Below are 56,169 nucleotides of genomic sequence, written 5' to 3' on the forward strand. Positions count from 1 at the left end.
GGGGCCCCGGGGGGGGTGTGGGGGGGCGACCTTGGGCCCTGGGGCGCGCCCCCCCGCGGCCCCCCCCGCGCCGGCGCGTCAGACGAGGCTGAGCTGCCCGCCGTCGTGTCCGTGCGATCCGTGGCCGCGACGGACGGGACGCAGGCCGGACAGGTCGTGCCGTACCACCGTGTTGCGGTCGGCGACGCTCGCGCCGAGCGCGAACTGCGGCCAGTACCCCAGGATCTCCATGCGGCTGCGCTCGCTCCACCGGCGGGCCAGTTCGCTGCGGCTCTTGTAGAAGTCGAGCGCGTAGCCGCCCGTGTGCAGGCGCAGCAGGGAGAACCCGCCGGGGTACTCCTTGGCGGCGGCGATCTCCTGGTGGGTGACGTGCGGGGCCACCAGGCTGATCGTGCGCTTGTTGCGGTGCGTGTGCCCCGCGTGGTGCAGGAAGAGGCCCGGCATGCGGGAGTAGTCCTGCAGGATCGTGGCCGCCTGGGTGGCGTCCAGCGAGTTGCTCGGACTGATGGGGAACGCCGAGTCCTGGACGATAAGCGGGTGGTGGCCGAAGACGATCGTCGGCCGGTCCTGGTCACGGTGCAGCTGGTCGCGGAACCACGCCAGTTGGTCGGGCGACAGGGCTCCGGCGTCACCGCCGTTGCCCGGCTTGTCGTAGCTGTCGATCCCTATGACCCGCAGCCCGTTCAGGGTCCGGGTGAAGTAGGTGCGTTCCGCCTGCGCGGGGAAGAACCGGTCCGCGAAGCAGTCGTTGCCCTGCCACTGCCCGGCGCGGCAGTTCGCGTACGGATCGCCCAGGTGCGCCCGGTCGTGGTTGCCGCGGGTGACGAAGTAGTCGTCCCGGTACCCGCCGAACCTGCCCAGCAGCTGGTGGGCCTTGCTGAGGTCGACGGGCACGGCCTCGGCGGAGATGTCGCCCGCGGCGAGCAGGTAGTCGGCGCCGAGCGCGGTCACGTCCCGCACCAGGGACTCCAGCATCACCTCCGGGTACGGCGGCAGGCCCGGCTCCTGCTGGATGCCTATGTACTGGGGCTGGCCGCCGACAAGTCCGGCCTGGGTCTCGCCCATGTGGATGTCGTTGCAGAGCGCGATGGTGAACAGGTGGCGCCCGGGCGGGGGTTCGGGCGTGGTGGAGGACGAGCCGGTCTTCGTGCACCCCAGGAGCCCCTACTCTCGAGTGGACGCACTGCGTTCGTCCAGCGGCGTCCGAGTGGAGCTGGACGGGGTCGTGCTGGCGGAGGCACCTCATTGCGTGAAGCTGTTCGAGACTGGCCTACCGACCCGCTACTACATCGAGCGCATGCACGTCGACTGGACCCGACTGCGGCACTCGGACACCGTGACGCGATGCCCGTACAAGGGGACAACGAGCGGCTACTGGTCGTTCGACAGCGACACCGCCTCCCACGAGGACATCGCCTGGGCGTACGACTTCCCGACCATTCACGCCAACCGCATCGCGGGCCTGGCCGCGTTCTACAACGAGCACGTCGATCTGTACGTCGACGGCGTTCTGCTGCCGAGGCCCACCGACCCCACTCTGGGAGCTTCCAAGTAGGGCGGCTGATCCCCAACGACCGGACCGGTGCGGGACGGCCGAGTCGTTTCTGCGAATGGCAACAGGACCTCATCAGCGGCCATATGGACGGCCCGGCCACCCCGGCGGTGGGAGCCCGGTGCCTGACCACACGGCGCATCGGATTCACCGACCGGCAGATCACCTCCGAGCTCACCCACTTCGACCCACCGAGGACGTGGGGCGTGCGGGGCATCGACGGCCACATCCGGGCCACCGTCGACGTCACCGTCGAACCGCTGACCTCGGCCCGCTCGCGGCTGACCATCGACGTCGACTTCGAGGGCCACGGCATCGGCAAGATCCTGGTTCCGCTGATGGTCCGCCGCGAGGCCCGAAAGGAGATGCCAGCCAACCGGTCAGCACTGAAGCAGCGCCTCGAGGGTCAGGTTTCCCACTGATGTGGCGAGCGGCGGACGAAGCGTTGCTCCTGGCTCTGCAGGACCTTCTTGCCTCCGGCATAGGTCAGGGCAGGTAGGCCGGAGCGAGCAGGGCCTGGGAGCCGGTTGGCTTCACTGCAGTGTCAGCTCAACCGGCAAGCTCACGCCGCAGTGAAGCGGGTCCGCCACAGGTCGCGGAGCAGCGCGATCTCGGCCATGTGGTGGATGAATTCGAGGTTGGCCCCCGACACCACGGTGATGAAGGGGTCGTCGGGGGCGGAGCCGTACGGGTACTGCGAGAAGCCGACCGTGTCGAGCTGCTCCTCGGTGACGGCGGCGACGTTGTCGCGCCAGCGGTCGATCAGCGCCCAGAACCGCTCGAGTGCCAAGGCGGCGGAGGGGGTGAAGTCGACCAGCAGCTTCGGCTCCTGCCGCCGTTCACCGAAGGTCCACTCCCATTCGCCCGCGAAGCAGAAGTGCAGGTGCGCCAGCCGCCACGCGATGGTCGTGACCGGCGTTTCGTCAGGCTCCGGCGCACCAGTGTGGGCGAGGATCTGCTCGACCCGCTCAACACTCACGCTCCAGTCATCGGCGATCTTGGCGACGGTCATGCCGCCGGCGGCCTGCCGGGCAACCTCGGCGTACTCGTTCGCCGGGATGTCCGGGGCCCCCAGATCGAGCACCCACTCACCCGGCCCGAACGCCCTGGGCGTCGCCGCCTCGCCCCGGCGCCGGATCGACCAGCAACCGGGCACCGGCTCCCACAGGTACTCTTCGTCGCCGAGCCCCGTCAGCCGCACCTGGGCCATCTCCCTGGCCTTGTCGAACTGGTCGAGCAGCAAGCCCAAACGGTCGGTCCGCACGCCCTCGATCTCCATGCCCGGTTCCCCTCGCCATCGCGTCGCGTACCTCACTGCGCTCAGGCGGAAGCTAACGGCTCACCCCACGGCGGCGCGACCGATTTCCTCGGCGATCTGTGCACAGGTCGACGAACGCCGGAGCAAACAGGCGCCGCCCGGGAACGCGCCGTCCATCAGGCATTCCTGAACGATGCGCAGCACTCTGACGCCAAGTCCGTTCTTCGAGAACCAGCGATTATTGCTCCGGATCACGTCTGTCAAGCGGCCGTACCGGTCCACCAGCAACTCCGGGTGGCGCGCGACGTGCCGGCCTTGCAGCCGGTCACTGCCGACTCGCGTGATCCGCCCACAGCCTGGGCACGAGGGCGCGTTGGTGAATGCTCCTCCCTCAAAGGGCTTCGGCGTCGAGGGGGCGGCACAGGAATGCCTTGACCTGCCTAGTGCGCTCGTCGGCGAGGACCTCGACCCGGTCGTGGGCCAGCGCCTCCATCGTCTGTTCGGCCACGTCCGCCGGAGTGATCTTGGGCTCGTCCGTCCAGGCGGCGAGGTCCGTCTCCACGAAGCCGGCGTGCACCCCGACCACCAAGGTTCCCTGGTCGTGCAAGCCCTCGCGCAGGGCACTGGTGAGCGACCACTGTGCCGCCTTGGAGGCCGCGTACCCCGGCCAGCCGGACCGGCCGACCCAGGACGCCACCGACAGCATGTTCACGAGGGCACCGCCTCCGTTCCGCGCGAGGACGGGGGCGAAGGCTCGGGAGACGGCCCAGGTGCCGAAGAAGTTGACCTCCATCGCCTCGTGCGCGCCGTCGAAAGAGCCTTCGATGAGCTTGGTTCCCCAACCGCCGACGCCGGCGTTGTTGATCACAATGGTGACGTCGCCTGCTGTGGCGGCGGCCGCGGCGACCTCTTCGTGGTTGACGACGTCCATACGCAGCGGCGTGACGTCCTCGTCGGTCACGCTGTCCGGGTCGCGGACGGCGGCGTACACCTTGGCGGCGCCGTGGTCGAGCAATGCGCGGCCGAACGCCTGGCCGATACCGCGGTTGGCGCCTGTCACCAGGCCCACCGATCCTTTGATGTCCATGGTTCATCCTTCGCCTCAGACGCATGGGCTCGGTCGTCCCGCGGTGGACGCGACGACTCGATCGCCCGCCTACATCCACCTTCGCGCCTCCGGCACGCGGCCGCCTCTGGATCGAAGACCGGCGCCTCCCGGTCGGCCTTCGATGATCTCTTCGGCCACTCCGCTCTCAGCCGACGAATTGCTGGCCGCCGTCGATGTCGTAGGTCGCGCCGGTGAGTGCCGTGTTGGTCATGATGTGAACGGCGAGTGCCGCGACGTCGGCCGGTACGACGATGCGGCCGATCGGCAGCGTGGCGCGCAGTTCCTCGCGGCGGGCGTCGAGTCCGTCGCCGAGAAGCCTGGCCGACAACGGCGTGTCCACGAAGCCGGCAGCGATCAGGTTGACCCGGACCGGCGCGAGTTCGAGCGCGAGACTGGCGGTGAGCGCGGGTAGCGCGCCGGTGACCGCCGGCGCGATCCCGAGGCCGGCACGGATCCGACGGGCGCCCGTGCCGCCCATGAACAGCAGCGTGCCGCCCGGTCGTACCGTACCGACGGCATGACGCGCGACCTCGAGGGCGAGCACCATGTGCTCGCTGATCGCCCGGCGCGCCTGATCGGATTCCATGTCCAGGAGGCGCCCATAGGACGGGTGTCCAGCCGTGACCATCACGTGGTCGATCGGGCCGGGCAGCTCCTGAAAGAACTGCTGCAACTGCGCCGGGTCGCCGGCGTCGAAGGCGGCGGTGCTGAGCGCTTCGGTCTCCGCAGCCGCGGCGCGCAGCCGTTCGGGGTCCCGTCCGGTGAGAATCACCGTGGCGCCCTCGGCACGGGCGTGTCTGGCGGTTGCCAGCCCGATGCCCGCGCTCCCGCCGATCACTACGAGGGTCTGTCCGAGCAGGGCCGGGTCGCGGGGATTGTGCGTCGCCGACGGATCGGAACTCATAACTCCTCCTGGGGTGGAGCCGACCACGAGCGTCCCCTGTTCGCCCGTTCGCAAAGGGAGCGATCTCAAGCAGGCTGCTCAGGACACCGGGCACAGCCCACAGCAGGTGTCCGGTACAACGACACTGCCCCTAAAGGACCTTGAGCAGTCGTTCGGCCAGGACAGCTGCCGACGCAGGGTTCTGACCGGTGAGCAGATTGCGGTCAACCACCGTATAGGGCTTCCACATCTCGCCCTTGGTGAAGTCCACACCCATGTCGATGAGTTCGTCCTCCAGCAACCAGCGGGCCTTCGGGCCGAGCCCGACCGCGTTCTCCTCCTCGTTGGTGAACGCGGTGATCCGGTAGCCGGCGAAGGGCGATGCACCGTGGATCCTGGTCGCCAGCATCGCGGCCGGTGCATGGCAGACAATGGCAAGGGGCTTGCCGGAGGCGAGCGCCGCGGTCAGCAACCGGCCGGCGTCCGCGTCGACACACAGGTCTTCCATGGGACCGTGGCCGCCCGGGAAGTAGACGGCGTCGTAATCCTCCAGGCGGGCGTCCGCCAACTGGATCGGCCGCCGCATCACCTCTGCAGAGCGGATGATCGCCTCCAGATCGAGAGCGACCTCGGCGCTGCCCGCCATCTCGGGGCGCAGGCTCATCATGTCCACGTTCGGAACCACCCCGTCAGGTGTGGCGACCACGACCTGATGGCCGGCCTCGGTGAGCGCCTTGTAGGGGGCCGCGAACTCCTCGGCCCAGTAACCCGTCGCGTGCCTGGTGCCATCCTTGAGCGTCCAGTACGTCGCCCCGGTCATCACGAAAAGCAGCTTCGCCATCGGACAGCCACCTCCTCGTTCGCATCTGATCCAGACGGAGCAGAGAGGACGTTTCACCTCTCGTCGGCCGTACGCCGCTGCGCGCGGAGGGTCTCCAGAAGCCGGAGCCAGATCTCGCTGACTGTCGGATAGCTGGGGACGACGTGCCACAAGGTGGACACAGGAATCCGGCCCACGATCGCTGTGGTCGCCGAGTGCACCAGTTCGGCGATGCCCGCACCGACGAAGGTGGCCCCCACCACCACGTCGTCAGCGCGGTCGACGACGAGTTTGGCAAGCCCTCGGTAGTGCGCGCTCATGACGTAGGTTCCCGCCAGCGCGGCGAGGTCGTACTCGGCCACCTCCACGTCCATGCCGGTTTCTCGTGCCTCCTGCTCGGTCATCCCGGCACTGCCGACCTCCGGATCGGTGAAGACGACTTGGGGCAGCCCGATGTGCCCGGCAGCGGAGGAGGGCAGTTCGGAGGAGCCTCGTGCGCGTGCAGCGATAACCTCGCCGGCGATACGTGCCTGGTACTTGCCCATGTGTGTCAACAGCGCGCGGCCGCATACATCGCCGATGGCGTACAGCCAGGTCCCGCCCACGTTCTGCACACACTGGTGGTCGTCGACCCGGAGGTATCCACCGGGGCGGAGGCCCACGGTGTCGAGACCGATGTCCTCGGTGTTCGGAATGCGCCCGGCGGCTACGACGAGTTCATCGGCGACCACGATCGTGCCGTCGTCGAGTGTCACGCTGATCTCCCCGCCATGGATGTGACCATGCCCGGTGTCACGGGGATCGGACCGCTTCACCAGGGACAGGCTGCGTCCCGGGTGCAGATGCACGCCACTGTCCTGCAGCGTCTGGCCGACAAGCGTGCCTGCGAACGGCTCCTGCCGGGCCAGCAACCGCTCGCCGCGGTACACGACGGACACCTCGCTCGCACCCAGCCCACGCAGCCAGGTGGCCGCCTCACAGGCGACCACACCGCCACCCAGCACGACCACCCGACGCGGCACCTCACGCATCGTGGTCACATCGCGCGATGTCCATGGCAGAGCGGCACGCAATCCAGGAATGTCAGGCACGGCCGGGCAGGAGCCGGTGTCGACGACCACGGCGTGGCCGGCTGTCAGCGTCCTGGCTGAAGCGTCCGGACGACTCACTACGACGGTGCGTTCACCCGCCAGCCGTCCATAACCGCGCACGACGTCGATACCTGTGTCCAGGGCCCAGGATATCTGCGAGGTGTCGTCCAGTTGATTGATCACAGTGTCACGCCGGGCGAGAACTTCGGCAGCTTCCAACTGGGCTGACACTCCCGGCAGTTGTGCGGCCGCGTGCACCACCTCGACCGGCCGCAGCAGTGCCTTGCTGGGCATGCAGGCCCAGTAGGAGCACTCACCTCCGAGGAGGCTGTTCTCCACAAGCACCGAAGACAGGCCGGAGAACTGGCTTGCGTACTGTGCCGCGTTCTCACCGGCAGCGGCACCACCGAGAACGATCACATCCCAAGCCGAACGGTCGGGATCCACTGTTGCAGTCATACGTGTCTCTCCCATCGCCGCCGGGTTCCGGGACGAACAACCCATCAGCTACCGGAACCGTCCGACCCGGCGACCGGTTCCCCGGTCTGCTCTTCCTCGATGAAACGCGCATACCAGAGCGGCCAGTCGTCGTCACGGTGTCCGAGCTCCTCCTCGAACCGCCCGTGCGCCGACTCCGCGCGCATGAGAGCCTGCGCCAACTCGTCCGCGGAAGCGAATCTCACAGACATGGACCTCTCTCCCGTCTGCTTCCGGGTCAAGCAGCGTCATCGGCCCGCAAGCCGTTCTGTGATTTCCTGGAGTACCCAGCCGTTGCCGTCCGGGTCGGTGAACGAGGCGAACGAGGCGTAGCTGCCCCGCTCGGGGTCCGGGCCGGGCACCCGTTCCTTGGTGTCCGCGTGGTGGAACACCCCGCCCGCGTCGTGGAAGACCTCACTCACGTCAACCCCGATTCGGTCCAGTTCCGCCCGTGTTGCCTCGATGTCCGAGACCACGAGATGCAGTCCCTCGGCAGACCCCGGGACGGCCGAACTGACCCCGTCGCCGAAGATCACCGAGCATGCGGAACCCAGCGGTGTCAGTTGCACCACGCGGAAGCCGTCACCGGCGACGAAGTCAGCGTCCAGCCGCCACCCCAGTGACTCGTAGAAACTCTTCGGCCGGTCGACATCGGCGACCGGGACCACCACGACTTCGAGCCTCATATCCACGATGGAGCCCTCCTGACAGCTGTGCAAACCGCCGGTCGCCACACCACTCCGGCGCTTCGGAACGCGGTGGTGGATCACGCCCGTGGAAATCACGCTCGTGGAACATCTGGTGAGGTTCGTGGACGGGAGGCTGCGCGAAGCCGACCGGATCCGAGACGGCCAAGGGCCGACAGCCACCGTGCCCGCTACGGAGCGGCGGAGATGTCGCGGCGGAGAGACTTTTCCACGATACAACTTGGCCGCAGCAGCGCCACTCTTGCCTCACGGCAGGCCCGGCAGGTCGGTGGCCCGCTTGCGACGGCAATCGCCAGCCGGCATGGACGCAGCTGCACTCGGAGAGCTTCTCGAAACCGAGTGTGGGGCTGGGGGTTGCGTACGGGCGTGCTGTTCAGGTGATTATGGCCGCGCGGGGGCATGAAGGCAGGGCGGCGGCCAGGAACGCGCCGATCCGCAAGCCGCAGTGCCAGGTGGCCCAGCAGCGCGGCCATCTCCATGACGGGAACGGGGTGGGCCCACCCTGCGGATCAAGGCTGCGGTATGTCTGCCGTGATGCCATCGGGCACGTGTGCGTCGCTGTGGTGCCGGTGACGTTGTCGCCATGTGTAGTCGGTTCAGAGGCTGCCGGGGCGGACCAGCCCGGTCCTTTTGACCCCGCTCACGATGGGGGTGACCTCGAGGGTGCAACCGAGACGAAAGAGGTGAGCACGGTGACGGGTATCGCAGACCGGATCGCGGAGACGGACCGCGGCAAGGTCAGGGGCATCACGCAGGGCGAGGTGATCTCCTTCCGGGGAATCCCCTATGCCGCGTCGCCGGTCGGTGAGCTGCGTTTCGCGCCGCCCCAGCCGCACCCGGGATGGACCGGGGTGCGGGAGACGGTGCAGGCCGGACCGGCTGTCCCGCAGGCCGCCTCCCGCCTGGAACGGGTGATGGGGCCCCGCGTGCCGGACTGGAACGAGGACGGCAGCCTGACCGTCAACGTCCACACTCCGTCACGGGCGTTCGAGGGCAATGCGTCCCGCCCGGTCCTGGTGTGGTGGCACGGGGGCGGCTTCACCAGCGGCTCCGGCGGATGGGACTGGTACGACGGCGGCCGGCTGGCCGCACTGGGCGACATCGTGGTGGTCACCGCGAACTACCGGGTGGGCCCGCTGGGCTACCTGTACCTGCCGGAGATCGGCGCTGCCAACCTCGGCCCCCAGGACCAGGCCGCCGTGCTGGCCTGGGTGCGGGACAACATCGCCTCCTTTGGCGGCGATCCGGGCAATGTGACGGTCGGTGGGCAGTCGGCCGGAGCGTATTCGGCGCTGTCGCTGGCGCTAGATCCGCAGACGTCGGGACTCGTGACCCGGGTGCTGCTGCAGAGCGGTCCCTTCGGCCTGCTGCCGCAGGACCCGCAGAACGCGGCCGAGAACGCCGAAGCCTACCTGCGGCTGCTCGATGTGCCGGGCGGAGCGGATGCCGTAAAGGTTCTGCGCGCGCTGCCCGCTGAGCAGTTGCTGTCCGCCTACGGCCGGCTCGCGGGGCAACTCGCGCGTCCGGGCGACGCCGCCCCGCCCATGTATCCGGTGCTCGGCGGCCCCGGTGTTCCCCGCGACCTGCAGCGGGCGCTCGCGGACGGCGCCCTGGAGGGCAAGTCGCTGCTGATCGGTACCACCCGGGACGAGGCGACGGCCTTCACTGCCTTCGACCCGCACATCCAGAACCTCACCTCCGCCGGCGCGCTGGACCTCCTGACCGGCCGGCTCGGCGAACAGGCCCACGAGGTCTACCAGCGGTACGCCGCCCGGCTTGAGGAGCCTACTGCGGCGCAGGTCTTCACCGCGGTGCAGACCGATGAGCTGTTCCGCAACGGCTCGCTGCGGATCGCCGACCACCACGCGGCCGGCGGCAACGCGACCTACGTCTACCAGTTCGACTACCAGCCGTCCGAGGACGAGCACGCCCTGGGCGCCACCCACTGTGCCGAACTTCCCTTCCTCTTCAACACCTTCGACGCCTACCCGGACAGCCCGATGCTGGGCAGGCCCACCGACACCGTACGGGCCCTGGGCCACACCTTCGCAACCGCGGTCGCCGAGTTCGTCACGACCGGATCGGTGAACGACTGGCTGCCCTACACGCCCACCACGGCCGCCCGCATCCGGCACTTCGGCTGAGACAGGAGCCGACCGTGAAGCGCCTCTTCCGCCGTGCCGCCATGCCCCACTGGGCCGAGTTCCTCGTCCTGCTGGCCACCATCTACCCCGCGGACCGGCTGTACTCCTTGACCGTCGCCGGCCGGTTCGCGCTCTGGAACGAATGGCTGCGTCCCCTTCGCTTCACGCTGGGAGTGCCGTCGCCCTGGGCATCCCCGTCACCATCCAACAGCCCGCTGCTGCACGACACCGCCGAGGTGGACGAGGGCTTCTGGGGCCCGGAACGCGTCGCCCGCCTCTTCCCCGCCCGCGGCTGGGTCGACCTGGGCGTCCAGGTCAGCGCCGGATCCGACTTCCCCGTCGGCCAGTTCGGCGCCATGCGCTCCGTCTGGGGCATGACCACCCGGCAGACCGTCATCGGGCATCAAGGGCCCCGAACACGCCATCAGTTATGACGAGGCCCTCGCCCTGCACACCGTCAACGCCGCCCGTCTGCGCGACGAGGAACACCTGTGCGGCACCCTCACCCCGGGCCGCTTCGCCGACCTCATCGTCTGGGACCAGTACCCCGCCCACTGCCCCAGCGACGCCCTGCGCGACCTCAACCCCACCCGCACCTTCGTCGGTGGCCTCCTGGTCGCACCCACCGGCGAGTGGTAAGTAGGACGGTGCGGGTGTTGGGACCGAACTCGTGGCTACCGCGGGCGCGAGCGCCTGCGGTAGCCCACTGCAAACGGCTTGTCCTGGACCACTACGGGTCTACGACTCTTCTTCAGGTCCCGGCCAATCAATCCACTTTGTTGTGGCTGGCCCTGTCCTGGCCGTGCGGGCGCCCGTTGGGATGGACCTGCTTCCGCCGACGGGTGGGAAGCGCAGAATCCGCTGCAGCAACTTGAAAGGCCCTTGATGACCATGCCGCGCATCCGCTCGTTCGTGCAGGTCGACGTGTTTTCCACGAGCCCCTATTCCGGCAACCCGGTCGCGGTCGTCCTGGACGGGACGGACCTGACCGATGAGGAGATGCAGCGCCTGGCGCGTTGGACGAATCTGTCCGAGACCACGTTCGTGCTGCCCCCCACCGTCCCGGAGGCGGACTACCGGTTGCGGATCTTCACTCCGCAGGGTGAGCTGCCGTTCGCCGGGCACCCCACCCTCGGTTCCGCGCGCGCCTGGCTGGACGGCGGCGGCATACCGCAGCACGCCGACCGCATCGTGCAGGAGTGCGCCGCCGGCCTGGTCACCGTGCGCCGTGGCGAGGACACTCTGTCCTTTGCCGCCCCGCCTCGTGTGCGTGAGGGCGCGCTCGACGACGATTATCTGCACCGGATCGTGGCCGCATTCGGCATCACGCGTGACCGAGTCGTGGCCCACCAGTGGGTCGACAACGGTCCCGGCTGGGCCGTGGTCCAACTGCCCACAGCCGAGGAGGTCCTCGCCCTCGAACCTGACTTCTCCCTCATCCCGACCGCGATGGTCGGCGCGATCGGGGCCTACCCCCACGGGTACCGACACCACTTCGAGATGCGCACGTTCGCCCCCGGCGCCGGCGTGCCCGAGGATCCCGCGTGCGGCAGCATGAACGCCGCCGTCGGTCAGTGGCTCACCTCCACCGGCGCCGCACCCTCCTCCTACCGGGTCTCCCAGGGCACGAGACTGGGACGGGCCGCAAGCATCGAGATCACCGCCGACACGGACGGCACCGTCTGGGTCAGCGGCGCCGCCACCGTCTGCATCCGCGGCACCATCACTCTCTGACCGCCCCACCGCCCCACCGCCCGCGCTCCCGCCGTAGTTGCCGGAGCGCGGCCAGCTACGCGGCGATCCATGCGCCGGACCACCGGGGTCGGGACGGGACCGTCATGTGGTGTCGGCGGAGAGCGTCTTCATGCTGACGTAGCTGGTCACCGTGGCCACGCCGGGCAGGGTGGCCAACTGGTTGGCGTGGAAGTCCTCATAGGCGGGCAGGTCGGCCACCTCGACCTGGAGCAGATAGTCGAAGTTGCCGGTGATGTGGTGGCAGGCGACCACCTCGGGCAGCCGGGTGACCCCACGCTCGAACGCGACCACGTCCGCGCGGGTGTGCCGCATCAGCCGGACACCCGCGAACACCCGCAGACTGCGGCCGACCGCGGCGGGATCGATCAGCGCCCGGTAACCGCGGATGACCCCGGCTTCCTCCAGCTGACGCACGCGCCGCAGGCAGGGTGACGGCGACAGCCCGACCCGGGCGGCGAGCTCGCTGTTGCTGATGCGACCGTGCTGTTCGAGCACGGCCAGAATCGACCGGTCTACCTGATCCATGACGGCAGATTATTGCTCCCAATGCCTGCCTACCACAATCGTGCGCCTGCTCTGAGCGCAATTTGCTGCCAAAGTTGCTGAGATCCGGTCACATCGGAGTGGCGGTCGGCCACGCTTCATGAAGTCGCACCGACGGTCCACGGAAGGGCAGCCATGCCGGGCAAGAGCACCATCACCGTTCACGCCGATCGCGAAGTCCATCCCAGCCGTGCCGTGGCACCGCCCATCTACCAGACGGCGACGTTCTGGGCCGAGGACGCGGAGACGTTCGCGCAGGTCGCCGTCGACCCGCGGGGCAAGGACTTCTACACCCGCTTCGGCAACCCGAACCACGCACAGGTCGCCGCAGTCGTGGCCGAACTGGAGAACACCGAGGCGGCCATGGTCACCGCGTCCGGGATGGCCGCGCTCACCACGGCCGTGCTGGCCCTGGTGTCCGCCGGTGACCACGTCATCGGGCAGAAGTCCACCTATGGGGGCACGGCGTCGGTGCTGCTGAACCTGCTGCCGCGCCTCGGCGTGTCGACCACCCTGGTGGGCCAGACCGACCCGGAGGCGTTCGCGAAGGCACTGACCCCGCAGACCCGCCTGATCCTGGTGGAATCCCCGAGCAATCCGCTGCTGCAGATCACCGACCTGCGCGCCGTCGCGGACCTGGCCCGCGCGCACAACGTGCTGACCATGGCGGACAACACCTTCGCCACTCCGCTGAACCAGCGACCGGCGGACTTCGGCATCGATCTGGTCTGGCACAGCGCGACCAAGTACCTCAACGGCCATTCGGACGTCTCCGCAGGAGTGCTGGCCGGGCCGGCGAAGATCCTGGACCGAATCTGGGACGTCGGCCTGCTCACCGGTGCCACGCTCGGACCGATCGACGCGTGGCTGCTGCTGCGCGGCATGCGCACCCTGCCGCTGCGGGTGCCGCGGCACAACGCCAACGGCCTGGCGCTCGCGGAGGCGCTGAACGAGCATCCAGCAGTGGCGAAGGTGCACTATCCCGGTCTGGCGACCCACCCGCAGCACAAGCTGGCCGTCGGCCAGATGAGCGGTTTCGGCGGGGTGCTTGGCATCGAGTTCGCGGGTGGTTTCCAGATGGCCGACGCCTTCCTCGGCCGGCTGCGCTACCCGCGCCGGTCGGCCAGCCTCGGCGGCGTGGAATCGCTGGCCGTGCATCCGGCGTCCATGTGGCGCGGGATGCTCAGCGAGGAACAGATCGCGGAATCGGTTCCGCTGGGCCTGGTCCGGCTGGCCGCGGGCACGGAGGACACGGCCGACTTGGTCGCCGACGCGCTCGCCGCGGCCGACGCGGTGCTCGCAGAAGCTGCGACCACCTGAGCGACCGTTTGCGCTGCAGCGGCGACGCCGTTGCACGCCTGCCGAGACTTCGGGCGCCCCGCCCTCATCGTGGCCGAGGCCACGGCTGGGTCAGGACGGCGTGAGCGCCATCGACAGCGTGCACCGCACCGTGTGCGACGGCCACACGTCGGCGCACACGGTGCACCACAACGCTCCGACACAACCGGCCCCCAAAGGTCCAGGAGCTTGCCCAACAGGCCACCGGAGACCGACTCACGGCGCACGTCGACGCGCGCGCCAGCCCGTCACCGGCGTGCAGCTGTACTTCACCGGCGGCCTGGCGGTGGCGCTCTCCCTCGTCGGCCACCTACGGCAGAAGGCCCTGAGCGCCCGCGGCTGATCTGCGCGGCCGTGAGCAGAGCCGCGGCGGCCGTCACAACATGATCTTGAACAATCCGAAAGCGTCTGTGAAGGAGTTCATCCGATGAAGACCCTGCTCACTGGCGGCACCGTGGTCAGCATGGACCCGGCTGTCGGCGATCTCGACCGCGGCGACGTGCTGATCGAGGACGGCGTGATTGTCGAGGTGGCCAAGCGCGTCGACGCGCCGGACGCCGAGGTGATCGACGCGACCGACCGGATCGTCATGCCCGGCTTCGTCGACAACCACCGCCACACCTGGCAGACCGCGTTCCGAGGCGTCGGCGCGGACTGGACGTTCCCCGAGTGGGCGGTGGCCATGCACGGCACGGTCAAACCCCATTACCAGCCCGAGGACGTCTATGTGGGCACCCTGCTGGGCCGCCTGGAGGCCCTGCACTCCGGCGTGACCACGATGCTGGACTGGTGTCACGTCGCGCAGAGCCACGAGCACGAGGACGCCGCCGTCGCCGCGCTGCAGGACGCGCCGGGGCGGTCGATCTTCTGCCTCGGCGCCGGATGGGGCACCCCCGACCCCGTCGACGCCGAGATCCGCCGCGTCCGCTCCGACCTGGCCGGGGACGGCCTGGTCACCATGGCGCTGGGGCTGCGCGGGCCCGAGGACACCAGCATGGACACCGTCGCCCGGGAACTGAAGCTGGCTGCCGAACTCGGCCTGCGCACCAGCCTGCATGTCGACGCCGGCGGGACGCGGCGCCCGGTCGCCGATTTGCGCGAGCACGGTCTGCTGCGGGACACCACCACGTTCGTGCACGCCAACGGGATCAGCGACGAAGAGCTGCGGATGCTCGCCGACGCGGGCAGTTCGGTGTCGATCAGCCCGGACGTCGAGCTGAAGATGGGGTTCGGATCGCCGATGACCGGCCGGGCGTTGGCCGTCGGCCTGCGCCCGACGCTGTCCATCGACGACGTCCCGTCGGTCGGCGGCGACATGTTCTCCACGATGCGTACCGCCTTCGCCGTGCAGCGCGGCCTGGACGGCGGCCTGCGCTCCCGGGACCTGCTGGAGTTCGCCACCGTCGATGCCGCCCAGTCGTGCGGGCTCGACGCCCGAACGGGCAGCATCACGCCCGGCAAGGACGCCGACGTCATCCTTCTGCGCACCGACGACCTGACCGTGTTCCCGGTCACCGACCCGGTCGCCACCATCGTCAGCGCCGGCCATCCCGGCCTCGTGGACACGGTCCTCGTCGCCGGCCGCGTGGTCAAACGCGACGGCGTGCTGGTGGGCGTGGACTTGGCAGCACTGAGGACCCGACTGGTCGAATCACGCAACCGGATCGCGGCGGCCGCCGGCATTCCGCTCGACGGCACATGGCGCCCACGGCCGGAATCGGAGTAGGAGCACTTGGCGATGGTGTTCACGGAGACTCGCCAGCCCTGCCTCACCAGCTGGATCCAGATCTTCGGCGAGCCGTAGGTGCCACCGGAATTGATGGACTCCTGCCGCACCGCCTCCGCCAGCTGTCGGCAGCCTACTTCACGCTGGGTCAGCCGGCGGGTGCGGTGCTTGTAGGACCACGATTCGCTCACGCCCAGGGCGCGACACGAGACGCGGTGCGGGATACGGTGCGCGGTCCTGAAGTCGCTGATCACCCCGGCCACTTGTGCCGGGTCCGCCGCCGCTACTTCACCCACAGGAGTAGGGGCGGCCGGAGGCGCGGTGCCGGCCTTGCGACCAGACCGTTTCCCCGGGCCGCCCTCCGCACCCGTCGTGCCCGTTCCCGAGCAACGGGCGCTCCACAAGCCCCGGTTGGGCGGCGCTCTTCAGCCGGTGCTGGGCCACGGGGCGGGGATCTTCGTCCCTCGGTAGAGGTAGCGGATGGTCTTCACCCTGGCGGGGTCGAACAGCCGCACCTCGTCCGTGACGGGCCACCAGCGGCCCCCGCAGTAGCGGCGGTGCAGGTCCTTCCAGCTGCTCCGGCGGAACTTCCCTCGCAGCCACTTCATGACCCGCTGCCAGACGAAATGGCGCAGGTATCGGAAGGTGGCATGCGAGACACCGAAACGGAAGTAGGCGGTCCAGCCCCGCAGCACCCGGTTGAGGCGGTGCAGCAGGACTTCCAGCGGCAGATTGGTGGCTGCGCGAGGGCCTCGTCCCCCGGCACGCGCCACCTGCTCGACAACTGGCAGAGACCGTCACACTCCCCCGTCGGCGGGTCGGGCGAGCATCTCTGCGCACAGGGCGACGCACTCGGCGCAGATCCACACGTCGGGCCCGGCCACCAGTCGGCGTTCCTCGCTGCGGGGATGGCCACAGAACGAGCAGCGGTCGAGCTGCTTCTTGCCCCCACGTCCACGTCGGGAGCGCCGGCCGAAGGGCGTGCGCGGGACGTTGATGTAGCAGTGCAGCAGGCGCTTGATGTCGGCCACGTCCACGCCGAGGTCGTTGAGGACCCGGCGGGCTCGGGAGCCCGGGTTGGTGGCGATCACCGCGAGCAGTTGGGGGGTGTTGACGATGATCGGGGCACAGTCCGGGGTGCGCTCGTTTGCCAACTGCCGGGCGGCGGCCAGCGCGGCCTCGACCTCGGCCGAGAACACCGGCACTCCCCCGCCGGGCCGGTCCGTGGGGTGCTCGAAGAGGCGGTGGCTCGCTTCGCGGATCTTGTCGCGGGTGACGCCGAGCTGCTCCAGGGTGGCGGCGGCCACCCCGTCGGTGAGCAGTCCGAACAGCAGGTGCTCGGTGCCTGCCTCAGCCAGTCCGTCGGCGCGGGCGGCGGCCAGCGCGGAGGACAGGCTGCTCTCCAGGTCACGGCCGTGGATGACGCTGCCCGTGGCCGCCGCCTCCCGGATGCGCTCGACGCGGTCCGCATACCGCTGGCGGGCCGCCTGCCGTGAGACGCCGAGGCGTTCGCCGATCACGGTCCAGGAGTGTCCGGCGGCGCGGACCTGGCGTACGACCTGGTCGACGGCTTCGTCGGCGTGGCTGGAGAGGTCCTTTGTCACGGCGATGACGGCATCCAGCAGCGCGAGTTCGTCGTCGCTTGCGGCGCGGGCGCGGGCCGCTGCGATGAGCTGCTCCACGGTGGGCTCTGGGCTCATACCGACAACCGTAGATTGTCACCCGCGCGCCGACAATCCCTCGTTGTCAATTCTGTGGTGCGGAGCCGATGATGCTGCAGATGTCGGCGTCCGCGCAGCCGGCCGGGTCGGTCGTGACGGCCCGCTCGGCCAGGGCGCGCAGGGCGGTGCGGGTGGTGCGCAGCTCGGCCAGGCGCCGCTCGATGTCCGCCAGATGCTGCTGAATCAGGCCGGTGACGTGGGTGCAGGGCGCCTGACCCGAGTCGCGCAGGGCCAGGATGGAGCGGATCTCAGCGAGCGTGAGGCCGGCCGACTGGGCGTCGCGAACGAAGGCCAGCCGGGTACTGGTCTGCGGCGGGTAGTCCCGATAGCCGCCCGGTGTGCGCGGCGGGGCAGGGAGCAGTCCGGCCTCTTCGTAGAAGCGGATGGTCTTGGTCGTCAGTCCGCTCGCGGCGGCCAGTTCACCGATGCGCATACCGGCCAGCGTACGTCTTGACCTTCCAGTGCGCTGGAAGGTCTAGCGTCAGTCACAGCGACCCTGACGTGGAAGGACCATGCAGTGCGCATCACCGTGTTGACTGTGCCCGACTGCCCCAACGCACCCGTGATCGAGGACCGCATCATCCGCGCGCTCGACGGCCGCGGCGCGGACATGGAGACGGTCGAGGTCGCCGACCAGGAGCAGGCCGCCAGGCTCGGGATGACCGGTTCGCCCACGGTCCTGATCGACGGCGTGGATCCCTTCGCCGTCGCCGGCGCCCCGGCTTCTGTTTCCTGTCGCCTCTACCGTGGCCCGGACGGGAGAGCCGAGGGGGCGCCGAGCGTGGCCGATCTGCAGCGTGCCCTGGACGCCGCTGCCGCCACCGGGGACTGCGTGTGCCCGCGGGCGGACGACGCGGTCGGCCGCGGAGGTCGGGGTCGTCTCGCACCCGCGGCCGGTGGTCTGCGCGCCGTCCAGCAAGCCGTGCTGCGTCACTTCGCGGCCACCGGACGCGCACCTTCGGCAGATGACCTTCGAGCTACGGCCGCCGCACACGGTCGCGCCGCCGACGCCATCCTGGCCGACCTGGCAGCCCACGACTTCCTCACCCTCGACGACCACGGCCGCATCCAGGCTGCCTACCCCTTCTCCGCCGTACCCACCGCCCACCGGGTCCGGCTCGCGGATGGCACCGAGGTCTGGTCGATGTGCGCGGTGGACGCCCTGGGCATCCCCGGCATGCTCGGCTCCGACGCCGTGATCACCTCCGCCGACCCTGTCACCGGCGAGACCGTCACCGTGACGTGCACCGGCGGACACATGACCTGGCAGCCCTCCACCGCCGTCGTCTTCATCGGCCAACGCGCCCGAACCGGCCCTGCCGCCGACATCGCCTGCGGCGCCCTGAACTTCTTCACCAGCGGCCGCAGCGCCCGCGTGTGGGCCGGTCGACACCCCGACTACACAGGGAGGAGCGTCGACCAGGCGCGCGCCGAGATCCTGGGGCGCTCCGTCTTCGGCTCAATCCTGGCAGCTGCGGACGCAGACAAGGCCTGAGGGCTTGGGAGACCAGGCCATGTGGGACACCATCCGGCGCGCCGATGCCGGGGTGCAGCGCACGGGTCGGAGAGACCCGTCTCAGTCGGGCCGGAACCCTGGTGGGCCGAGGAAGAGGCCGCCTGTGGCATCGAGTACGTGGCCGGTGACCCAGCGCGCGTCGTCCGAGGCGAGGAAGTCGACGATGTCGGCGATGTCGGCGGGCTCCCCGATCCGGCCGAGCGCGGTCACCGCGGTGATGTCACCCACCATCTCCGGCTTATCCCGCATCCTGGCGTTCATGTCGGTCGCGGTGACCCCCGGCGCGACCGTGTTGACGGTGATCCCGCGCGGGCCCAGTTGCATGGCCAGCGAACGGCCCATCACGTCGATGGCGCCCTTCGTCATGGCGTAGACGAGTTCGGGCATAGCGATCCGCGTGGCGGCAGAGGAGACGTTGATGACGCGCCCGCCGTCGCGGAGGACGGACAGCGCCCGCTGGACGATGAAGAAGGGCGCCCGGACGTTGACCGCGAAGATGCGGTCGAAGTCTTCGGGTGTGGTCTGCTCGAGCGTCCCGCCCGCGAGAATCGCCGCGTTGTTGACGAGGACGTCCAGCCGCTCCCCGGCAAGCCCCTCCGCCAGACGGGCGAAGAGCGTGTCCACGTCACCGTCAGTGCCGAGTTCGGCCTTCAGCGGGAAGGCCCGGCCACCGGACTCCTCGATCGCGGAGACGGTCTCGAGCGCATCCGCGTCCTGGCGCGCGTAGTGCATGGCGACCCGCGCGCCGTCGGCGGCCAGCCGCTGGGCGATGGCCCTGCCGATGCCGCGCGAGCCGCCCGTCACCAGGGCGGTCTTTCCCCTCAGGTCAGCCATACCGGGCTCCTTCCGCGACATCGCGTGCGTGTCGTGCCTCAGGGCGTACTTCCAGTCTCGGCGCAGCCCGCGCGATGCGCCCGCCCAGGACTGCCGGCGGTTCCGGGCCGTTGATGACCTGCCGGTCCTCCGCGCGCGGCCGTTCAGTCGAGGCCCGAGGAATCAGCCGAGCGAGCAACTCCCACTCCGGCCCGGTGAGTTCATGGCGGCGTAGCACCCAGCCGTGATCCGGCATCCGATGATCTTTGAAGACGGAGTTGCGCAGTTGTGCCATGACGCATACACGACAGCCCTAGCCATTGCTGGAGGCCGAGGGCGCATCCATGATCCGGATCAACTTCCGTCCCTCACACCCTTCAGAGGTTCTTCATGCCCAACATGCCCGTGCCCAGACGACGGTTGATCGCGCTCGGCGCGGTCGCCGCCCTGGCACTCGGGGTCATACCGGCCACCGCCGCCGTGTCCACGGATCCAGGCACCCCGGTGCCGGCCGGGGCCGCGCAGCAACCACCGGGGCACGGCGGCACGCACACCGTCACCCTGATCACCGGTGACAAGGTCACCATCGGCACCGCGGCCGACGGCAGCGTCGTCCGGTCCTTCGAAGCCGCGAGCGGGGCCACCGCGGGCTTCCATCGTGCCGTCATCGACGGGGCGACGTATGTGTATCCCGATGCCGTCCTGCCGTACGTCAGCACCGGAAAGCTGGACAAGCAGTTGTTCAACGTGACCCGGCTGATCGCCGACGGTTACGACGACGCGCACGCCTCGCGGCTGCCCCTCATCGTGCGCTACACCGACACCGCCGCCAGATCACGAACCCGGCCCGAGGTGGCCGGCTCGGACGTCGTCCGGCGGCTGGACAGCATCCAGGGTGCGGCCCTCACGCAAAGCCGCAAGCAGGCCCCGACGTTCTGGTCCGCGCTCACCGGCGGTCAGAAGGCGGCCCGTTCGGCGAAGCCCGCCTTCGCCGGCGGTATCGCCAAGGTCTGGCTCGACGGCAAGGTGACGGCCGACCTCGCCGAATCGACGGCCCAGATCGGCGCCCAGCAGGTCTGGGCGGAGGGGAACACCGGCAAGGGCGTGAAGGTCGCGGTGCTCGACAGCGGCGTGGACGCCGAACACCCGGACCTGGCCGGACAGGTCGACACCAGCGCCAGCTTCGTCCCCTACGAGGAGGACGTCACCGACTACAACGGTCACGGCACCCACGTCGCCTCGACCATCGCCGGCACCGGCAGCGCCTCCGACGGCATGGAGCGGGGCGTCGCGTCCGGTGCCCGGCTGGCCATCGGCAAGGTGCTGGACACCGAGGGCAGGGGCCAGGAGTCCTGGATCATCGCGGGCATGGAGTGGGCCGCCCAGGACCAGCACGCCAAGGTCATCAGCATGAGCCTGGGCGGCGGCGGTGACGCCACCGACCCGATGAGCCAGACCGTCGACCGGCTCAGCAAGGAGACCGGCGCACTGTTCGTCATCGCGGCGGGCAACGGTGGCCCGAAATCCATCAGCAGCCCCGGTGCCGCCGACGCCGCGCTGACCGTCGGCGCCGTCGACTCCGCGGACCGGCTGGCCGACTTCTCCAGCCAGGGCCCGCGCGGCGGCGACGCGGGGCTGAAGCCCGAACTCACCGCGCCCGGCGTCGACATCCTCGCCGCCCGCTCCCACTACAGGCGGGGTTCCGGCTACTACACCACGATGAGCGGTACGTCGATGGCGACGCCACATGTCGCGGGCGCCGCCGCCCTGCTCGCCTCCGAGCATCCCGACTGGAGCGGTGCACAGTTGAAGGAGGCACTGGTCAGCAGCGTCAAGGCAACCCCGTCGTACACGCCGTACCAGGCGGGCGCAGGTCGGCTGGACGCGCTGAAGGCGGTGCACGCCACGGTCTTCGCCACCGCGAGTGCCTCCTCCGGTTTCCACACCTGGCCCCCGAAGCCGGGAGAGACCGATGTCCGGAAGGTGACGTACACCAATGTCGGTGACGCGCCGGTCAGCCTGGACCTGGCGGTGGACGGCACCGTCCCCGCAGGGTTGTTCACGCTGTCGGACGACCGGATCACCGTGCCCGCGCACGGCACCGCCTCGGTCGATCTGACCGCACATTTGGACCGTCTGACGGCCGATCAGCCGGTCAGCGCCATGGTCACCGGTACGGACAGCGCCGGTTCGGTACGGGCCCGGACCCTGATCGGCGCCGCCCAGGAGGGGCAGCGGCAGAATCTGACCGTCGTCGCCAAGGACCGGTCGGGCAGGCCGTTGGCCGGCCGGGTCCTCCTCACCGCCGAGCATCTCTTCACCGTGCTGGATCTCGACGACTCCGGCACCGGCACGGTGCGGCTGCCTGTCGGCAACTACAGCGGATGGCTCACCGCCGATGTGCGCGGGGCCAACGGGCCGCACTCGCTGGGCATGGCACTGCTCGCGTTCAACGACGTGGAGTTGGACCAGGACCGTACCGTCTCGCTGGACGGTCGGAAGGCCCGGCAGGTCCTGGCGCGCGTACCGGAGCAGACCACCGCTGTCGCACCGCGCCTGGACGTCCACCGTTCGTTCTCCGACAGCCTGGTCGAGTCGTCCATGCTGCCCGACGAGTCGTACGACAGCATCTGGGCGCTCCCGACGGGCAAGAAGGTCACCACCGGCGAGTTCGAGTTCGGTGCCCGCTTCCGTCTGGAGCAGCCGGCGCTGACCGTGGGCACGAGGTCGGAGACGTACGCGGACCCGCTGGTCAAGCGTGCGGCGAAGCCGCTGCCGGCCGGCACTCGGACGCTCACCGCGGTCTACGCCGGCGAGGGCACGGCGCAGGAACTGGCCAGGCACAACGTGCGTGGCAAGGCAGTGGTCGTCCGTGGCGACGGCCCGGCCGCGATCCAGGCACAGGCGGAGGCCGCCGCGGCCGGGGGTGCTCAGCTGCTCCTGGTCGCCCATGACGGCATCGGCCGGCTGCGGCCCTGGAACGAGACTCCCTGGAGCCCCGAGAGCCCGGCACCGCTGACCGTGGCGACCCTCAACGCCGACCAGGGCACCGACCTGATCGACGCGCTCCAGCACGGAACGGTCGACCTGAAGGTCATCTCGCACCCCACCACCGACTACCTCTTCGACGTGGTGCACCACTGGTCCGGTGCCGTCCCGGCCGACCCGACCTGGCGGGAGGAGCCGAAGGATCTGGGCAGGGTCGACGTCTCCTTCCGTAACCACCGGCCCGGCAAGGCGATGGAGTTCCGTGCCGACGTCTGGCGGGGCTGGGCGGTCGGCAACCAGCTCACGACCCCCGCCCAGGGGGCGCGGACCGACTGGGTCACCTCCGATGCCGCCTGGCTGGACGACGCCTTCATCCCGGGCGAGACCGGGCAGCACTCCATCGACGTACTTCGCTACCCGGCGCGGAAGACCGGAAAGGTCAGCTGGTTCGGGCCGATTCAGCGGCCCCGGATGGGACCGATCGGTTACCAGCCGGTGCGTTACCTCGACACGATGTACATCACCGCGCCCGGCTGGGGCGACTCCGGGGCCGGGCACGTGGGCGAAGCGCACGGCAACTTCGACGTCAAGGACTGGATGTCCCTGTACCAGGGCGATCAGCAGCTCGACTGGGGCAACTCGGAATACCTGCCGGTCGCCGGGCTCGCCCCGGAGCGGCTGCCGTACCGTCTGGTGGTCGACAACGACCGCGGGACCTGGGCCAACCCGTACTCGACGCACACGCTGACCGAGTGGGGCTTCACCTCCGCGGCCACGGGCACCGAGTCGACCGAGTCCCTGCCGCTGATCCAGCTCGACTACGGCATCGACACGGACAGGACCGGCCGGGCCGACCGGCACGCCAAGCTGACGGTGACCGCCTCGCACCTGCCCGGTACCACCACCGCCATCGGGAAGCCCTCCCTCGAGGTCTCCTACGACGACGGCAGGACCTGGCAGCGGAGCGGCCTGACCCGCACCGGTGACGGATGGGGGACGAGCCTGAGCGCACCGAAGTCGGCGGACTTCGCCACGCTTCGGGTCACGGCCGGGGACGACGACGGCAACACCGTTTCCCAGACGATCACCCGGGCCTTCGGCCTGCGCTGACACGGAGCGGGTGGTGCCCGTCGGGCGGGGCGAGTGCCGGCCCGTCTGGCGCAGCAGGGGCCACGGCCGGGACCGTATCGGTTCCGGCCGTGGCCGCAACCAGAACAAGACATCGTCACCTGCTTGACAGGTTACCCCGCACAGGTCAGACTTGCGGCACCTGAACACGACGGAACTGTCCGCCGCGGATCAAGCGGAGGTTGACGATGGAAACCCACAGCACGATGGACAGCGCTGCGATGGCCCGCCACGCACGCTTCGGCAAGCTGCCCGAGCGCATCTCCTACTCGGACATGGTCGAGGAGAAGCCCGCCGTCCCGAGTGACCCGGCGCGCGACGCGTACAACCCCGAGGGCTCGTGGATGAACTTCTCCTGTTTCGCGGCGGACCTGGGTCTCTAGAGAGCGCCCGTGGAGCAGGTCTGATGGGCCTGCCGGCCTACGAGCGGAGTTCCGGGGGCTCCTCGTCGAAGCCCAGGTCGGCCTCGACGTCGTAGCCCACCGGGTTGTGTCCCGGTGCGGGGTGGGCGATGTCGGTGGCGAGATCGAAGGCGGCGCTCTCGGCGGCCTCGTCGAGGGCCTCCTCCTCCCGGCGTCGCACCGCCTGCTCATGGTGCTCGTTGATCCGCTCGACGATGCCGCGGACGCCAGGCCGGTGGCCGGACCGCTCAGATTCGCTCATGTCCCAATCTTTGGCGTGGACGGTGCACTTCATGACACCGCCAGGTGAATTGACGGTGACGTCACCGGCCGCTCGACGATCCGGCCGGCGCGGACGGCGACCAGCCGGCCACCTTTCTTCGTGTCCGATGCCGTTCGGGTGAGCCGACGCCGGTGACCGATGGCTCACGGGATCGCAGAGGGCAAGGATGGAAAACTCGGCCATTCACCCAGGGAGATGTGATGAGCGGACGGTCCGGCCCGTTCTGGGACGCGGTGGAGGGGCACTCGCCGATGCCCCGCGGGGCAGCCACCCTCGGATGGGAATTCATCGACGCGGACGTCGAGTACGGCACGATTCGTCTGGCGTTCAACGCGGGCGAGGACTTCACCAATCCGTCAGGCAACGTGCTGGGCGCCTTTCTGGCCGCGATGCTCTACGACACCGTCGGCCCCACCCTGCTCGCCACACTCCAGCCGGACCAGTTCCAGTCCACCATGGAGCTCAAGGCCTCCTTCCTCCGCCCGGTACGCCCCGGGCGACTCTTCGCGAACGGCCGCGTGGTGCACCGCGTAGGCGACATCGCCTACTTGGAAGCTTCCCTGTTCGACGCAGACGACGCCGTGATCGCAACCGCCGGCGCCACGGCTCGAGTCAACCCGCTCGACGGCGCGGGCAGCGCGGTATGACATCGCTCGGCCGTCAGTAACGAACCCTTCCAACTTGCCTCACCAGCCGGGAAGTTCGCCGCGTTCGGGGCTCATCACGGCTGCTCATCCCCGCGGCGATCGCCGTGCCGGCCGTCCCCACCACGACCGACGCCGCCCGTGCGTGCGGGCTCCGGCGTCACAGCAGGTCCTCGATCGTGATCGGTATCTTCCGCACCCGGTGTCCGGTCGCGTGGTGGACGGCGTTCGCGATCGCGGCCGCGGCACCGACCTGCCCGATCTCGCCGACGCCCTTGACGCCCAGCGGATTCACCACGTCGTCCTCGACCTCGATCAGCTCGACGTCGACATCGGGCGCGTCCGCGTTGACCGCGACCAGGTACTCCCCCAGGCTCGTGTTGGCCCAGCGGCCGGTGCGCGGATGCGTGTAGTTGGCCTCCAGGAGCGCTTGGCTCAGGCCCCAGAGCATGCCGCCCATCAGCTGGCTGCGGGCCGTCTTCGGGTTGAGCACCCGGCCGGGCGCGAAGGCTCCGGTCATGCGCCGCACCCGGACCACACCGAGGTCTCGGTCCACGGCCACCTCGGCGAACTGCGCGCCGAAGGTCAACATCGCGAACTCGGCGTCGCCGCCCGGCGGATCCCACACGCCGGACGCCTCGGCATCGGGCTGGAAGTTGCGCTGCAGGAGGTCGGTGTACGAGTCGGACGCGGTCCCGGCCGTCATCACCCCGTCCCGCACCACGACGTCGACGGGATCGGCGCCGTACAGCGGCGAGTTGGCGTCGGCGACGCAACGGGAGATGAACTGGTTGCGCAGAGCGGTCGCGGCGCTGTGCACGGCGGCGCTGATCATGCCCGATCCCTCGGAGCCCACCGCGGCCGCGATGTTGGGCAGGTCCGTGTCGCCGTACTCGAACCGGCAGCGCTCCACCGGCATACCCAAGGCGTCGGCGGCGACCTGGGTCATGACCGTGGCGACCCCCGTGCCGAAGTCGGGAGTGGCGGCCTGGACGACCGCCGTACCGTCGGAGTAGAGGCGGGCGCGGGCGCGCTGCGGATTGCCGGGCAGGGCGACGGGAAAACCGGCGCCGGCCATGCCCGTGCCGATCAGCCAGTTCCCCTCGCGCCGCACACCCGGCCGTGGATCGCGTTTCTCCCAGCCGAAGCGCGCGGCGCCGCGTTGGTAGCACTCCCGCAGTCCGTTGCTGGACCACGGCAGGCCCGAGGAGGGGCTCACGTCCGCGTAGTTGCGAAGTCGCAGCTCGATCGGATCCATGCCGAGCGTATGGGCCAGTTCGTCCATCGCGCACTCGAGCGCGAGCATGCCGCTTGCCTCGCCCGGCGCCCGCATGAACGTCGGCGTCATCGTGTTGGCGCGGAAGATCCAGTAGACGCCCTCGAAGTTCGGGCACGCGTATATCTCCGACGAGACACCGATCGAGGGCTCGGCCCAGTCGTCGAAGTGCGAGGTCGGAGACAGCTTGTGGTGGCGGATCCCGGTGAGCCTGCCGTCACGCGTGGCGCCGACGACGAGGTGCTGCTCCTGCTCCTCACGGTGCCCGACCGAGGTGAACATCTGCTCGCGGGTCAGCACCAGTTTGACCGGCCTGCCGACCTCCCGCGCGGCCATCGCCGCCAGCGCGGCATGGCTGTGGATCATGGCCTTGGAACCGAAACTGCCACCGACGTAGTGGCTGATCACACGGACTTTCGACAGCGGGATCCCGAGCTGCCGGGCGACGGTGATCTGGGTGGCGTTGACTCCCTGGGTGGCGTCGTACAGCACCAGTTCGTCGCCGTCCCACTCGGCTGTGGTGTTCGACGGCTCGATCGGGTTGTGGTTGTTCGCGGCGTACGTGAAGGTGGCCTCGACCCGTACGTCCGCCTCGGCGAGCCCAGCCTCGACGTCCCCGCGCTGGAACCGGCCCGGCATCCAGCCGCCGAAGATGCTATCGGGCTCGAACGCCTGGGCACGGCCCTGCTCCAGCGTCGTGACCGGCGGCGTCTCTTCATAGGAGACACGCAGGAGGCTCGCCGCGTGCTGGGCCCGCTCCCAGGTGTCGGCGACGACGACCGCGATGTGCTGGCCCGCGTAGTGGACGGTGTCGTCCTGCATCGGGAAGAAGGTCTGTCCGGGTGCGGCGGTACCGGCCAGGGAGGGGATCAGCGGTGGCTGCTCCGCGATTCTCGGGAGATTCTCATGGGTCAGGACGGCGAGTACGCCCTCTTCCGCCTGGGCGTCGGTAGCGTCGATGCCGGTGACACGGCCACTGGCGATGCGTGAGCCCACGAGACACGCGTAGGTCATGCCGGGGATGGGCATCTCGGCGCTGAAGTGGGCGCTGCCGGTGACTATGGTGCGGCCGTCGACGCGGTCGAGGGGCCGTCCGATTGCTGGTGCGGTCGTCATGCCGGGCTCTCGCTTCCGTCGCCGCTGAGGGTTTCGAGGGCGCGTACGACGGCGCGCCTGGCGAGTTCCACCTTGAAGGCGTTCATGGGGGTCGTCCGGGCGTCGGCCAGTTCCACGCGGGCCGCCTGGTCGAAATTGACCCGGTTCGCCGGAGCCCCGATCAGGAAGTCCTCCACCCGGCGAGCCCGCCACGGTTTGGTGGCCAGCCCGCCGAGAGCCACGCGTACGTCCGCGATCGTGCCGTCCACGACGGACAGCGCGGCCGCGACCGAGGCGAGCGCGAACTCGTAGCTCTCGCGGTCCCGGACCTTCAGGTAGAGCGAGTGGCGCGCCACTGGCGTCGCGGGCACCTCGATCGCGGTGATCAGCTCGCCGTGCTCCATGGGGTGCTCACGGTGCGGAGTGTCGCGGGGCAGCAGGAAGAAGTCGTCGAACGCGTAGGCTCGTTCGCCGCGGGGGCCCAGGGTGTGGACCCGGGCGTCGAGGGCCATGAGCGCCACCGCTACGTCCGAGGGGTGGGTGGCGATGCAGTGCTCGCTCGTGCCCAGGACGGCGTGGCCGCGGCTGAACCCGTCGATGGCCGAACAGCCGGTGTCCGGTTCGCGCTTGTTGCAGGGCGACTCGGCGTCCCGGTAGTACGAACACCGCACCCGTTGCAGGAGATTGCCGCCCATCGAGGCCATGTGACGCAGTTGCGCGGAGGCGCCGAGCTCCAGGGCCTGGCAGATCATCGGGAAGCGCTCGCGTACGACGGGTTCGGCGGCGACCTCGCTCATCCGCGCCAGGGCGCCGATGCTGAGACCTCCCTCCGGGGTCGTCGCGATGCCCGTCAGCGGAAGACTGTTGATGTCGACGAGCCGCCGTGGATGGAGGACGTTCTGCCGGAGCAGATCGATCTCGGTGGTGCCGCCGGCGAGGAAGTCGCTGGTGGGATCGGCGCTGACGGCGGCGACCGCGGTCGCGGTGTCGGTGGCTCGGGAGTAGCTGATCGGCCGCATGGCAGGGCTCCTAGGCTCCGTCACGGACGGCGCGGATCGCGGCCCGTATGTGGGGGTAGGCGGCGCAGCGGCAGATGTTGCCGCTCATCCACTCCTTGATCTCGGCGTCGTCGGCGGCGTGGCCCTCCTTGAGCAGGGCCACGGCCGACATGATCTGGCCGGGAGTGCAGAAGCCGCACTGGAAGGCGTCCTCGGCGATGAAGGCCTGCTGCATGGCGTGCAGGTCGCCGCCCTCCGCGAGTCCCTCGACGGTGGTCACCTCGCGCCCCTCGCAGGCCATCGCCAGCGTGAGGCAGGACAGCACGCGACGGCCGTCGACCCATACGGTGCACGCGCCGCACGTGCCCTGGTCGCAGCCCTTCTTCGCACCGGTCAGGTGCAGGTGTTCACGCAGCGCGTCGAGCAGACTGACCCGTGGCTCGATCTCCAGGGCATGCTCGGCGCCGTTGACGATCAACGAGATCCTGACCGGACCGGGGCCTCGTTCCTCGAGGACTTGTCCACGTTCGGTGAGGGACGGACCGCGTACAGACATGAGTTACCTCCAGAAACGGCCTTCTTCATCGTCGTACCGACACATATTTGGTGCAACCGTATGATTCCGTCATAAGCGATAGCGCGCTGGAGGCCCGTGAAGCGGTGACGGTGGTCTTCACCTGGGAGGTGAAGCCCGGCAGGGAAGCCGAGTTCGAGGAACGGGCGCACGGGATCGAGACGGAAGCGGCCTCTTTCACCGGTCACCGGGGAGTGGCCTGGCGCGGCCCGAGGGGGAGGACAGGCGCTACTACGCGGTTGTCCGGTTCGACAGGTCATCGAATCGATCAACGAGACCTTCAAGGGACAGCTTGACCTCGAACGGCACCGAGGGCGCACACCCGGAGGTGTCATAGCCCGCGTCATGCAACGCATCCTCGCGCTGACCGCCGCGATCTGGCACAACGACGCCACCGGACAAACCGTCCTACGCTCACTGATCGCCTACGATCACTGACCCCTTGGACTAGATCATCTAGGCTTTCACCCGGCAGCGGCACGACCCGAGGAGCGCAAGCGTGTTCGACACCGTACCGGAGCACCCGTACCCCGACGGCCACCGGCCTGACGAGGCGCCCACACCGCACGAGCTCCTCGCGCCCGTGCTCGGACTCCTGGGGACGTGGCACGGGCGTGGCCGAGGCGGGTACCCGACACTCGCCGGGGACTTCGCGTACGCGCAGGAAGTGACGTTCAGCCATGACGGCCGGCCCTTCCTGCGCTACGAGGCCCGGGCCTGGCTGGTCGACGCCGACGGGGCACCGCTGCGTCCGGCGGCCCGGGAGAGCGGCTGGTGGCGGCTGCAGCCCGAAGGCCGGGTGGAGGCGCTGATCACCCAGCCCACGGGCATCGCGGAGATCGCGGTCGGCCGTGCGGCCGAGGGCACGATCGACCTCTCCACCCACGAAGTGGCCCTCACCCCCACCGCCAAGGAGGTCGACGCCACGCGCCGCCGCTACACCCTGACCGACAGCGACACCCTCGAGTTCGTCCACGACCTGGCGGCGGTCGGCCAGCCGTTGCAGCACCACCTCTCGGCAACCCTGCGACGCGCCAAGTCGTCGTAGGGCAGAACGAGGCACGCGGGCCATCGCCTTGTGACACCCGCGGCCGGTGGCGCACGTCACATCCACCGGCCGTCACAAGGGCCGGGTCGTCGGCATCTTGTGTTCGTCCGTGCGGCAGCGCACAACACCACAAGTGAGGACGAACTGATGGAACCCCGTTTCAACCTGTTCGACAGCCCGACCGCCGCGAAAGTCGCCAAGCGCTTCTACAACACCTCGTTGGCCCTGGAGCAGTCGACGCTGCCGAAGAGTCTGCGGGAACTGGTGGAGCTGCGGGTCGGCCAGATCAACGGCTGCGGTTTCTGCGTCGACATCCACACCAAGGAGGCAGCGGCCGCCGGTGAGACCGCGCTCCGGCTCAACCTGGTCGCCGCCTGGCGCCACAGCACCGTGTTCACCGAGGCCGAGCGGGCGGCGCTCGCGCTCACCGAGGAGGGGACCCGGCTCGGGGACGCCCAGCACGGCGTGTCCGACGAGACCTGGGCCGAGGTGCGCAAGCACTTCGACGACGACCAGATCGGCGCGCTGGTCTGCCTGGTCTCCCTGATCAACGCGGCCACCCGAATGAACGTGATCGTGCGGCAGCAGGGGGGTTCGTACGAGCCGGGCATGTTCGCCACGCTCGAACGCGACTGACCGGCGGACGCATCCGGGCCCGGCCAAGGATCGTTCGATCCGGGTCGGGCCCACGTGTGCTACCACGCCCAGCAATTGGCAACTTGAGTGCACGGTTAAATTTCGGCGAAGTCTTCTACAACCTTTCGCCATCCACGTCGGTCTGGTTAGCGCAGGTATGTCGATGGGTTGATGAAGAGGAGCTCCGAACGTGACCGTGCGTTCCTTTGCCCGGCGGATGCGACCGCGAGTCGAGCGGAAGGCCGCCGAGAGGGTGTGGCAGCTGCGTACCATGCGGCGGCGCCGGAGGGCGGCGGTCATGGACCCGGTGCTGCGCCCGGTGGCGGTGCGCGGTCAGCAGTTGTACGGACGGGTCGTGACCCGGTTCAGCGCTGCTGAGGCGGCCGCCGCCAACCTCGGCCTGGTCGTCGCCGCGCTGGAGCGGGAAGGCATCTCCTACTTCCTGGTGCCGGCCTCCCGTACGCGCCACACGCTCGGCGTGAACGCCGTCGACCGGGAGCGTTTTCTCGACGCTCTCGAGGAACAGAACGCGGGGAAGGCGGTGTTCATCGGCAGACCGCTGCCCGGCGGACATCTCAAGCACCCCGCCCTGTTCCTGGACGGTGTGCTGCCGACCCCGCTGCGTGCGGCGCCCGCACTGCGGATCGGGGAGAACCACCTCGGACCCTCGGGCCAGTTGCTCGCCGGGCCGGAGCTCGCCTGCGACGTCGAGTTCTGGGAGGACGGGGCACAGCTCCTCGCCTCCGAGGACGGGCCCCGCCGGCTGGCCAAGGTGCAGCCGCAGGCGTCCGAGGACATCTTCGCCGAGTCCCTGATCGCGCCGCGGACCAATGGCATCACCGACGTACTCCCGGCGTCCGAGCAGAAGCCGGCCGGCGTGCGGGTCGGCGACCGGGAGCTGCCGACCTTCGTCCCGTTCACCCTGCAGACCGTGAACGACGTGACCTTCCCCGTCGACGTCGTCTACACGTGGGTGGACGGCGAGGAGCCGGAGATGCGGGCCAAGCGCGCCCGATTTCAGGAGCGCGGCACCGCCGAGATCCTGGACAAGGAGATCAACGCCTCGCGGTACACCAGCCACGACGAGCTGAAGTACTCGCTGCGATCGCTGGCGATGTACGCCGACTTCGTCCGGCACATCTACCTCGTGACCGACGGCCAGAAGCCGCACTGGCTCGACGACCAGGCCCCGGGGATCACGGTCGTCGATCACCGCGACATCTTCCCGCAGGGCGTCCTGCCGGTGTTCAACTCGCACGCGATCGAGACCCGGCTGCACCACATCCCGGGCCTGTCGGAGCACTACCTGTACTTCAACGACGACGTGTTCGTCGGCCGCCGGGTCGCCGCGGAGCACTTCTTCCACGGCAGTGGTCTCATGAAGATCCCGGTGTCCCCGCTCAAGATCGGCATCGGCAAGCCGCACGCCGAGGAGACGGCCACCAACTCCGCGAGCAAGAACGTCCGGCGGCTCCTGCTGGAGAAGTTCGGGCGGATGACGACGAACAACTTCATGCACACCCCGCTGCCGCAGCAGCGCGGCACACTACGGGCGATCGAGGAGCTCTTCGCGGAGGACGTCCGCCGCACCACGGCGTCCCGCTTCCGCTCGCCGCAGGACATCGCCATGACGGCCCCGCTGCTCTACCAGTACGCGCTGATGACCGGCCGCGGCGTACCGGGCAGGTTCAGCTTCCGGTACGTCAACATCAGCCGGCCGGACGCCGAGGGGCGCCTGGCGGATCTGCGCCGTAATCGCCGCTTCGACTTCTTCTGCCTCAACGACGTCGACGTACCGCCCGAGGAGCGGGAACAGGTCGGCATCCAGATGAACGAGTTCCTGGAGGACTACTTCCCCTTCCCGAGTCCCTTCGAGAAGCAGAACTGACGGGGCCGCGCCCATGGACATCCGCCACCGCCTCGCGGCGCTCGCGGGCATACGCGCCGCCCGGAACCTCCTGGTGGGCCTCCGGCTCTCGCTGTCGGCCCGGCTCTGGGCACTGGGTGCGGCCCGGGCCCGACGGCGCCTGCGGGCCGCCGTCCCCGGACTGCGTCCGATCGCCTTCGGCCGGACGCGGCTGTACGGCCGTACGGTCGCCGGTTACACGGCCGCGGACGCCGTCAAAGCAGACCTCGAGCGGGTGTGTGCCCTGCTCGAGGCGATCGGCGTCCCGTACTTCCTGGTCCCCGCCGACCACGGGACCGGCGCGCCACGGAAGGTCATCGGCGTCGAGGAGACGTACCGCGGTGCGGTCCTCGCCCGGGCCGCGCAACGCTTCGCCGGCACGGCCGGCTACGTCGGCGCCGTAGGTCCCGACGGCGCGGTGACGACCGCCGTGCTGTGGGCAGACGGGAAGCTGCCACGGGCGGTACGACGGGCCACGGTGCTGCGTACCGGCGTGGTGCGCCTCGGCCCCGGGAGGCAGGTGCTCAGTGGTCTCGAGGCGGGCTGCGACATCGAGTTCTGGCGGCACGGCCGGGATCTGGGCACAGCCCCGGGCGCCGATCCCGCCTGGCTCACCGTGCCCGGCAGCCGACTGGAGGACATCTTCGGTGCGGCGCTCGTCGCCCCGCGCCGCAACCCCGTGTCTGAGGTGTTCCCGGCGGCGGCGCGGCAGCCGGCCGCGATGGCGGGCCGCCGCCGTAGTGTGCCGACGTTCGTTCCGTTCGCCGAGCCGGGCATCGACGAGGTGCGCTTCCCCATCGATGTCGTGTACACCTGGGTCGACGGCGACGACCCGGCGATGGCCGCCAAGCGCCGTGCCCATCTGGAGTTCTCCGACAACGTCATCGCCGCGCGCGAGACCGGTGCCTCCCGCTACACCAGCCATGACGAACTGAAGTACGCGCTGCGCTCGCTGGACATGTACGCCGGGTTCATCCGGCACGTCTACCTCGTGACCGACGCCCAGATCCCCGCCTGGCTGGATCCGGACACGGACGGGCTGACCGTGGTCGACCACCAGGTCATCCTTCCGGCCGGTGCGCTTCCCGTCTTCAACTCGCACGCGATAGAGAGCCGGCTGCATCACATACCGGGACTGTCCGAGCACTACCTCTACTTCAACGACGACGTCTTCATCAACCGCCCGGTGCGGGCCGAGCACTTCTTCCACGGCAACGGCATCGCCCGCATCCCGCTGTCCCCGCTGAAGCTCGGCGTCGGCGCCCCGCACCCGCTGGAGCCGGCGCCGAACTCCGCCGGCAAGAACGCCCGCGAGGTCATCAGGCGCTTCCACGGCAGACACATCACGCACAAGTCGCTGCACACTCCGCATCCCCAACTGCTGTCGGTCATGCGGGAGATGGAGAGTCTCGGGATCGAGGAGCTGGAGCGGACCTCGTACTCACGCTTCCGCTCCACCTCCGACGTGGCTCCGGCATCCACGCTCCACCATCACTGGGCGATCGCGACCGGCCGGGCCGTTCCGGCCGACTACCGTTTTCGCTATGTGCAGTTGGGCACGCCGGACATGCGGCGGCGCCTGGCCCGGCTTGCGGCGGGCGAGGACATCGACTTCTTCTGCCTCAACGACGTGGACACCGCCCCGGCGGACAGAGCGGCGGCCCAGGGCGCCATCCGCGCTTTCCTGGAGCTGAAGTACCCGTTCCCGAGCCGCTTCGAAAGGGCATCACGAGTCTCCATGCGCCCCGTCGTGCCGGGTGTGGCGGGGCTCCCGCGGCAGGCGACGCTGAAGGACGTACAGCATCTCGAATGACGCTCCCGGCGTCCCTTCGTCAAGTGATCGGCCTCGGGGAGAAGCGCGTCCTGGCGTCCTGTGTGTGGGCGCGCATGACCCGTTGGGCTCGGCCCTCGTCATGCGCGGCGATGGCCTCGATCAGCTCGCGGTGCTCGACCCAGGCCTGGCGGACGATGGGTGTGTAGTACCGGCGCACCCTGCGCTCGACATGGGCGGCCAGCTCGGCGAGCACGGTGTTCCCGGCGAGTTCCATGACGTGTGCGTGGAACTCGGCGTTCGCGACCACCACCGTGTCCACGTCGTCGGCGGCGACCGCGGCCTCGCCCGTCGCGCACAGCTCGTCGAGCCGCTCCAGCCCCTCGGCCGAGGACGCCGCCGCGGCCAGGCGCGCCGCTTCCGTCTCCAGCAGGGCGCGTACGACGAAGAGCTGGTCGGTCTCGTCCCCGCTCGGCTCGTGGACGAAGGCGCCCTGGGCGGGCCGTAGGTCCACCCACCCCTCGGTGTTCAGCCGCTGCAGCGCTTCGCGTACGGGCTGCCGGGAGACCCCGAGGTGGCCCGCGAGCTCGGCCTCCACCAGGTGCTGGCCGGGGCGCAGCGACCGTGTGCTGATCAGCTCCAGCAGAGCCTCGTACACGCGGTCACGCAGCGGCTGTGGGCGCCCCAGCCTGGGCACGGATCCTTGCGACAGCCCGTTGGACAGCATCTCGGCCCCCAACCCCTCTCGGAACGCGTTGGCATGACGGTCTATGCGGCTGTGGAGACAGCGAGGTGTACCAGACAGGCATCGGGCTCGGCGAACGGTTCCAGCCGCGTGGCCTGCACAGAGGCGCGCAGTTCCGCCAGTGCGCCCCGGATCAGCCCCAGGTGCAATGGACAGACGATCGTGCCGAATTCCTCGGCGAGTTCGAGGAAGGGGCAGTGCCGCAGCCGGATGCCGTCGGCCGACCCGTCGTCACCGGCGATCTGCGGGTCGAAGCCCAGGTCTTCGAGCAACTCGCCGAGCTTGTCGAGGGTCTCCTGGACGGTCGGCCGCCGGACCGGGGGCGGCTGTTCGACCAGATACCGTCCCCAGGCCCGCCCCGCGGAAGTGGCCGCGGCCTCGGCGTCGGGCCCTGTCGACTCGAGCTGGCTGAGCAGGATCCGGGCCAGCAGACGGTAACGGCGCTCGCCACCGCGGTCCATCCCCTGCCGCGCCGTGTAGATCGTGCGCGGCCGTCCCGGCCCGGACCGCTCCTCCTCCATCCGCTCGATGCGGCCCCGCGCCACGAGTGCGTCCAGATGGAAGCGCACCGTGTTGGGATGCACGCTCAGCAGGCCGGCGACTTCGGTCACGCCCGGCGGGATGGCGGCGTCCCGCACCGCGTCGAGCACGGCACGACGACGCGGGGACAACTCCGGCTCCCGCTCTGCCTCTTGCCCACCGGCCATGACCGACAGCCTCCTCTCCCCGACTTACGTCACGGCGCTCGGCGCCCCGTCCACAGCGGAAGTTTCTCCAAATACTACATGTAATAATGGAGTGGGCTGAGCCGATCGTGCGGCGCCTACGGTGTCCGGTCCGCGCTGCTCGCCGAGAGAGGGCAGGATCTCTCGGCCCGCTCCCGGGGAGCGCGCCGCTGCACGGACGGTACGGAGCTGGTCCGGGCCTGCTTACAGCGACTGGCGCACTGAGGCGGACCGGTGCCGCCCGCGCTGATCACCGCCGCCCGCCGAACCGCCAGGTGTGGACCTCGACGTGGGCGTACCGGTCCGGGGGCAGGACGGCTCGTGCCGTGTCCGGGTCCGGCGCTCGGACCAGCGCCGCCGTGCCCAGCCATGCGGTGCCGCTGTCGGACAGCAGCGGCCCGTACGCGATCAGGTCGTCCAGGCAGGGCGGCACGGCGAGGTCGGCGGCTTCCTGCCCCGTGCCGAGGCCCAGCACCAGATACCGGTTGCCGCCCGTGCTGCCACCCGGGAACTCCCACATGGTGCGTCCCAGCGCGTTGCGCCATCGGAGCAGGAGCACGTCCCGGTACACGCCCGCCTGGTAGTTGGGCTCGTCGAGGGCGAACGCGCGGGCGGCGGCGGTATCCGGCAGATCGACGATGTGCACACTGCCGGTGGGCGTGTCGCCATCGCCGTCTCCGTCGCCGTCTCCGTCGAAGGTCGGGCCGCGGGCGATCAGCTCCGACGCGTACTGGTCCATGTACGACCAGTGCTCTTCGAGCAGTTCGTCGCGCAACGGCAGGGAGCCGGGCCGATCACGGTGGTAACAGAAGAACTCCATGGCCACAGACCCTCCCCCAACATGCGACCGGTCTCAACCGGCTTTGTCGTCGGGGTCGATCACGTTGTCCTGGCCGGCGTCACGAGCTCGTGAGGACGACGAGTTGCTGGGTGGCTCGGGTCATCGCGACATAGCGGTCGACCGCTCCTTCGACGCCCTCGCCGAACGTCTCCGGGTCGACGAGGACGACCAGGTCGAACTCGAGTCCCTTCGACAGCTCCGGCGTCAGTGACCGCACGCGCGACGTTGCCGGGAACGTGGGATCGCCGATGACGCAGGCGATCCCGTCGTCATGTGCGGCGAGCCAGCTGCCGAGGATCGAGTCCAGATCCGCGACGGATCCGTGGACGACGGGGAGGTTGCTGCTGCGGATGGAGGTCGGCACGTTGGCGTCCGGGAGCGCGGCTCGGATGACCGGCTCGGCCTCCACCATCACCTCTTCCGGCGTGCGGTAGTTGATGCTCAAGGAGGCCACGTCGATCCGGTCGAGCCCGATCCGCTCGAGCCGTTCCTGCCACGACTCCGTGAACCCGTGCCTGGCCTGGGCGCGGTCCCCGACAATGGTGAAGCTGCGCGACGGGCTGCGGAGCAGCAGCATCTGCCACTCGGCGTCGGTCAGTTCCTGAGCCTCGTCCACGACGATGTGCGCGAACGGGCCGGCGAGCAGGTCCGGTTCGGTGCCGGCCAGTGCGGTCTCGTCGACGAGGGTGTCCTGCAGGTCCTGTCCGAGCAGCATCGTCACCGCGCCCTCACCGTCGTCATCGGCCTGGAGCAGGTTGTCGATGACGCCGGCCATGCGCTCACGCTCGGCGGCGACAGCTGCGTCATTCCGGCGCTTGCGTCGCGACGCCTCCGGGTCGCCGAGTCGCTGCCGTGCCGCGTCCAGGAGCGGCAGGTCGGACACCGTCCACGCCTGGGCGTCCGTGCGCTGCAGCTTCCGAACGTCGTCGGGGCCGAGCCAGGGAGCGCACATCCGCAGGTAGGCGGGTACCGACCACAGGTCTGAGACGAGGTCGGCCGCTTCCAGCAGCGGCCATGCTCGGTTGAGGGCTCCGATCAGCTCCTTGTCGCGCAGGAGCGACTTGCGCAGCACGTCGGCCGAGACGGCACCGTCGTGCTTGTCCATCAGGGTCGTGAGCAGCTCGTCCAGGATCTGGTCGCGCGCCTCGTTGTGCGGCGTACCTGGTTCCGGCGCTTCGAACGCCTCGGCCCAGTCGTCGGCGCTCAGCCAGATGTCGGACCAGGGGGTCGTGACGGTCATCCCCTCGGTGGGCGGATCCTCGTAGAACCTGACGGCCGTCTCGATCGCCTTCACCATGTCCGCGGACGACTTCAGAAGAGCCACATCCGGGTCGGTCTCGATCGCCGCTGCGGCACCCTCGGCGACGAGGTCCCGCAGGATGCAGGTCTGCACGCCTTCCTCGCCGAGGCTGGGGAGGACGTCGGCGACGTAGGCCAGATAGGGCCGGTGCGGACCGACGAACAGCACTCCGCCCCGACGGTGGCCGAGGCGAGGGTCGGAGTAGAGGAGGTAGGCGGAGCGGTGCAGAGCGACGACGGTCTTGCCCGTACCCGGACCGCCGTCGACGACGAGAGCGCCGCGGGAGCCCGCCCGGATGATGGCGTCCTGGTCGGTCTGGATGGTGGCGAGCACGTCTCGCATCCGGGCCGACCGGTTGCCGCCCAGACTGGCGATGAAGGCGGACTGGTCGTCGAGCGCGGCGCGCCCTTCGAGCCCGTCGGCGGTGAACACTTCGTCCCAGTAGTCGCTGATCCGGCCGCGGGTCCAGCGATACCTGCGGCGGCTTGCCAGGCCCATCGGGTTGGCGTGGGTCGCCGCGAAGAACGGCTCGGCCGCCGGCGAGCGCCAGTCGACCAGCAGCCGACGACCCGTGCTGTCGGTGAGGCCGAGTCGTCCGACGTACATGGGCTCGGGGTCGTCCGCGCCGACCATGTGTCCGAGGCACAGATCCAGACCGAAGCGGCGCAGGGCGCGCAGACGTCCGGTCAGCCGGTGGATCTCCATGTCCCGGTCCATCGCCTGCCGGCCGAGGCCGCCGGGCGCCTTGAGTTCGGCATCGAGGCAGTCGGTCAGTTCGGCGATCGCCTGCTCGAGGCTCTCGGCGATGGCCGCGAAGTGCTGCTCGTCACCGGCGATCAGCATCGGGTCGGCTTTGAGGGAAAGCTGGGCGGGAAGGTCAAAGGCACTGATGGTCAGGGGTTTCATGCCATCAGCTCCGATCCGAGGTCGCGCCTACGAAGTCCGGCGCCACGCACACCAGCACCTCGGCGGGCTCGGCGTCACCGCACGCCCCATGAAACGACAACAACACACGCACTCCGTGAATCTCCTATTTCCGCAGCTTCTGGCCTCGGCCGACGATTCTGCGGCATGACCGGGGCCTTGCCGCAAGCCCCCCTGTGCGCTATAAGTTGAGAGTGGCAAGGAGCCGGTGACCTCCTTGCCTTTCCTTTTTCTCGTCCGTTGTGGACGAACAACCTCCTCACGAAGCGGCAGCGCGCCACATACGGCGGCACCAACCCCCGCCGGTCAGTGCGCAGACGTCATGCCTTCCTTCTCGGCGTCCGGGCCCCCGCGCGCGATCCGCGCCAAGTCGGTCATCAGGGAGTCCAGCCACGACACGGTCGCGTAGTACAGGCGCGGTGCGCCAGGCGGTTCCGTGGTGGACCCCGGCAGTGCCGGATGCACAGTGCACCCGGCACTTCCCCACGATTCCCCTCGCAGGCACCGGCGCCGACACGGCGGCTACCCGCGCGCCGGCCGATGGCTTTCCAGCCCGGCCGTGCGCAATCGTGGACGGAGGGTCAGCGACCCGGCCTCGGCCTCAGGCGTAGCGGGCCGGGAGGCGGTGGACGCGGCGCGCCCGGTTCGGGCGGCTCGGCGTAGTGGCGAGGAACGCCGGGTACGGCCTGGTCGGCGCCACCGAGGACTGGCTGCGCAGGCTCTTGCCGACATCAGGACGGACTTCGACCGCACTCCGATGGTGCGCCGGGTGGAGCCCCCGGCACGGCAGAAGATCTTCTACGGCCCTCCGTCAGCGCGGGGTGCCGTACCAGCGCCACTTGGTGAGGCGCGGCCGGCCGGGGAGCTCCGTGCGACCGGTGGCCCAGAGGAGGGTTGGCCAGCGGTCGGTATCGGTCGGGGCTTCGGGGAAGAGCCGGACCAGCACGCGGTCGCACAGGTCGGCCGGCGGCATCCAGTGAATGCCCAGCCCCTCGGCGACGTCGTGGGTGTGCACCAGGGTCTCGACGATGCCCATCGCCGCGAAGCCTTCGGGGTCGGCCGCGCCGAAGATGTGGTGGGCCCGGACCGTGGGCGGTGTGGTGCGGACGATTGCCGTCAGCAAGGCGCCGCTGGCATCGAGTACTTGCAGCAAACCGGCCGGACCGGCCTCGCGGTCCGCGAAGATGGCATTGGCCGGGCCGCCGGGCCTCTTCCGGCTCCATGCAAAGGGGACGTGGGTGTCCAACGGCGGGTTCGCCGGGCTCAGTTGGACGGCGTAGGAGAACAGGTCGTCGGCGAGATGCTCGACGGTCTCCCAACAGTCCCACTCCAGGGAACCGGCCTTGACACTCCAGTCGGGCGCTTCCGCCCCGCGCAGAGTGGCAAGCGCCAAGCGGACGGCGTGTTCGATGTCGGCCGCGGTGACCGGGTCGTTCGGTGATCCCTGCGCTTCAACCATGGCGGGACCGTATCAATGATCATCCGGTGCCAGGAAACAATATTCGCGTCGAGTACCGTGCCCGTCTTCCGGCTCGTACTCGAACCAGCCGGCGGTGCAGTGCTCCGCAGACGGCAACTGTTCACTCCCTACGCCGGCGACCTCAGCTGGGCAGCCGAGCCGCGTGGCTCGGCTGCCCTCCTCCTCGTGCCGGGGCCCCTGAACCCGGCCTAGCCGCGACGACCCGAAGGGTCGTGTGCCATCGTGTCCCGGCCCTGGTCGGTGAGTTGGTCGGGGTCGGGGCTCAAGGGCCGTGCGCCGACTGCCCATTCCTCGGCTCTGTCGCCGTGGCCCGGCCACCACGCTGCGTGGCCGATCAGTGCGGTGAGGCTCGGGGTGAAGAACATCGCCATGACGAAGGCGGCGACGGCGATGCCGAAGGAGACCGCGAAGCCCATCTCCGTGAGGAGGGCGTTGCCCGCCAGCATCATCGTGGCGAAGGTCGCCGCCAGGATGAAGCCCGCGGCGGCCACGGTCGGTCCTGCGTGTCGTAGCGCCATGCCGGCGGCCTCGCGGGGGTCGCGGCCCTCACGGGCCTCTTCGCGAAGACGGGCGATCATGAGGATGTTGTAGTCGGTGCCGATGGCGACCACGAAGAGATACATGATCACCGGGAGCATGAACATGAGGCCCGAGTGCCCCTGCCCCTCCTGGAAGATCCATACGGTGGCGCCGAGGGTGGCGCCGAAGCCCAGGCCCACCGACGCGATCAGGTACCAGGGCGCAACCACGCTCCGCAGCAGCAGGCCCAGGATCACCATGATGAGGACAGCGGCCACCGGGAACACGGTCCGGTAGTCGTGGTTGACCGCGGTGTCGATGTCCTTGTAGATCGAGGACATGCCTCCGACGAGGGCTTCGGTGCCGTCCGGCGCGTCGGAGTGTGCGGCATCCCGGACCCTGCCCACGGCTTCGATCGCCTTGTCCGTGGAGGCCTCGTACTTGAGGGTGACGGTGAAGTCCGCTGTGGTGCCGGCCGCGTTGAGTTGGGTGAACCGGGCGGCGGCCACTCCGTCCACGGTGCCGAGTCGCTTCGCGTACGCGTCGAAGGCGGACTTGTCCAGCGGCTTGCCGTCGGTACTGGAGAGATAGACGTCGGTGGGCGCGGCGGCGCCGGCCGAGTACGCCTTCTGCATCTCGTCCTGGACGACCATGGACTCCTTGGTCTTGGGCATGGAACCCGACGCCAGGTCGAACGTCGCGTTGTAGCCGAACGTGCCGAGCGACAGCGCGATGAGGACGAGGCCGGACGCCGCGGCGGTCAGTGCCGGGCGGCGTTGCACCCCGCGGCCGAATGCGGCGAACCGCGCGTTGTCCGGCTCCTGTTGCCAGGACTTCGAGGGCCAGAAGACCTTCGGTCCGATGAGCGAGACCACGGCCGGGATCAGGGTCAGGCCCGCGACCAGGGTGGCGGCCACCGCGATGGCCAGCGCCGGACCCATCTGCTTGAGGAAGCCGAGTGTGGACAGCGCCAGGGCGAGGAAGGCGATGATGACCGCCCCCGCGGCCGACGCGATGGCCTCGCCGACCCGGGCCACGGCGTTGACCATGGCCTGCTTGGGTTCGTCACCGGCACGCAGACGCTCGCGGTAGCGGAACATCAGGAAGAGGAAGTAGTCGGTGCCCACGCCGAAGAGCACCACGATCAGGATCGACGAGATCGAGCTGTTGGCCTGCAGGTCGAACAGTTTGGTGGCGTACGCGATCAGCCCGTTGGCGACGGCGGACACCAGACCGATCAGGATCAGTGGGAGTAGGGCCAGGATCGGGGCGCGGAAGATGATCAGCAGGGTCACCAGGATGATCACGAAGGTGCCGATGCCGATCAGCGCCTGTCCGCGCTGGGACGAGTCCTGCTGGTCGAGTGCTTGCGCGGCGGAACCGCCGAGCTTGGCGTCGAGGTGGGAACCCTCGGTGAGTTGCTTGACGTCCTCGCGCAACACCTTGGCCGCATCGGACTGTTTGGGCTGTCCCGCGTTCTTGCTGTCCATCTGGACCAGGGTCAGGGCGTATCGGCCGTCCTTGGACGGCTGACCGGGAACGACCTTCTGTACCTGATCGATGTGTTTCTCACCCAGCTCGGAGGTGATCCGGGCGATGTCCTGCTGGTCGGACGCGGTCAACTTGCCGCCGTCCGTGCGCTGGTACAGCACGATCGCGGAGGGAGTGAAGGCGCTGGGGAACGCCCTCTCCTGGAGATCGGCCGCTTTGATCGACTCGTAGCTCTTGGGCAGGAAACTGCTCTCGTCGCTGTTCGAGGGCAGGCTCGGGGCCGTGGCGACGATCGCGACCGCCGCGATCAACCATGCCACGATCGTCCAGACGGGATGTCGGACGACAGCATTCCCGATACTTCGGAACATGCGGAAGGTCCTCCTTGACAGGAAGATCACCGCAGCCCGGGGAGCGGACCCCGGCATCGGCGACCCCGACCGGCCCTCATGGCGGGACCGGTCGAACGGTTGTCTAGGGCTCCGATCCTAGAGAACCCATGCATGACACATCACGGGATATTCCCTCGAAGCCCGGGCGGGCTCGCGCCAAGTCGGCGAACCCGCCCGGGGCTTGGGAGGGTGTGCGTCAGCTGATCCGGCCCGCGTAGCGGTGGCGGAAGCCGTCGGCGGCGGAGCGGCGCGAGGCCGCGGTGCTGGAGGTGGACGAAGAGGCCACGGTCGTACGGCTGTTGCGGCTGCGTCTCCTGGACGGGCTGCCGACGATGCTGGACGGTCGGTCTTCCGCAAGGAGGTGGGCCGATTGTTGTTCGGCATCGACGTGGAGCACGGGTCGGTCACCGAGCGGCTGGCCGCGCAGGGCGTGGAGTTCGGGTCGGTGGACCAGGAGATCGACGCGGTCGCGGCGGACAGCGTGGACGCGTCCCATCTGGAGGTGTCCGCCGGCGCCCCGCTCCTGCGGCAGCGGCGCGTGGCACGGGACCGGAGCGGGACGGCCTTCGAGTTCGCCGACGACCGCTACCGCCCGGACGTGGTCACCTTCTTCGTCCACGACGAGCGACCGCGCGTCACGCCCGAAGCGGGGACCTCGGCGTCCGCCGGCTGACGGCGGTCCGGCTCGCCGGTGTCAGTGGGTGATCCGCAGCAGGCGCGGCGGCTCGGCGGCGGGCTCGGGCAGGCGCAGCGGTGTCCGGCCGGGGGTGATGCTGCCGAGGAGCGTGGCCCGGCGGGCGCCGGTGCCCGAGGGGAGGGAGCCGGGCAGGCCGTGGACCGTGAGGAAGCCCAGGATCGCGAACGCCAGGGCCTCCTTGGCGTCGGAGGGCAGGCCCAGGTCGTCGCTGGGGCGCAGCGGTACGCCGGGCAGTTCCTCGGCGATCATCCGCATCAGGACCGGGTTGCGGGCTCCGCCGCCGGAGACGACGAGCTCGGTGACCCCGTGGTCGCGGCAGGCGTCGGCCACGGTGACGGCGGTCAGCCGGGTCAGGGTCGCCAGCACATCGTCGGGAGTGGGACCAGGACCCGGCAACGCGTCCAACGCCCTTTGCAGGTATGGCAGATGGAAGTGTTCCTTGCCAGTGCTCTTCGGGGCGGGCCTGCGGTAGTAGGGGTCGTTGAGGAGGGCACAGAGGAGTTCCAGACTGATGCGGCCGGCGTTGGCCCTGCGGCCGTCCTCGTCGTAGCTTGCGGCGCCGTCGGTGAAGTGCCGTACGGCCGCGTCGATCAGCGCGTTCGCGGGGCCGGTGTCGAAGGCCAGGGGCTCGGCGCCGGGCGCGAGAACCGTGATGTTGGCGATGCCACCGAGGTTGAGCGCGGCGGGTGTTCCGGGCCGGGCGCGCAGCAGCAGGGTGTCTGTCATGCCGACGAGCGGGGCGCCCTGTCCACCCGCGGCGACGTCCCTGCTGCGCAGGTCGGAGACGACCGGCAGGCCGGTGGCCTCGGCGATCCAGGCGGGCTGGCCGAGTTGGAGCGTGCCGCGGACAGTGCCGTCCTCGACCCAGTGGTGCATGGTCTGGCCGTGCGAGACCACGAGGTCGGCGGCGGAGTCGCACAGTTCGCTCAGGGCGCGTTCGGCGGCGCCGGCGAAGGCCTGGCCGATACCGATGTCGAGAGCGCAGACGGCCTGTGTGGTCGTGGTGGCCGGTGGCAGGGTGGCGGCGATCAGGCTGCGCAGGTCGTCCGGGTAGGGGACGGAAAGGTGTCCGAGCGGGCGCAGGAGCAGGGTTTCGCCGTCCAGTGTGAGGTCCGCGGCCGCGGCCTCGATGGCGTCGTACGAGGTGCCCGACATCAGGCCGATCACGCGCACGGTGCCTCCTGGCACGCGGCACGCCGTGCTGGCGCGGTTGGCTGGGGCTGCGGCATGGCTTCTTCCTCGGTGGATGTCGGCGCGGGGCCGACGTGGCGGCCCCGCGCGGAGTGGGTGAGTGTGCCGTCACTCCTTGCCGGCGGCCGCCACGACACGGTCGGTACTGTCGCCGGCCGGGAGCTCGGCGGTCTCGGGGGCGCGGTGGAACAGGCTCATCAGGCCGCCGACGGCGAGCATGACGACGACTCCGATCGGCACCAGCCACTGGGCGGCGATCGCCGTCGGCACGGTGGCACCGGCCACGGTGACGTCGATCTTCACGCCGCGCACGATGTACGTCATCACACCGACCGTCACCAGGAACGCCACGATGGAATCGGCTTCGTTGGCCCGCCGGACGATCCGGCCGAGCAGGAACGCGCCGAGCAGCGCGCCGTACGTGTAGCCCGCGATGGTCAGACCGGTGAGGTAGACGTTGCCGGTGCTGGTGCTGAAGGCGCAGGCGAAGATCGCCATCAGCACCGCCCACACCAGCGTCATCACCCGGGCCAGCTTGAGCAGGAACTCCTCCGAGGGTGTGCTGCGGAAGAAGCTGTGGATGATGTCGGCGACCGTCGAGTTCGACATGGAGTTCAGCGCGGAGGACAGGGAGCCCATCGCGGCGCCGAGGATGCCGGCCACGAGCAGACCCGAGATCACGACGGGCAGCCCGTGCAGGATGAAGTTCGGGTAGAGGTTGTCGGAGCTGCTCAGGCCCAGGTCCTGGAAGCCCTTGCCCTCGTTGTACGACCACAGCAGCGCGCCGACGAGGGAGAACGCGGCGAACTGGAGGGTGACGAACACACCGGAGGCGATCATGGCCTTCTGGCCGTCGCGCAGCGATCGGGTGGCCAGGATGCGCTGAACGATCAGCTGGTCGGAGCCGTGGCTGGCCATCGCGAAGATGGCGCCGCCGATGATCGCGGTCAGCAGGGCGAACGGGCTGGTGAGGATGTGCGCCAGGTCGAAGTCGGTGTCGAAGAGCTTGAAGTGGCCCGAGTGCAGGGCGCTCGCGAAGCCGTCGCCGCCGACGTGGCCGGAGAGCACGGCGATGGTGAGGATCGCACCGCCGAGGTAGAGGCCCATCTGGATGGCGTCGGTCCAGATGACCGCCTTGATCCCGCCGAGGTAGGTGTAGATCACGGTGATCACCGTGAGCACGATGATGATGAGGCGGTAGCCCGCGTGCACGCCGAACTCGTCGAGCAGCAGCTTGATCGGGATGGCGGAGGCGAACAGCCGGACGCCTTCGGCCAGGAGCCGCGTGAAGACGAAGGTCACCGAGGCGAGCCCCTGCAGTTTCAGCCCGAATCTGCTGCCCAGGTACTGGTAGGCGCTGACGAAGCCGCCGCGCTTGTACAAGGGGATCAGCACCGTGGCCACGACGACGCGGCCGATGACATAGCCGAGGGCCAGTTCGACGTTGCCGAAGCCCTGCCCGCTGTACGCGCCGCCGGGGACGCTGATCACGGTGAGCACGCTCGTCTCGGTCGCCACCACGGAGAACGAGACGGTCCACCACGGCATGTGGCCTTCGCCGACGAAGTAGTCCTTGGCCGTCTTCTGGCGTCCGGCGAGGCGCAGTCCGATCCAGGCGATCGCGACCAGATAGACGACGACCACCACGAGGTCGAGTTGGCGCACGCTCACTCCTAAACAGGGGCCGGCGGGGTTGCCGGCGGGGTGGGGACGGTGGGCGGGGACGTCGTCCGCCGTACGCGGGCGACGTGGGGTTCGTGCGGTGCCGACGTGTTCAGCGCCAGCAGGCGTGCGCCGTCCAGCGGGTCCCCGAGCGGGGGCCGCAACTGGAGGGGGTGCGGGGAGTCGGCGAGGGCCGAGCGCAGCGGGCCGAGGAGCGGTTCGCCGAGGCCGGCGAGCCCGCCCGTGATGGTGACGGGGAGCGCGTCGCCGCCGCCGATGCGGCGGGCGGCGGCGAGGACGGCCTCGCCGAGCGCGGTGGCGGCGTCCCGGACGATCGCCGAGGCGGTGGCGTCTCCCCCGGCGGCCGCATGGGCCACGTCGGGGGCGAAGGACGCGGCGGTGCGGGCGGGGTTGCCGTCCCGGCCGACGGCCGAGGGCAGCCGGTCGGGATCGCCGAAGCGTGCGACGGCGGCGGCCAGCAGCGCGGTGTCCGGTCCGCGTCCGTCGTGGGCGCGCAGCGCGGCCCGCAGTCCGGCGGCACCGATCCATGCGCCGCTGCCCTCGTCGCCGAGCCAGGGGCCCCAGCCGTCGACGCGGGCGTACGACCCGTCGTCGCCGATGCCGATGGCGACGGAACCCGTACCGATCGCGAGCACGACACCGGTACGGCCGCCGAGCGCGCCTGCATGGGCGGTGACGGCGTCGCTGGTGACGGCGACCTCGTCCGCGGGCAGGTCGTCGAGGAGCAGGGCGGCCAGTTCGCGGGCCGCCTCCGGTGCCGAGGCCGCTCCCGCCGCACCCACACAGACCGCCGCGAGCCGGAGCCCGGGCCGCCGTTCCAGGAGCGGGAGGACGGCGGCGCGTACGGCGGCCCGGGCCATCGACACTCCGTCGTCGGCGGCGAGCCCGGGGGCGCCGGGCACTTCGCGGCTGTCCTGGGCGGAAGGCGCCCCGTCGTCCCACAGCACGGCCCGGCAGCCGGTCTTGCCCAGGTCCACGGCCACTGCTGCTGTCATGCGGCACGCCTTCGTGTCGTCGGGGATCCGTCGCCTCGGGCGGTCACAGAACGGCCCGAGGGCCGGTCGGCCGGTGACCGGCGCGGATCACGGTTCAGCGAGTATCGGAAGGCCAACATCCGTACGTCAATAAGTAACTTCATTTAACCCAGTTCGTAAGTTTTTGACGCGTCATCGACGCGTGGTTACCGTGTCGCCCAGTCACTCTGAAGGGAACGGTCATGGCCCGCCAGGAACCACCCCGCACACCGGCCCGGTCGGCGGAGGACGCCTCCCCCGCAGGAACCCTGGCGCGCATCCGCGCGGCACTGCCGTCGCTGCCCCCTTCGGAGCGCCGGGTGGCCGACGCCGTCCTGGCCGATCCGGCGCACGCCTCCGAACTGTCCATCAGCGCGCTCGCCCAGCAGGCGAAGACCTCGGTGGCGACGGTGATGCGTTTCTGCAAGACCGTGGGGATCGCCAACTATCCGCAGTTGCGTCTTGCGCTGGCGGCGGCCGCGGCCCGCGAGAACGCGCTCGGCGGTGAACGCCCGGCGCCCGGCACCGACATCAGCGCCACGGACACACTGGGCGAGATCGTCAGCAAGATCATCTACAACGAGGTGCGCGCCCTGGAGGACTCCGGGGCCGGGCTGGACGTCGAGGTGCTCGGCCGCGCGGTCGACGCCGTGGCGGGGGCGCGGCGGATCGACATCTTCGGCATCGGCGCCAGCGCGTTCGTCGGCCAGGACCTGCACCAGAAGCTGCACCGCATCGGCCACATGGCGTTCGTCTGGACCGACCGGCACGCCGCCCTCACCGCCACCGCCCTCCTCGGGCCCGGCGACGTCGCCCTGGCCATCTCCCACTCCGGGGAGACCGAGGACACCGTCGAGCCGCTCCAGGCCGCAGCCGACCGCGGTGCCACGACGATCGCGCTCACCAACGTGCCGCGCTCCACGCTCGCGGAGAGCGCGGACCTCGTGCTGACGACCTGCGCCCGGGAAACCCCGTTCCGCTCCGGCGCGACCGTCAGCCGCATTGCCCAACTCGCGCTCATCGACTGCCTGTTCGTCGGCGTGGCGCAGCGTTCCTACGACTCGACGACCGCGGCACTGGAGCAGACGTACGGGGCGGTCCAGCGGCGCAGGCGGTCACAGTCGCCGCGTCGTACTCCGGGGGGCGAGTGACGGGGGCGCGGGCTCGCCCGGCAACAACCTGAGCGGTATGCGGCCGTCCAGCGCGGGGCGTCGGCTTCAGGCGAGGTTTTCGCAGGGCAGGATGTCGCGGATCGCGTCGGTCGGCAGGCCGATGGCCGGCGTTCGGAGGTGAGGATGCGCTGGGCGGGCAGGCGCTCGGATCCGTGGTCTGGGCGCTCGTCGCGGGGGCCGTCGGCGCCCAGGTGGCGCCGTTGGCCGGGGCGGGGACGCCGGTGCTGTGTACGGTCACGGTGCGGTGGTGGCCGTTGCATCCCGCCACGGGACGACTGGACCGTACGCCAGTCAGTTACTGGCCCGAGCCCGCGCCGGCGTTCGAGCCACTGCCGGTCGACGGGCCGGTGCAGGTCGTGAAGACCTACCGGGTGCCAGGAGAACGTGCCGCGGTTTCTCGACGCCATGGAGCGGGTGGGGCGCTCCCGGCGCCGGACCGGAGCGATGCGCTGGGACCTGCACTGCGACAGCACGGACAGTGATGCGTACGTCGAGGAGTTCCTGGTGCCGTCGCGGGAGGAGCATCTGCGCCAGCACTCGGACCGGCTGACCGGCGCCGACCGCGGCTACGGGGAGGCGGCCGAGGCACTGGTCGAGGGCCCTCCCCAGATGCAGCACCTGTTCCCGCCGGGCAGCGGGTGACCGGTCATCCGCTGCGCGGCGGACCCTGAGCCGGGGCGAGCGCACCAATGAGCCGTACGAGGCGAAAAATCTACATATCGGGCGTAGCGTACCCATAACCCGTGAAGAACAGGAGCCAGCCCATGGGTGTTCGCCTTGCGGTCATCTACTACAGCGCCACCGGTAACGTCCATCAGTTTGCCGAATCGCTGGCCAAAGGCGCTGAAGGGCGGGACGCGGAAGTTCGCCTCCTGCGCGTCCGGGAGCTGGCTCCCGACAAAGCCATCGACTCGAACCCGGCCTGGCGCGCCCACGTCGACGCCACGAAGAACAGCGTCCGCGAGGCGACGCACGACGACCTGGAGTGGGCGAGCGCCTACGCCTTCGGGACCCCGACCCGGTACGGCAATGTGTCCGCGCAGCTGAAGCAGTTCATCGACTCCACCGGGAGCCTGTGGCAGGCGGGCGTGTTCCACAACAAGCCCGTCACGAGTTTCACCTCCGCGATGAACCGCCACGGCGGCCAGGAGTCGACGCTGCTGTCCCTCAACAACGTCTTCTACCACTGGGGTTGCATCATCGTCCCACCCGGCTACACGGATCCCGTGCTCTTCGCGGCCGGCGGGAATCCCTACGGCACCAGCTGGCCGAGCGGTGGCGGGGAGGGGCCCGATCAGGCGACCCTGGACGCCGCCAACTACCAGGGGCGGCACCTGGTGGAAATCGCGGAGCGGCTGCGCGGCTGAATCATGGAACTCTTTCCGGCCGTACCGTACACGTCGTGGAATCCCACCAAGGAGACGATCCACCGGTTTGCCCAGATCGTGGGGAAGGTGCGGCTGGCTTTCTCGCAGCGCCGCAACCACTGGTGGAACGTGCCCTATCACCTGACGGGCCGAGGCATTACGACCCGCCCCATGGGGCTCACCGACAGCGGCGAGTTCTTCTGCATGGACTTCGACTTCGTCGACCACTCGCTGAGGATCACCCATTCCAGCGGGGCGGCCGTGAGCTTTCCGCTGCCCGGGCTCAGCGTCGGCGAATTCTACCGACGTCTCGTGGGCTCGCTCGAGCAGATCGGCGTTCCCTGCGACATCGCGCGTCCGTTTCCGTACGATCTCCCGGACGCCTCACGGCCGTTCGCCGACGACACCGAGCACGTCATTTACAACACCGAGCACGCGCACACGTATTGGATCGTCCTGTCGCAGGTCAATCTGATCCTCGAGGAGTACGCCGCTCAATGGTCCGGCAAGACCAGCCCCGTTCATCACTTCTGGCACACCTTCGACATCGCCGTCACGCGTTTCTCGGACAAGAAGACACAACTCCCCGCCTCGGCCGACACGGTGACCCGCGAGGCCTGTTCCCGGGAGGTCATCAGTGCCGGGTTCTGGTTCGGCGACCCCAGTTTCCCCGAGCCCGCGTTCTACTCGTACACCGCGCCCGAGCCGAAGGGGCTGGAGAACCAGGAGATCACGCCGGCTCAGGCGCGCTGGATTCCCCTGCGTGGCAGCCACCTCGCCGTGCTGCGCTACGACGACGTACGCGACACTGCGAAGCCACGACAGACCGTGCTCGATTTCCTCGGCAGCGCCTATCGGGCCGGTGCCGGACTCGCCGGCTGGGACATCGACGCGAAGGCGTGCCCGGGCGGCGTCACCTGCGACGCGCCCGCGCACTCGCGACCCAGCGACCTTCAACCCTGAAAGGAAGCACGTAGACCATGAACCGACCTGTGGCGGTCCTCGGAGCAACGGGCGGACAGGGGGGCGCGGTTGTCGACGCCCTGCTGGCGCAGCAGCTGCCGGTGCGGGCCGTTGTGCGTTCGCCCGCATCGGCACGCGCGAGAGCCCTTCAGCAACGCGGGGTCGAGGTGGTCGCCGGCGACCTTCAGGACGCCGACAGCCTCATTCCCGCCTTCACCGGAGTCCAGGCGGCGTTCGCCGTGACCACGCCCTTCGAGGAAGGTGTGGACGCGGAGGTCAGGCAGGGCAGGGCCATCGTCACCGCTGCAGCGAAGGCGCAGGTGCCGCACCTGGTCTTCTCGTCGGTGGCCGGCGCCGACAGCGAGTCCGGGGTGCCGCACTTCGACAGCAAGCACCGCATCGAGGCGATGATCCACGAGACGAATCTCGCCTGGACGGTCACCGCGCCCACCTACTTCTTCGACAACATCCTCGGTGACGTGGACAGTCTGCTCGGCGGCCAGTTGCCGCTGCCCCTCGAACCGGCGCAGCGGCTCCAGCAGTTGGCGCGGCCCGACATGGGGGCGTTCGTCGCACAGGTGATCAAGGATCCCGGACCCCATGTGGGCAAGCGGATCGAACTCGCCTCCGACGAGCCGACGCTGATGGAGATGGCCGCGGACGTGGGCCGCGTGCTGGGACGGCAGGTTCAGCCCGTGACCGTGCCGATCGCCTCCGTGTACGCCAACAGCGAGGACATGGGCGCCATGTGGGATTTCCTGCACAACCGCGGGTACCAGGTCGACATTCCGTCACTCAAGGCGTCGTACCCGTCAGTGAACTGGACGAGTTTCGCCTCCTGGATCAGTCAGGCGTTCACTCACGCATAGGCCGTCCATCATGGCCGTCCATCATCGGGAGAAGGAATGTCGGAAATTCTGCAGTACAAGATGCTGATGGCGCTCAGCGCGGCGGACCTCGGCGGTCCCGTGGCCGAACAGGTCGCAGAGATCTGCGCCGAGATCGCGGACCAGCACTGTCGGCAACTGCACGTTCCGGGAAAGACGTTGGAGAACGTGCCCGAACTCGTCGTACCCCTCGACGCCAGAAGCAGCCACTGAGAAACGGAAGAGTTTCCTGACCACCGGGAGAGTTGAGGACAACATGGCGTCTCCGACCCTGCAGCCGACCGTCGACGTCAGGCGTGCCTCGGACCGTTTCGCGACAGATATCTCGTGGCTCAGGTCCAGGCACTCCTTCTCGTTCTCGGAGCACTTCGACCCGAACAACACCCATCACGGACTCCTGCTGGTGAACAACGACGACGTGGTCACCGCGGGCCAGGGCTTCGAGACCCATCCCCATCAGGACATGGAGATCGTGACCTGGGTTTTGCGTGGCTCTCTCGTGCACCAGGACTCGATGGGACACTCCGGGGTGATCTACCCGGGTCTCGCCCAGCGCATGAGCGCGGGAACGGGGATCCTCCATTCCGAGAAGAACGACGCGTATCGCCTGCAGGGTGCGGAGAGCAACCACGAGCCGGTCCACTTCATTCAGATGTGGGTGGTGCCCGACGAGTCCCGTATCAAGCCGGGGTACGAGCAACTCGAACTGCCCGACGAGATGCTGCGCGGCAAACTGACCACCGTCGCCTCGGGTATGGAGCGCGATGCGGACGCGACGGCCATCCGCATCAAGAACAAGTACGCCGCACTGCATGTCGCCCGGCTGAACGAGAACGACACCGTGCAGATCCCGGACGCTCCGTTCACGCATCTCTTCGTGGCCCGGGGTTCGGTGGACCTGGAGGAGGCCGGGCAGTTGTCCGAGGGCGACGCCGTACGCCTCACGGCGACCGGAGGCCAGCGGATTCGGGCCCTGTCCCCCGAGGCCGAGATCCTGATCTGGGAGATGCACGCCACGGTGAAGGGCTGGTAGCCCACGAACCTCTCGGTCCCTCCGACCATCCGTCCACGTACATGAACATTGCTCAGATGGATGTACATGCCGTGGTGGTCGGTGTAAGACTTCGTCAACTTCCCAGTGACGAAGTCGAGTTGGAGGGACGGATGGCTCCGAGTGTGTCCCGACGTACCGTGCTGGCCACGGCGGCCGGTGCCGCGGCTCTCGGCGCGGCACCGGTACCGACCGCACGCGCCGCCGACGGTCATGCGCCGGCAGGAACCGAACGCACGCTCCGCGATGCCGCCGACTACGCGGTGGACAAGCTCCGCGCTGTCGCGCCGGGCGTGACCGCCTTTCCGGTCGGCACGAAGTTCGAGAAGTGGGTCTACTCCCAAAGCGGTGACTGGGTCGGCGGATTCTGGCCGGGAACGCTGTGGCTGGCGTGGCTCCACAGCGGAGACGACACCTTCCGCGCGCTGGCCCTCGAGTCCGCCAGGAAACTCGCTCCCCGGCAGACCGACACCAGCACCCACGACCTGGGCTTCCTCTTCTACCCGTCCTGGGTGACCGCATGGCGTCTGACCGGCGACGACACCTGGCGCACGGGTGCCGTCCGGGCGGCCGACTCGCTGATCCGGCGGTACAACCCGAACGGGCACTTCATCCGGGCCTGGGGCGCGCTCGACAACCCACGCGACGCCGGCCGGATCATCATGGACACGATGATGAATCTCGACCTGCTGGCCTTCGCGAGCCGGCAGACAGGGGACCCGAAGTATCTCGACATCGCCGTCGAGCACGCGAAGACCGCTCAGCGGGTCTTCCCCCGTGCGGACGGCTCGACCCCGCACGTGTACGACTTCGACCCCACCACCGGCGCACCGATCGGCCCCGGCACCGTGCAGGGCTACAGCCCCACCTCGTGCTGGGCCCGCGGACAGGCCTGGGGGATCTACGGGTTCGTCACAATCCACCGCCGCACCGGGAACCAGGAGTTCCTCGACACCGCGCGGAAACTCGCCGACTTCGCGATCGGCGCGCTGAGTCCGGACCACGTCCCCGTGTGGGACTATCGCGCGCCGCAGCAGCCGTACGATGTCAAGGACGCCTCGGCGGGCGCCATCATGGCGTGCGGTCTGCTCGACCTGGCGGCCGCGACAGGCAGTCCGGAGTACCGCCAGGTGGCACTGCGGCTGCTCACCGCGCTGGCGCGGACGTGTCTCACGAAGAACTCGGCCCGCGCCGAGGCCGTCGTGGCACGCTGCACCCGGAACCGGCCTGCCGAGGACGGCATCGAGATATCCCTCCCCTATGCCGACTACTACCTGTTGGAGGGCATCCTGCGGGTGCTCCGGCCGCAGGACGTCGACCGGGCGATCGATCTGTCCTCACTGTGACCACGATCGCCCGGTGCCCCGGCTGGATCAGGCGGACTCCGCGGCTGCCAGTTCCTCGGCCAGGATCGGAGCGGCGACCGTGGCCGTGTGAATGCCGATCACGCCGGCGATCTCCAGAACCTCCATGATCTCCTCGGTGGTCGCACCGTGGCGCAGCGCGTTACGCATGTGGAGCTTGAGACCGGGCACGTAGAGGTGGCTGGCGGCGGCGTCGAAGGCGCAGTGGACCAGTTCCTTGGCCTTAAGGCTCCAGCACGCCCATCGCGGCCATGTCGTCGGCGGTGGCTGGGCGCGCCTCGTAGCCCACGGCAAGCGTCGGCGTGAGATCTGCCATCGGTGGCCCTCCCGGGATCGCGATCCTGTCACTGCCTGGCGCGGCTCCGTGACGGTACCTTCAGCCGCGTGCTCCCGGCCGCGCAGCTCAGCGCTGTGCCAGGGCTTGCCGTGATCGCTCGCGTCTGGTTGGGTACCGCGCGCCGGATGCGCGCTGGGCGCGACGGGCAGAAAAGGAGCAGGTGGCGTGCATCCCACACCGGAGCAGGACATCAGGGGACCCTTGCCCGACGGGCTCGCGCAGGCGATACGCGCGACCACCGAGGACATCGCCGGCCTGCTGCGCGGCGTACCCGACACCTCCGTCGCCGTACCCGGATCGGCGTGGACGCTCGGCGAGGCCGCGGCTCACCTGGCCCTGGCCAACGAGCTGATGGCCGACCTCATGCTCGGGCGCGAACGCCCCTACGGTGACGGCACTCCGCAGAGCCTGGCCGCGGCCAACGCACAGTCCCTCGACGCCTTTCCGGAGCGCCGGGCGGAACCGCTGGCGGAGATGATCGCCGACCAGGCCGAGGTGTTCCTGGACGCCGCGTCCCGCGCCGGCGCCGACGACGAGCCGGTACTCGTCACGCCGCTGGGCCCCTTGAACCGGGACCAGCTCGCCTCGTACCTGCTGACACACATGCTCGGTCACGGCTACGACCTCGCCCGCGCCCTCGGCCGTCCCCACATGATCGACCGCGATCGCGCGGTCCTGTGCATGCCGTTCATGCTCCGCGTCATGCCCCGTGTCACCAACACCGCGACGACCAACGGTCTCACGGCCCGCTACACCATCCGTCTCCCCCGCGGCACCGCGTTCGGAGTCACCCTGACCGACGGCGCGCTCAGCATCACCCCGCAGCCACTCGACCGACCGGACTGCACCATCCGCATCAACCCCGTCACCTTCCTCCTCATCGCCCTCGGCCGCCGAAACGCCTGGCGCGCGGTCGCCCAGGGGCAGATCACGGCCTGGGGACGCAAACCGTGGCTGGCACCGCGCTTCCCCACGCTCTTCGTGGCGCCCTGAGACGACTCCGAGACCCCGACATCGCCATCACCCAGCCGAGCCCGGGCAAGGGCTTCGCCATCGACATGCTGACCGAGGAGGACTCCGGCGCGTAGGTCGGAGAGGACGGGGCGCCGTCAGCCGGTTCCGGCGGGCAGCGGCTGCTCGGTCCAGATGGTCTTGCCGCGGTCGGTGTGGCGAGTACCCCAGCGGTCCGTGAGCTGGGCGACGAGCAGGAGTCCGCGGCCGCCCTCGTCGGTGGTGCGCGGGTGGCGCAGATGGGGGGCCGCGCTGCTGTCGTCGGTGACCTCGCAGATCAACGAGCGGTCCCGGATCAGGCGGACCCGGATCGTCCCCGGGGCGTACCGGATGGCGTTGGTGACCAGTTCGCTGACGATCACCTCCGTCGTGAACGCGAGGTCGGACAGCCCCCAGTTGGCGAGCTGGTGGTCGGCCAGAGTGCGGGCGGTGGCCACGATCGCGGGGTCGCCGGGGAAGGTCCAGGAGGCGACCTGGTCCTCGGGCAGGGCGCGGGTCCGGGCGAGGACAAGCACGACGTCCTCCTCGGACTGCCCGGACAGCTGCGAGTAGATCACCCCGTCGCACGCCTCCTGTACGTTCGCGTGCGGCTGGGCCAGGACGCGCCGCAGCCGGGCCTCGCCTTCGTCCCGGCACTGGCGGACCAGTCCCTCCGTGAACAGGGCGATCAGGCTGCCCTCCGGCAGTTCTGTCCTTCGGGCCTCGAAGGGCAGTCCCTCGACGCCTAGCGGAGGCCCGCCTGGCGCGTCGGCCGGTGCCACGTGGCCGTCGGGGTGGGCGAGGAGCGGGGCAGGATGCCCGGCGCGGGCCACGACG

General features: G+C 69.6%; 54 protein-coding genes and 3 pseudogenes (1 of these 57 running past the window's edge). 27 read left to right on the forward strand and 30 right to left on the reverse strand.

Features of this window, described 5'->3' with window-relative positions:
- Positions 1–78: 78 nt before the first annotated feature.
- Positions 79–1,065 (reverse strand): metallophosphoesterase family protein, encoded by a 987-nt coding sequence (locus tag ACFYXB_RS32895; RefSeq protein ID WP_389588548.1) that lies wholly within the window; start codon positions 1,063–1,065, stop codon positions 79–81.
- A gap of 64 nt (positions 1,066–1,129) precedes the next feature.
- Between ACFYXB_RS32895 and ACFYXB_RS32900 the strand changes: the two are divergent.
- Positions 1,130–1,555, forward strand: a pseudogene (locus ACFYXB_RS32900) (DUF427 domain-containing protein); the annotation flags it as partial.
- Between the two features lie 83 nt (positions 1,556–1,638).
- Entirely contained in the window at positions 1,639–1,974 is a 336-nt protein-coding gene (locus ACFYXB_RS32905) for an SRPBCC family protein (RefSeq protein ID WP_389588550.1), read from the forward strand.
- 140 nt (positions 1,975–2,114) lie between these two features.
- Here ACFYXB_RS32905 and ACFYXB_RS32910 read toward each other — a convergent pair whose 3' ends face one another.
- From ACFYXB_RS32910 to ACFYXB_RS32945, 8 genes are all read right to left on the reverse strand, one after another.
- The gene (locus ACFYXB_RS32910) at positions 2,115–2,831 is read right to left on the reverse strand and encodes a DinB family protein (protein WP_389588552.1); all 717 of its coding nucleotides are present in this window, start codon (positions 2,829–2,831) and stop codon (positions 2,115–2,117) included.
- A gap of 60 nt (positions 2,832–2,891) precedes the next feature.
- On the reverse strand, positions 2,892–3,092 hold the full coding sequence (locus tag ACFYXB_RS32915) for a hypothetical protein (protein WP_389588554.1): 201 nt from the start codon (positions 3,090–3,092) through the stop codon (positions 2,892–2,894).
- Between the two features lie 109 nt (positions 3,093–3,201).
- Positions 3,202–3,897: an SDR family oxidoreductase gene (locus tag ACFYXB_RS32920; protein WP_389588556.1), complete on the reverse strand. Its 696-nt coding sequence runs from the start codon at positions 3,895–3,897 to the stop codon at positions 3,202–3,204.
- A gap of 166 nt (positions 3,898–4,063) precedes the next feature.
- The gene (locus ACFYXB_RS32925) at positions 4,064–4,822 is read right to left on the reverse strand and encodes an SDR family oxidoreductase (RefSeq protein ID WP_389588684.1); all 759 of its coding nucleotides are present in this window, start codon (positions 4,820–4,822) and stop codon (positions 4,064–4,066) included.
- Between the two features lie 130 nt (positions 4,823–4,952).
- Positions 4,953–5,642 carry a type 1 glutamine amidotransferase domain-containing protein gene (locus tag ACFYXB_RS32930; RefSeq protein ID WP_389588558.1) on the reverse strand — a complete coding sequence of 230 codons (690 nt, stop codon included), beginning with the start codon at positions 5,640–5,642 and terminating at the stop codon, positions 4,953–4,955.
- 53 nt (positions 5,643–5,695) lie between these two features.
- A complete protein-coding gene (locus tag ACFYXB_RS32935) occupies positions 5,696–7,171 on the reverse strand; it encodes a dihydrolipoyl dehydrogenase family protein (RefSeq protein ID WP_389588560.1) in 1,476 nt (491 codons plus the stop codon).
- A 44-nt stretch (positions 7,172–7,215) separates the two neighbouring features.
- The gene (locus tag ACFYXB_RS32940) at positions 7,216–7,401 is read right to left on the reverse strand and encodes a hypothetical protein (RefSeq protein ID WP_389588561.1); all 186 of its coding nucleotides are present in this window, start codon (positions 7,399–7,401) and stop codon (positions 7,216–7,218) included.
- Positions 7,402–7,437: 36 nt separating this feature from the next.
- Positions 7,438–7,881 (reverse strand): VOC family protein, encoded by a 444-nt coding sequence (locus ACFYXB_RS32945; protein WP_389588563.1) that lies wholly within the window; start codon positions 7,879–7,881, stop codon positions 7,438–7,440.
- Positions 7,882–8,588: 707 nt separating this feature from the next.
- On the opposite strand from ACFYXB_RS32945, the gene ACFYXB_RS32950 reads away from it, so the two are divergent.
- The 4 genes from ACFYXB_RS32950 to ACFYXB_RS32965 all read left to right on the forward strand — a co-directional run bounded on the left by ACFYXB_RS32950 (position 8,589) and on the right by ACFYXB_RS32965 (position 11,774).
- Positions 8,589–10,040, forward strand: a complete 1,452-nt coding sequence (locus ACFYXB_RS32950) for a carboxylesterase/lipase family protein (RefSeq protein WP_389588565.1) — start codon at positions 8,589–8,591, stop codon at positions 10,038–10,040.
- A gap of 14 nt (positions 10,041–10,054) precedes the next feature.
- The gene (locus tag ACFYXB_RS32955) at positions 10,055–10,474 is read left to right on the forward strand and encodes a hypothetical protein (protein WP_389588567.1); all 420 of its coding nucleotides are present in this window, start codon (positions 10,055–10,057) and stop codon (positions 10,472–10,474) included.
- A gap of 13 nt (positions 10,475–10,487) precedes the next feature.
- Positions 10,488–10,679: an amidohydrolase family protein gene (locus tag ACFYXB_RS32960; RefSeq protein WP_389588686.1), complete on the forward strand. Its 192-nt coding sequence runs from the start codon at positions 10,488–10,490 to the stop codon at positions 10,677–10,679.
- Positions 10,680–10,925: 246 nt separating this feature from the next.
- Positions 10,926–11,774, forward strand: coding sequence for a PhzF family phenazine biosynthesis protein (locus ACFYXB_RS32965; RefSeq protein WP_389588569.1), 849 nt, complete (start codon positions 10,926–10,928; stop codon positions 11,772–11,774).
- A 102-nt stretch (positions 11,775–11,876) separates the two neighbouring features.
- On the opposite strand, the gene ACFYXB_RS32970 is transcribed toward ACFYXB_RS32965, so the two are convergent.
- Positions 11,877–12,320: an Lrp/AsnC family transcriptional regulator gene (locus ACFYXB_RS32970; protein ID WP_389588571.1), complete on the reverse strand. Its 444-nt coding sequence runs from the start codon at positions 12,318–12,320 to the stop codon at positions 11,877–11,879.
- Positions 12,321–12,473: 153 nt separating this feature from the next.
- Between ACFYXB_RS32970 and ACFYXB_RS32975 the strand changes: the two genes are divergently transcribed.
- Positions 12,474–13,658 carry a trans-sulfuration enzyme family protein gene (locus ACFYXB_RS32975; protein WP_389588574.1) on the forward strand — a complete coding sequence of 395 codons (1,185 nt, stop codon included), beginning with the start codon at positions 12,474–12,476 and terminating at the stop codon, positions 13,656–13,658.
- A 445-nt stretch (positions 13,659–14,103) separates the two neighbouring features.
- Positions 14,104–15,402, forward strand: a complete 1,299-nt coding sequence (locus tag ACFYXB_RS32980) for an amidohydrolase family protein (RefSeq protein WP_389588576.1) — start codon at positions 14,104–14,106, stop codon at positions 15,400–15,402.
- 17 nt (positions 15,403–15,419) lie between these two features.
- Here ACFYXB_RS32980 and ACFYXB_RS32985 read toward each other — a convergent pair.
- The 4 genes and pseudogenes from ACFYXB_RS32985 to ACFYXB_RS33000 form a co-directional block, all read right to left on the reverse strand.
- A pseudogene (locus ACFYXB_RS32985) lies at positions 15,420–15,698 on the reverse strand (hypothetical protein); the annotation flags it as partial.
- Between the two features lie 129 nt (positions 15,699–15,827).
- On the reverse strand, positions 15,828–16,175 hold the full coding sequence (locus tag ACFYXB_RS32990) for a group II intron maturase-specific domain-containing protein (protein ID WP_389588578.1): 348 nt from the start codon (positions 16,173–16,175) through the stop codon (positions 15,828–15,830).
- 24 nt (positions 16,176–16,199) lie between these two features.
- Positions 16,200–17,102 (reverse strand): ClpX C4-type zinc finger protein, encoded by a 903-nt coding sequence (locus tag ACFYXB_RS32995; protein WP_389588580.1) that lies wholly within the window; start codon positions 17,100–17,102, stop codon positions 16,200–16,202.
- 46 nt (positions 17,103–17,148) lie between these two features.
- On the reverse strand, positions 17,149–17,556 hold the full coding sequence (locus ACFYXB_RS33000; RefSeq protein ID WP_389588582.1) for a heavy metal-responsive transcriptional regulator: 408 nt from the start codon (positions 17,554–17,556) through the stop codon (positions 17,149–17,151).
- Positions 17,557–17,640: 84 nt separating this feature from the next.
- Between ACFYXB_RS33000 and merB the strand changes: the two genes are divergently transcribed.
- Positions 17,641–18,618 carry an organomercurial lyase gene (gene merB / locus ACFYXB_RS33005; RefSeq protein WP_389588584.1) on the forward strand — a complete coding sequence of 326 codons (978 nt, stop codon included), beginning with the start codon at positions 17,641–17,643 and terminating at the stop codon, positions 18,616–18,618.
- A gap of 81 nt (positions 18,619–18,699) precedes the next feature.
- On the opposite strand, the gene ACFYXB_RS33010 is transcribed toward merB, so the two are convergent.
- Positions 18,700–19,473: an SDR family oxidoreductase gene (locus ACFYXB_RS33010; protein ID WP_389588585.1), complete on the reverse strand. Its 774-nt coding sequence runs from the start codon at positions 19,471–19,473 to the stop codon at positions 18,700–18,702.
- A gap of 369 nt (positions 19,474–19,842) precedes the next feature.
- Between ACFYXB_RS33010 and ACFYXB_RS33015 the strand changes: the two genes are divergently transcribed.
- On the forward strand, positions 19,843–23,550 hold the full coding sequence (locus ACFYXB_RS33015; RefSeq protein ID WP_389588586.1) for a S8 family serine peptidase: 3,708 nt from the start codon (positions 19,843–19,845) through the stop codon (positions 23,548–23,550).
- Between the two features lie 206 nt (positions 23,551–23,756).
- A complete protein-coding gene (locus ACFYXB_RS33020) occupies positions 23,757–23,951 on the forward strand; it encodes a hypothetical protein (RefSeq protein ID WP_351347185.1) in 195 nt (64 codons plus the stop codon).
- 37 nt (positions 23,952–23,988) lie between these two features.
- Here ACFYXB_RS33020 and ACFYXB_RS33025 read toward each other — a convergent pair whose 3' ends face one another.
- The gene (locus ACFYXB_RS33025) at positions 23,989–24,231 is read right to left on the reverse strand and encodes a hypothetical protein (protein WP_351347183.1); all 243 of its coding nucleotides are present in this window, start codon (positions 24,229–24,231) and stop codon (positions 23,989–23,991) included.
- Positions 24,232–24,452: 221 nt separating this feature from the next.
- On the opposite strand from ACFYXB_RS33025, the gene ACFYXB_RS33030 reads away from it, so the two are divergent.
- A complete protein-coding gene (locus ACFYXB_RS33030; RefSeq protein ID WP_389588588.1) occupies positions 24,453–24,899 on the forward strand; it encodes a PaaI family thioesterase in 447 nt (148 codons plus the stop codon).
- 157 nt (positions 24,900–25,056) lie between these two features.
- Here ACFYXB_RS33030 and ACFYXB_RS33035 read toward each other — a convergent pair whose 3' ends face one another.
- Genes ACFYXB_RS33035 through ACFYXB_RS33045 form a run of 3 tightly spaced genes read right to left on the reverse strand, consistent with a single transcriptional unit; the run spans position 25,057 to position 28,821 of the window.
- Positions 25,057–27,288: a xanthine dehydrogenase family protein molybdopterin-binding subunit gene (locus tag ACFYXB_RS33035; RefSeq protein ID WP_389588590.1), complete on the reverse strand. Its 2,232-nt coding sequence runs from the start codon at positions 27,286–27,288 to the stop codon at positions 25,057–25,059.
- Positions 27,285–28,286: an FAD binding domain-containing protein gene (locus ACFYXB_RS33040; RefSeq protein WP_389588592.1), complete on the reverse strand. Its 1,002-nt coding sequence runs from the start codon at positions 28,284–28,286 to the stop codon at positions 27,285–27,287. The genes ACFYXB_RS33035 and ACFYXB_RS33040 overlap by 4 nt, the downstream gene beginning before the upstream one ends.
- A 10-nt stretch (positions 28,287–28,296) precedes the next feature.
- Complete coding sequence (locus ACFYXB_RS33045) at positions 28,297–28,821, reverse strand: (2Fe-2S)-binding protein (protein WP_351347176.1); 525 nt, start codon at positions 28,819–28,821, stop codon at positions 28,297–28,299.
- A gap of 261 nt (positions 28,822–29,082) precedes the next feature.
- On the opposite strand from ACFYXB_RS33045, the pseudogene ACFYXB_RS33050 reads away from it, so the two are divergent.
- The 5 genes and pseudogenes from ACFYXB_RS33050 to ACFYXB_RS33070 all read left to right on the forward strand — a co-directional run.
- Positions 29,083–29,277: pseudogene (locus ACFYXB_RS33050) on the forward strand (IS982 family transposase); the annotation flags it as partial.
- Between the two features lie 61 nt (positions 29,278–29,338).
- Positions 29,339–29,887: an FABP family protein gene (locus ACFYXB_RS33055; protein WP_351347166.1), complete on the forward strand. Its 549-nt coding sequence runs from the start codon at positions 29,339–29,341 to the stop codon at positions 29,885–29,887.
- A 147-nt stretch (positions 29,888–30,034) separates the two neighbouring features.
- On the forward strand, positions 30,035–30,523 hold the full coding sequence (locus ACFYXB_RS33060) for a carboxymuconolactone decarboxylase family protein (RefSeq protein WP_351347164.1): 489 nt from the start codon (positions 30,035–30,037) through the stop codon (positions 30,521–30,523).
- Between the two features lie 190 nt (positions 30,524–30,713).
- Complete coding sequence (locus ACFYXB_RS33065) at positions 30,714–32,411, forward strand: stealth family protein (RefSeq protein ID WP_389588595.1); 1,698 nt, start codon at positions 30,714–30,716, stop codon at positions 32,409–32,411.
- A gap of 13 nt (positions 32,412–32,424) precedes the next feature.
- Entirely contained in the window at positions 32,425–34,242 is a 1,818-nt protein-coding gene (locus ACFYXB_RS33070) for a stealth family protein (RefSeq protein ID WP_389588597.1), read from the forward strand.
- Positions 34,243–34,261: 19 nt separating this feature from the next.
- Here ACFYXB_RS33070 and ACFYXB_RS33075 read toward each other — a convergent pair whose 3' ends face one another.
- The 6 genes from ACFYXB_RS33075 to ACFYXB_RS33100 all read right to left on the reverse strand — a co-directional run bounded on the left by ACFYXB_RS33075 (position 34,262) and on the right by ACFYXB_RS33100 (position 42,596).
- Positions 34,262–34,927 (reverse strand): GntR family transcriptional regulator, encoded by a 666-nt coding sequence (locus tag ACFYXB_RS33075; RefSeq protein WP_389588599.1) that lies wholly within the window; start codon positions 34,925–34,927, stop codon positions 34,262–34,264.
- A 41-nt stretch (positions 34,928–34,968) separates the two neighbouring features.
- Positions 34,969–35,652: a helix-turn-helix transcriptional regulator gene (locus ACFYXB_RS33080; protein ID WP_389588601.1), complete on the reverse strand. Its 684-nt coding sequence runs from the start codon at positions 35,650–35,652 to the stop codon at positions 34,969–34,971.
- 268 nt (positions 35,653–35,920) lie between these two features.
- Positions 35,921–36,490: a YciI family protein gene (locus tag ACFYXB_RS33085; RefSeq protein WP_389588603.1), complete on the reverse strand. Its 570-nt coding sequence runs from the start codon at positions 36,488–36,490 to the stop codon at positions 35,921–35,923.
- Between the two features lie 79 nt (positions 36,491–36,569).
- Positions 36,570–38,717 carry an RNA polymerase recycling motor ATPase HelR gene (gene helR, locus ACFYXB_RS33090; RefSeq protein ID WP_389588605.1) on the reverse strand — a complete coding sequence of 716 codons (2,148 nt, stop codon included), beginning with the start codon at positions 38,715–38,717 and terminating at the stop codon, positions 36,570–36,572.
- Between the two features lie 829 nt (positions 38,718–39,546).
- Positions 39,547–40,194, reverse strand: a complete 648-nt coding sequence (locus ACFYXB_RS33095) for a hypothetical protein (protein WP_351347148.1) — start codon at positions 40,192–40,194, stop codon at positions 39,547–39,549.
- 209 nt (positions 40,195–40,403) lie between these two features.
- The gene (locus tag ACFYXB_RS33100) at positions 40,404–42,596 is read right to left on the reverse strand and encodes an MMPL family transporter (protein ID WP_389588607.1); all 2,193 of its coding nucleotides are present in this window, start codon (positions 42,594–42,596) and stop codon (positions 40,404–40,406) included.
- 382 nt (positions 42,597–42,978) lie between these two features.
- Between ACFYXB_RS33100 and ACFYXB_RS33105 the strand changes: the two genes are divergently transcribed.
- The gene (locus ACFYXB_RS33105; RefSeq protein ID WP_389588609.1) at positions 42,979–43,290 is read left to right on the forward strand and encodes a UTRA domain-containing protein; all 312 of its coding nucleotides are present in this window, start codon (positions 42,979–42,981) and stop codon (positions 43,288–43,290) included.
- Positions 43,291–43,311: 21 nt separating this feature from the next.
- Here ACFYXB_RS33105 and ACFYXB_RS33110 read toward each other — a convergent pair whose 3' ends face one another.
- From ACFYXB_RS33110 to ACFYXB_RS33120, 3 genes are all read right to left on the reverse strand, one after another.
- Positions 43,312–44,487 (reverse strand): anhydro-N-acetylmuramic acid kinase, encoded by a 1,176-nt coding sequence (locus tag ACFYXB_RS33110; protein ID WP_389588611.1) that lies wholly within the window; start codon positions 44,485–44,487, stop codon positions 43,312–43,314.
- Positions 44,488–44,613: 126 nt separating this feature from the next.
- Positions 44,614–46,170, reverse strand: coding sequence for a sodium:solute symporter (locus ACFYXB_RS33115; RefSeq protein WP_389588613.1), 1,557 nt, complete (start codon positions 46,168–46,170; stop codon positions 44,614–44,616).
- 8 nt (positions 46,171–46,178) lie between these two features.
- A complete protein-coding gene (locus ACFYXB_RS33120; RefSeq protein ID WP_389588615.1) occupies positions 46,179–47,183 on the reverse strand; it encodes an N-acetylglucosamine kinase in 1,005 nt (334 codons plus the stop codon).
- Positions 47,184–47,404: 221 nt separating this feature from the next.
- Here ACFYXB_RS33120 and ACFYXB_RS33125 point away from each other — a divergent pair, with 221 nt between their 5' ends.
- The 8 genes from ACFYXB_RS33125 to ACFYXB_RS33160 all read left to right on the forward strand — a co-directional run bounded on the left by ACFYXB_RS33125 (position 47,405) and on the right by ACFYXB_RS33160 (position 53,987).
- Positions 47,405–48,352, forward strand: coding sequence for a MurR/RpiR family transcriptional regulator (locus tag ACFYXB_RS33125; protein ID WP_389588617.1), 948 nt, complete (start codon positions 47,405–47,407; stop codon positions 48,350–48,352).
- Positions 48,353–48,757: 405 nt separating this feature from the next.
- Entirely contained in the window at positions 48,758–49,015 is a 258-nt protein-coding gene (locus ACFYXB_RS33130) for an MFS transporter (protein WP_389588619.1), read from the forward strand.
- Between the two features lie 122 nt (positions 49,016–49,137).
- Positions 49,138–49,740: an NAD(P)H:quinone oxidoreductase gene (wrbA, locus tag ACFYXB_RS33135; protein WP_389588621.1), complete on the forward strand. Its 603-nt coding sequence runs from the start codon at positions 49,138–49,140 to the stop codon at positions 49,738–49,740.
- 3 nt (positions 49,741–49,743) lie between these two features.
- The gene (locus tag ACFYXB_RS33140) at positions 49,744–50,703 is read left to right on the forward strand and encodes a DUF5996 family protein (protein ID WP_389588623.1); all 960 of its coding nucleotides are present in this window, start codon (positions 49,744–49,746) and stop codon (positions 50,701–50,703) included.
- A gap of 17 nt (positions 50,704–50,720) precedes the next feature.
- A complete protein-coding gene (locus ACFYXB_RS33145; protein WP_389588626.1) occupies positions 50,721–51,572 on the forward strand; it encodes an NmrA/HSCARG family protein in 852 nt (283 codons plus the stop codon).
- A 36-nt stretch (positions 51,573–51,608) separates the two neighbouring features.
- A complete protein-coding gene (locus ACFYXB_RS33150; protein WP_389588628.1) occupies positions 51,609–51,803 on the forward strand; it encodes a hypothetical protein in 195 nt (64 codons plus the stop codon).
- 43 nt (positions 51,804–51,846) lie between these two features.
- Positions 51,847–52,623, forward strand: a complete 777-nt coding sequence (locus ACFYXB_RS33155; RefSeq protein ID WP_388500476.1) for a pirin family protein — start codon at positions 51,847–51,849, stop codon at positions 52,621–52,623.
- A gap of 131 nt (positions 52,624–52,754) precedes the next feature.
- Positions 52,755–53,987, forward strand: coding sequence for a glycoside hydrolase family 88 protein (locus ACFYXB_RS33160; RefSeq protein ID WP_389588631.1), 1,233 nt, complete (start codon positions 52,755–52,757; stop codon positions 53,985–53,987).
- A gap of 27 nt (positions 53,988–54,014) precedes the next feature.
- On the opposite strand, the gene ACFYXB_RS33165 is transcribed toward ACFYXB_RS33160, so the two are convergent.
- The gene (locus ACFYXB_RS33165; RefSeq protein WP_389588633.1) at positions 54,015–54,176 is read right to left on the reverse strand and encodes a carboxymuconolactone decarboxylase family protein; all 162 of its coding nucleotides are present in this window, start codon (positions 54,174–54,176) and stop codon (positions 54,015–54,017) included.
- A 331-nt stretch (positions 54,177–54,507) separates the two neighbouring features.
- On the opposite strand from ACFYXB_RS33165, the gene ACFYXB_RS33170 reads away from it, so the two are divergent.
- A complete protein-coding gene (locus ACFYXB_RS33170) occupies positions 54,508–55,335 on the forward strand; it encodes a maleylpyruvate isomerase family mycothiol-dependent enzyme (RefSeq protein WP_389588635.1) in 828 nt (275 codons plus the stop codon).
- Between the two features lie 116 nt (positions 55,336–55,451).
- Here ACFYXB_RS33170 and ACFYXB_RS33175 read toward each other — a convergent pair whose 3' ends face one another.
- On the reverse strand, positions 55,452–56,169 hold the end of the coding sequence (locus tag ACFYXB_RS33175; protein WP_389588637.1) for a SpoIIE family protein phosphatase. 1,691 nt of this gene lie beyond the right edge of the window; only the last 718 of its 2,409 coding nucleotides appear in the window; the start codon falls outside the window, past its right edge — the gene reads right to left on this strand; its stop codon occupies positions 55,452–55,454.

Origin of the sequence: Streptomyces sp. NPDC002619 (assembly GCF_042889305.1) — a bacterium.
Taxonomy (GTDB): domain Bacteria; phylum Actinomycetota; class Actinomycetes; order Streptomycetales; family Streptomycetaceae; genus Streptomyces.

Coding starts and splice junctions, on each gene's coding strand:
- ACFYXB_RS32895 (WP_389588548.1), bottom strand. CDS start 1,065: ATGGGCGAGACCCAGGCCGGACTTGTCGGCGGCCAGCCCCAGTACATA.
- ACFYXB_RS32905 (WP_389588550.1), top strand. CDS start 1,639: ATGGACGGCCCGGCCACCCCGGCGGTGGGAGCCCGGTGCCTGACCACA.
- ACFYXB_RS32910 (WP_389588552.1), bottom strand. CDS start 2,831: ATGGAGATCGAGGGCGTGCGGACCGACCGTTTGGGCTTGCTGCTCGAC.
- ACFYXB_RS32920 (WP_389588556.1), bottom strand. CDS start 3,897: ATGGACATCAAAGGATCGGTGGGCCTGGTGACAGGCGCCAACCGCGGT.
- ACFYXB_RS32925 (WP_389588684.1), bottom strand. CDS start 4,822: ATGAGTTCCGATCCGTCGGCGACGCACAATCCCCGCGACCCGGCCCTG.
- ACFYXB_RS32930 (WP_389588558.1), bottom strand. CDS start 5,642: ATGGCGAAGCTGCTTTTCGTGATGACCGGGGCGACGTACTGGACGCTC.
- ACFYXB_RS32935 (WP_389588560.1), bottom strand. CDS start 7,171: ATGACTGCAACAGTGGATCCCGACCGTTCGGCTTGGGATGTGATCGTT.
- ACFYXB_RS32940 (WP_389588561.1), bottom strand. CDS start 7,401: ATGTCTGTGAGATTCGCTTCCGCGGACGAGTTGGCGCAGGCTCTCATG.
- ACFYXB_RS32965 (WP_389588569.1), top strand. CDS start 10,926: ATGACCATGCCGCGCATCCGCTCGTTCGTGCAGGTCGACGTGTTTTCC.
- ACFYXB_RS32970 (WP_389588571.1), bottom strand. CDS start 12,320: ATGGATCAGGTAGACCGGTCGATTCTGGCCGTGCTCGAACAGCACGGT.
- ACFYXB_RS32975 (WP_389588574.1), top strand. CDS start 12,474: ATGCCGGGCAAGAGCACCATCACCGTTCACGCCGATCGCGAAGTCCAT.
- ACFYXB_RS32980 (WP_389588576.1), top strand. CDS start 14,104: ATGAAGACCCTGCTCACTGGCGGCACCGTGGTCAGCATGGACCCGGCT.
- ACFYXB_RS32995 (WP_389588580.1), bottom strand. CDS start 17,102: ATGAGCCCAGAGCCCACCGTGGAGCAGCTCATCGCAGCGGCCCGCGCC.
- ACFYXB_RS33000 (WP_389588582.1), bottom strand. CDS start 17,556: ATGCGCATCGGTGAACTGGCCGCCGCGAGCGGACTGACGACCAAGACC.
- ACFYXB_RS33010 (WP_389588585.1), bottom strand. CDS start 19,473: ATGGCTGACCTGAGGGGAAAGACCGCCCTGGTGACGGGCGGCTCGCGC.
- ACFYXB_RS33015 (WP_389588586.1), top strand. CDS start 19,843: ATGCCCAACATGCCCGTGCCCAGACGACGGTTGATCGCGCTCGGCGCG.
- ACFYXB_RS33020 (WP_351347185.1), top strand. CDS start 23,757: ATGGAAACCCACAGCACGATGGACAGCGCTGCGATGGCCCGCCACGCA.
- ACFYXB_RS33025 (WP_351347183.1), bottom strand. CDS start 24,231: ATGAGCGAATCTGAGCGGTCCGGCCACCGGCCTGGCGTCCGCGGCATC.
- ACFYXB_RS33030 (WP_389588588.1), top strand. CDS start 24,453: ATGAGCGGACGGTCCGGCCCGTTCTGGGACGCGGTGGAGGGGCACTCG.
- ACFYXB_RS33035 (WP_389588590.1), bottom strand. CDS start 27,288: ATGACGACCGCACCAGCAATCGGACGGCCCCTCGACCGCGTCGACGGC.
- ACFYXB_RS33040 (WP_389588592.1), bottom strand. CDS start 28,286: ATGCGGCCGATCAGCTACTCCCGAGCCACCGACACCGCGACCGCGGTC.
- ACFYXB_RS33045 (WP_351347176.1), bottom strand. CDS start 28,821: ATGTCTGTACGCGGTCCGTCCCTCACCGAACGTGGACAAGTCCTCGAG.
- ACFYXB_RS33060 (WP_351347164.1), top strand. CDS start 30,035: ATGGAACCCCGTTTCAACCTGTTCGACAGCCCGACCGCCGCGAAAGTC.
- ACFYXB_RS33070 (WP_389588597.1), top strand. CDS start 32,425: ATGGACATCCGCCACCGCCTCGCGGCGCTCGCGGGCATACGCGCCGCC.
- ACFYXB_RS33075 (WP_389588599.1), bottom strand. CDS start 34,927: ATGCTGTCCAACGGGCTGTCGCAAGGATCCGTGCCCAGGCTGGGGCGC.
- ACFYXB_RS33080 (WP_389588601.1), bottom strand. CDS start 35,652: ATGGCCGGTGGGCAAGAGGCAGAGCGGGAGCCGGAGTTGTCCCCGCGT.
- ACFYXB_RS33085 (WP_389588603.1), bottom strand. CDS start 36,490: ATGGAGTTCTTCTGTTACCACCGTGATCGGCCCGGCTCCCTGCCGTTG.
- helR (WP_389588605.1), bottom strand. CDS start 38,717: ATGAAACCCCTGACCATCAGTGCCTTTGACCTTCCCGCCCAGCTTTCC.
- ACFYXB_RS33095 (WP_351347148.1), bottom strand. CDS start 40,194: ATGGTTGAAGCGCAGGGATCACCGAACGACCCGGTCACCGCGGCCGAC.
- ACFYXB_RS33100 (WP_389588607.1), bottom strand. CDS start 42,596: ATGTTCCGAAGTATCGGGAATGCTGTCGTCCGACATCCCGTCTGGACG.
- ACFYXB_RS33120 (WP_389588615.1), bottom strand. CDS start 47,183: ATGACAGCAGCAGTGGCCGTGGACCTGGGCAAGACCGGCTGCCGGGCC.
- ACFYXB_RS33125 (WP_389588617.1), top strand. CDS start 47,405: ATGGCCCGCCAGGAACCACCCCGCACACCGGCCCGGTCGGCGGAGGAC.
- wrbA (WP_389588621.1), top strand. CDS start 49,138: ATGGGTGTTCGCCTTGCGGTCATCTACTACAGCGCCACCGGTAACGTC.
- ACFYXB_RS33140 (WP_389588623.1), top strand. CDS start 49,744: ATGGAACTCTTTCCGGCCGTACCGTACACGTCGTGGAATCCCACCAAG.
- ACFYXB_RS33145 (WP_389588626.1), top strand. CDS start 50,721: ATGAACCGACCTGTGGCGGTCCTCGGAGCAACGGGCGGACAGGGGGGC.
- ACFYXB_RS33150 (WP_389588628.1), top strand. CDS start 51,609: ATGTCGGAAATTCTGCAGTACAAGATGCTGATGGCGCTCAGCGCGGCG.
- ACFYXB_RS33155 (WP_388500476.1), top strand. CDS start 51,847: ATGGCGTCTCCGACCCTGCAGCCGACCGTCGACGTCAGGCGTGCCTCG.
- ACFYXB_RS33160 (WP_389588631.1), top strand. CDS start 52,755: ATGGCTCCGAGTGTGTCCCGACGTACCGTGCTGGCCACGGCGGCCGGT.